Origin of the sequence: Halorubrum sp. SD683 (assembly GCF_002135045.1) — an archaeon.
GTDB classification, from domain to species: Archaea; Halobacteriota; Halobacteria; order Halobacteriales; family Haloferacaceae; genus Halorubrum; species Halorubrum ezzemoulense.
This window is the reverse complement of record NZ_NEWJ01000001.1, coordinates 164492-222162: the sequence shown is the minus strand read 5'-3', so window position 1 is coordinate 222162 and position 57671 is coordinate 164492. Positions and strand designations below refer to the sequence as shown.

General features: G+C 58.7%; 45 protein-coding genes and 4 pseudogenes (2 of these 49 running past the window's edge). 31 read left to right on the top strand and 18 right to left on the bottom strand.

What is annotated here, in order from left to right:
* From B9G49_RS01175 to B9G49_RS01160, 4 genes are all read right to left on the bottom strand, one after another.
* A protein-coding gene (locus B9G49_RS01175) for a hypothetical protein (RefSeq protein ID WP_143414661.1) crosses the window boundary here: on the bottom strand, positions 1-3539 show its 5' portion. It extends 529 nt beyond the left edge of the window; the window shows 3539 of its 4068 coding nt (coding positions 1-3539); it begins with the start codon at positions 3537-3539; its stop codon lies beyond the left edge, outside the window.
* A 302-nt stretch (positions 3540-3841) separates the two neighbouring features.
* Positions 3842-4228: a hypothetical protein gene (locus B9G49_RS16050; protein ID WP_143414660.1), complete on the bottom strand. Its 387-nt coding sequence runs from the start codon at positions 4226-4228 to the stop codon at positions 3842-3844.
* 25 nt (positions 4229-4253) lie between these two features.
* Complete coding sequence (locus B9G49_RS16045; RefSeq protein WP_143414659.1) at positions 4254-5102, bottom strand: hypothetical protein; 849 nt, start codon at positions 5100-5102, stop codon at positions 4254-4256.
* Positions 5103-5147: 45 nt separating this feature from the next.
* Positions 5148-6200, bottom strand: coding sequence for a hypothetical protein (locus tag B9G49_RS01160; protein ID WP_086215083.1), 1053 nt, complete (start codon positions 6198-6200; stop codon positions 5148-5150).
* A gap of 190 nt (positions 6201-6390) precedes the next feature.
* On the opposite strand from B9G49_RS01160, the gene B9G49_RS01155 reads away from it, so the two are divergent.
* The 5 genes from B9G49_RS01155 to B9G49_RS01140 all read left to right on the top strand — a co-directional run bounded on the left by B9G49_RS01155 (position 6391) and on the right by B9G49_RS01140 (position 14806).
* Positions 6391-8982, top strand: coding sequence for a PD-(D/E)XK nuclease family protein (locus tag B9G49_RS01155; protein ID WP_086215082.1), 2592 nt, complete (start codon positions 6391-6393; stop codon positions 8980-8982).
* The gene (locus B9G49_RS01150; protein WP_086215081.1) at positions 8979-11840 is read left to right on the top strand and encodes an exodeoxyribonuclease V subunit beta; all 2862 of its coding nucleotides are present in this window, start codon (positions 8979-8981) and stop codon (positions 11838-11840) included. The genes B9G49_RS01155 and B9G49_RS01150 overlap by 4 nt, the downstream gene beginning before the upstream one ends.
* Positions 11841-11849: 9 nt before the next feature.
* Positions 11850-12026 carry a formate--tetrahydrofolate ligase gene (locus B9G49_RS17290; protein ID WP_143414658.1) on the top strand — a complete coding sequence of 59 codons (177 nt, stop codon included), beginning with the start codon at positions 11850-11852 and terminating at the stop codon, positions 12024-12026.
* 127 nt (positions 12027-12153) lie between these two features.
* Positions 12154-12351 carry a heavy-metal-associated domain-containing protein gene (locus B9G49_RS01145; RefSeq protein WP_086215080.1) on the top strand — a complete coding sequence of 66 codons (198 nt, stop codon included), beginning with the start codon at positions 12154-12156 and terminating at the stop codon, positions 12349-12351.
* A 127-nt stretch (positions 12352-12478) separates the two neighbouring features.
* Entirely contained in the window at positions 12479-14806 is a 2328-nt protein-coding gene (locus B9G49_RS01140; protein ID WP_086215079.1) for a copper-translocating P-type ATPase, read from the top strand.
* Here B9G49_RS01140 and B9G49_RS17285 read toward each other — a convergent pair.
* Positions 14805-15313 (bottom strand): annotated as a pseudogene (locus B9G49_RS17285) (hypothetical protein); the annotation flags it as partial. The gene B9G49_RS01140 and the pseudogene B9G49_RS17285 sit on opposite strands and share 2 nt — an antisense overlap.
* 106 nt (positions 15314-15419) lie before the next feature.
* Here B9G49_RS17285 and B9G49_RS01130 point away from each other — a divergent pair.
* The 10 genes from B9G49_RS01130 to B9G49_RS01085 are packed head-to-tail and all read left to right on the top strand — an operon-like array spanning position 15420 to position 29335.
* The gene (locus tag B9G49_RS01130; RefSeq protein WP_086215078.1) at positions 15420-15698 is read left to right on the top strand and encodes a hypothetical protein; all 279 of its coding nucleotides are present in this window, start codon (positions 15420-15422) and stop codon (positions 15696-15698) included.
* Positions 15699-15704: 6 nt separating this feature from the next.
* A complete protein-coding gene (locus tag B9G49_RS01125; protein ID WP_086215077.1) occupies positions 15705-16124 on the top strand; it encodes a hypothetical protein in 420 nt (139 codons plus the stop codon).
* Positions 16125-16152: 28 nt separating this feature from the next.
* Positions 16153-17886 carry a hypothetical protein gene (locus tag B9G49_RS01120; protein ID WP_198943785.1) on the top strand — a complete coding sequence of 578 codons (1734 nt, stop codon included), beginning with the start codon at positions 16153-16155 and terminating at the stop codon, positions 17884-17886.
* On the top strand, positions 17883-18713 hold the full coding sequence (locus tag B9G49_RS01115) for a hypothetical protein (RefSeq protein WP_086215076.1): 831 nt from the start codon (positions 17883-17885) through the stop codon (positions 18711-18713). Before B9G49_RS01120 ends, B9G49_RS01115 begins: the two co-directional genes overlap by 4 nt.
* A gap of 2 nt (positions 18714-18715) precedes the next feature.
* Positions 18716-19777, top strand: a complete 1062-nt coding sequence (locus B9G49_RS01110; protein ID WP_086215075.1) for a hypothetical protein — start codon at positions 18716-18718, stop codon at positions 19775-19777.
* Between the two features lie 6 nt (positions 19778-19783).
* A complete protein-coding gene (locus tag B9G49_RS01105; RefSeq protein WP_086215074.1) occupies positions 19784-20905 on the top strand; it encodes a hypothetical protein in 1122 nt (373 codons plus the stop codon).
* Positions 20889-23120 (top strand): VirB4 family type IV secretion system protein, encoded by a 2232-nt coding sequence (locus B9G49_RS01100; RefSeq protein ID WP_198943784.1) that lies wholly within the window; start codon positions 20889-20891, stop codon positions 23118-23120. The genes B9G49_RS01105 and B9G49_RS01100 overlap by 17 nt, the downstream gene beginning before the upstream one ends.
* Positions 23113-26934: a hypothetical protein gene (locus B9G49_RS01095; protein ID WP_086215072.1), complete on the top strand. Its 3822-nt coding sequence runs from the start codon at positions 23113-23115 to the stop codon at positions 26932-26934. The genes B9G49_RS01100 and B9G49_RS01095 overlap by 8 nt, the downstream gene beginning before the upstream one ends.
* On the top strand, positions 26931-27815 hold the full coding sequence (locus B9G49_RS01090) for a DNA primase (RefSeq protein WP_086215071.1): 885 nt from the start codon (positions 26931-26933) through the stop codon (positions 27813-27815). Before B9G49_RS01095 ends, B9G49_RS01090 begins: the two co-directional genes overlap by 4 nt.
* Positions 27812-29335: a primase-associated protein gene (locus B9G49_RS01085; RefSeq protein WP_086215070.1), complete on the top strand. Its 1524-nt coding sequence runs from the start codon at positions 27812-27814 to the stop codon at positions 29333-29335. The genes B9G49_RS01090 and B9G49_RS01085 overlap by 4 nt, the downstream gene beginning before the upstream one ends.
* 120 nt (positions 29336-29455) lie before the next feature.
* Here B9G49_RS01085 and B9G49_RS01080 read toward each other — a convergent pair whose 3' ends face one another.
* Positions 29456-33958, bottom strand: a complete 4503-nt coding sequence (locus tag B9G49_RS01080) for an ATP-binding protein (RefSeq protein ID WP_143414657.1) — start codon at positions 33956-33958, stop codon at positions 29456-29458.
* Positions 33959-34795: 837 nt separating this feature from the next.
* Here B9G49_RS01080 and B9G49_RS01070 point away from each other — a divergent pair.
* The 4 genes and pseudogenes from B9G49_RS01070 to B9G49_RS01055 all read left to right on the top strand — a co-directional run.
* Positions 34796-35230 (top strand): annotated as a pseudogene (locus B9G49_RS01070) (hypothetical protein); the annotation flags it as partial.
* A 163-nt stretch (positions 35231-35393) separates the two neighbouring features.
* Positions 35394-36320, top strand: coding sequence for a transcription initiation factor IIB family protein (locus tag B9G49_RS01065; RefSeq protein ID WP_086215067.1), 927 nt, complete (start codon positions 35394-35396; stop codon positions 36318-36320).
* A gap of 59 nt (positions 36321-36379) precedes the next feature.
* A complete protein-coding gene (locus tag B9G49_RS01060) occupies positions 36380-36691 on the top strand; it encodes an AbrB/MazE/SpoVT family DNA-binding domain-containing protein (protein ID WP_086215066.1) in 312 nt (103 codons plus the stop codon).
* On the top strand, positions 36688-37116 hold the full coding sequence (locus B9G49_RS01055; RefSeq protein WP_086215065.1) for a PIN domain-containing protein: 429 nt from the start codon (positions 36688-36690) through the stop codon (positions 37114-37116). The genes B9G49_RS01060 and B9G49_RS01055 overlap by 4 nt, the downstream gene beginning before the upstream one ends.
* A 461-nt stretch (positions 37117-37577) precedes the next feature.
* Here B9G49_RS01055 and B9G49_RS01050 read toward each other — a convergent pair whose 3' ends face one another.
* Entirely contained in the window at positions 37578-38849 is a 1272-nt protein-coding gene (locus B9G49_RS01050) for an orc1/cdc6 family replication initiation protein (protein ID WP_086215064.1), read from the bottom strand.
* 721 nt (positions 38850-39570) lie between these two features.
* Between B9G49_RS01050 and B9G49_RS01045 the strand changes: the two are divergent.
* From B9G49_RS01045 to B9G49_RS01030, 4 genes and pseudogenes are all read left to right on the top strand, one after another.
* Positions 39571-39753 (top strand): annotated as a pseudogene (locus B9G49_RS01045) (hypothetical protein); the annotation flags it as partial.
* A 153-nt stretch (positions 39754-39906) separates the two neighbouring features.
* Positions 39907-41298: an ATP-binding protein gene (locus B9G49_RS01040; protein WP_086215062.1), complete on the top strand. Its 1392-nt coding sequence runs from the start codon at positions 39907-39909 to the stop codon at positions 41296-41298.
* A 240-nt stretch (positions 41299-41538) separates the two neighbouring features.
* A complete protein-coding gene (locus B9G49_RS01035) occupies positions 41539-41877 on the top strand; it encodes a hypothetical protein (protein ID WP_086215061.1) in 339 nt (112 codons plus the stop codon).
* 97 nt (positions 41878-41974) lie between these two features.
* Positions 41975-43000, top strand: coding sequence for a restriction endonuclease (locus B9G49_RS01030; protein WP_158093588.1), 1026 nt, complete (start codon positions 41975-41977; stop codon positions 42998-43000).
* 183 nt (positions 43001-43183) lie between these two features.
* Here B9G49_RS01030 and B9G49_RS01025 read toward each other — a convergent pair whose 3' ends face one another.
* Entirely contained in the window at positions 43184-44419 is a 1236-nt protein-coding gene (locus tag B9G49_RS01025; RefSeq protein WP_086215059.1) for a hypothetical protein, read from the bottom strand.
* Between the two features lie 181 nt (positions 44420-44600).
* Here B9G49_RS01025 and B9G49_RS01020 point away from each other — a divergent pair, with 181 nt between their 5' ends.
* Together B9G49_RS01020 and B9G49_RS01015 are read left to right on the top strand one after the other, a co-directional pair.
* A complete protein-coding gene (locus B9G49_RS01020) occupies positions 44601-44909 on the top strand; it encodes a hypothetical protein (protein ID WP_086215058.1) in 309 nt (102 codons plus the stop codon).
* Complete coding sequence (locus B9G49_RS01015; protein WP_086215057.1) at positions 44909-45208, top strand: hypothetical protein; 300 nt, start codon at positions 44909-44911, stop codon at positions 45206-45208. Before B9G49_RS01020 ends, B9G49_RS01015 begins: the two co-directional genes overlap by 1 nt.
* 21 nt (positions 45209-45229) lie before the next feature.
* On the opposite strand, the gene B9G49_RS01010 is transcribed toward B9G49_RS01015, so the two are convergent.
* Positions 45230-46000, bottom strand: a complete 771-nt coding sequence (locus B9G49_RS01010) for a hypothetical protein (RefSeq protein ID WP_086215056.1) — start codon at positions 45998-46000, stop codon at positions 45230-45232.
* 670 nt (positions 46001-46670) lie between these two features.
* Entirely contained in the window at positions 46671-47276 is a 606-nt protein-coding gene (locus B9G49_RS01000; protein ID WP_086215055.1) for a hypothetical protein, read from the bottom strand.
* 220 nt (positions 47277-47496) lie between these two features.
* On the opposite strand from B9G49_RS01000, the gene B9G49_RS00995 reads away from it, so the two are divergent.
* The gene (locus B9G49_RS00995; RefSeq protein ID WP_086215054.1) at positions 47497-47793 is read left to right on the top strand and encodes a hypothetical protein; all 297 of its coding nucleotides are present in this window, start codon (positions 47497-47499) and stop codon (positions 47791-47793) included.
* Positions 47794-48086: 293 nt separating this feature from the next.
* On the opposite strand, the pseudogene B9G49_RS00990 reads toward B9G49_RS00995, so the two are convergent.
* The 3 genes and pseudogenes from B9G49_RS00990 to B9G49_RS16440 form a co-directional block, all read right to left on the bottom strand.
* A pseudogene (locus tag B9G49_RS00990) lies at positions 48087-48818 on the bottom strand (MBL fold metallo-hydrolase); the annotation flags it as partial.
* A gap of 128 nt (positions 48819-48946) precedes the next feature.
* A complete protein-coding gene (locus tag B9G49_RS16035) occupies positions 48947-49654 on the bottom strand; it encodes a hypothetical protein (RefSeq protein ID WP_143414656.1) in 708 nt (235 codons plus the stop codon).
* Between the two features lie 5 nt (positions 49655-49659).
* Positions 49660-51573: a pentapeptide repeat-containing protein gene (locus tag B9G49_RS16440; protein WP_158093587.1), complete on the bottom strand. Its 1914-nt coding sequence runs from the start codon at positions 51571-51573 to the stop codon at positions 49660-49662.
* 143 nt (positions 51574-51716) lie between these two features.
* On the opposite strand from B9G49_RS16440, the gene B9G49_RS00980 reads away from it, so the two are divergent.
* Positions 51717-52529, top strand: a complete 813-nt coding sequence (locus B9G49_RS00980) for a DUF4268 domain-containing protein (RefSeq protein ID WP_233125138.1) — start codon at positions 51717-51719, stop codon at positions 52527-52529.
* Positions 52530-52618: 89 nt separating this feature from the next.
* Here the strand turns inward: B9G49_RS00980 and B9G49_RS00975 are convergent, their stop codons facing one another.
* Entirely contained in the window at positions 52619-53059 is a 441-nt protein-coding gene (locus tag B9G49_RS00975) for a dual specificity protein phosphatase (protein WP_086215051.1), read from the bottom strand.
* Between the two features lie 92 nt (positions 53060-53151).
* Between B9G49_RS00975 and B9G49_RS00970 the strand changes: the two genes are divergently transcribed.
* From B9G49_RS00970 to B9G49_RS00955, 4 genes are all read left to right on the top strand, one after another.
* Entirely contained in the window at positions 53152-53847 is a 696-nt protein-coding gene (locus B9G49_RS00970; protein ID WP_198943783.1) for a nucleotidyltransferase domain-containing protein, read from the top strand.
* Entirely contained in the window at positions 53840-54349 is a 510-nt protein-coding gene (locus tag B9G49_RS00965) for a DNA-binding protein (RefSeq protein ID WP_233125137.1), read from the top strand. Before B9G49_RS00970 ends, B9G49_RS00965 begins: the two co-directional genes overlap by 8 nt.
* 80 nt (positions 54350-54429) lie before the next feature.
* Entirely contained in the window at positions 54430-55038 is a 609-nt protein-coding gene (locus B9G49_RS00960) for a DNA-binding transcriptional regulator (RefSeq protein ID WP_086215049.1), read from the top strand.
* Positions 55039-55078: 40 nt separating this feature from the next.
* Positions 55079-55777: an SOS response-associated peptidase gene (locus tag B9G49_RS00955; RefSeq protein ID WP_086215048.1), complete on the top strand. Its 699-nt coding sequence runs from the start codon at positions 55079-55081 to the stop codon at positions 55775-55777.
* A 476-nt stretch (positions 55778-56253) separates the two neighbouring features.
* Here B9G49_RS00955 and B9G49_RS00945 read toward each other — a convergent pair whose 3' ends face one another.
* The 4 genes from B9G49_RS00945 to B9G49_RS00930 all read right to left on the bottom strand — a co-directional run.
* Positions 56254-56535 carry a hypothetical protein gene (locus tag B9G49_RS00945; RefSeq protein ID WP_086215046.1) on the bottom strand — a complete coding sequence of 94 codons (282 nt, stop codon included), beginning with the start codon at positions 56533-56535 and terminating at the stop codon, positions 56254-56256.
* Positions 56532-56912 carry a helix-turn-helix domain-containing protein gene (locus B9G49_RS00940; protein ID WP_086215045.1) on the bottom strand — a complete coding sequence of 127 codons (381 nt, stop codon included), beginning with the start codon at positions 56910-56912 and terminating at the stop codon, positions 56532-56534. Before B9G49_RS00940 ends, B9G49_RS00945 begins: the two co-directional genes overlap by 4 nt.
* Before the next feature lie 84 nt (positions 56913-56996).
* Entirely contained in the window at positions 56997-57230 is a 234-nt protein-coding gene (locus tag B9G49_RS00935; protein WP_143414655.1) for a winged helix DNA-binding protein, read from the bottom strand.
* Positions 57214-57671: the 3' end of a transcription initiation factor IIB family protein gene (locus B9G49_RS00930; protein ID WP_086215043.1), read on the bottom strand. It continues 511 nt past the right edge of the window; only the last 458 of its 969 coding nucleotides appear in the window; its start codon lies beyond the right edge, outside the window; the stop codon is at positions 57214-57216. Before B9G49_RS00930 ends, B9G49_RS00935 begins: the two co-directional genes overlap by 17 nt.

Here is a 57671-nt window from a genome sequence, read left to right as displayed (position 1 = left end):
TCACGAATGTCGTCGAACCCGCCATCTTCCTCTTTGAGTTGGCTGGTGAACTCATGGTGGAGATTACTTCTGGATTGTTGCGGATCGTTGGGATCCAGGGTGTGTCGAATCGTTGCATGACCCTTCGTTGCCTCCCGGATCGTATTCTCTAGAACGCGCTTCCGGAAGGTGAATACATCCCGGTCGCCCTCTGTGATTTGCTTGAACTCAGTCTCGATATCAGTGAAGGATTCTCGATGTACACCAGCATCACGAAGTGTCTGCTGTGTATCCCGTTGGAATGCTTCCTGAATTTCGCCTAGCTGATCATCGAGTTGTTCTAGGAGAACCTTAGCTTGTCCGGGGTCATCATGGCTATCTTTGTACCGAACCATCTCTGACCGGATTTCCCCCATATCTTGGGCGAGGTCACACCACGCTGAGTAGTCCGCGGCTTTTTCTTCCACCTCTTCGAATCGCTCGTCCAAATCAGACTCTGCGGTTTTGGCTTCTTCTAGGCCGTTTTGAAGTTTCTCGATTGCACGAAGCGGCTCCGCGCCATCAGCCGCATCGATCTTGCCTTGGAGTTCGTCTTTGGCGTCCTCAGCATCTTGTTTGATGGACTTGAACTCGTTTTCTAGAGTAACCCGCACGTCATCCAGATGCATCTCGAACGGAACCTTGGCATCCTGAACATCCGACTTCATATCTCGCGGCGGTTTCTTCGTTGCCTTACTCGATAGGGCTTGTTTCTTATTCCGGCAGCGTTCACGATACGTCGCTTGGACTGCGCTTGCGCGGGTTGAGATCAGGTTTTCGACTGTGGTCAGGGTTCCGAGTGCCTGGTCGAGCAGTTCAATGTCCTCCTCACCAGCGTCTTCCAGAGCCTCTTCGACCTCATTAAGCTTTTCCATCACCTCCTTTTCATCATCCCATGTGGATTCGAAACCAGCGAGAGAATCCGCTTTCTCCTTGATATTCTCATAGCGTTTGAGGACATCACCACGATCTATCGCGATATCACTCAGTTCGACGTATTCTTCCTCCTCGTGGCGGATGATGTACTCTCGAGCATCAAGCAGGCGGAGCGCCCAATCCACCTCTTCGGTGCGGTGTCCCGTCTTCGAACCCACTTCGTATGCTTCCGAAATCGTGAGCTGTTCGTCGTCAGCTTCCTCGATTGCTTCCTTCAGGTGTTCTTCGAGCGGGTGGAGTGTGAGACGGATCCGGGCGTCGGTGCCTGACCAGACTTCCACTTCCGCTAGACTACTGAACTGCTTGTCGAGTCGGGTCTTCGCAGTTGAGTTACTGGAGACACCGAGAGCGTTCGCAATGTCTGTTTTTGTACCTTCTATCGGTTTGTTCCCACGCTTTTGCGAGATTAGAAGATCGGGTTCATTCCCGTAAAGGAGGGACTCATAGTCATCGAGGAAGGTTTTGTAGTTGTCTGATATGAAGAGCGTCGTGTAGTCCTGGTACACGTCCTCGATGACGATATTGAATGCCTTTTGTACAACCTGTGTCGGCTGCGTCGTTCGCCGATCACTCCCCTCTTCTGAGAGGAAGTCATCCCCGTTGATCGGTGGACCGAATAACTTCTGAACACTTTGCGTGATTAGCTGGTCCCGAATGTACTGGAGTTGTTCTTCCTCATTTGGATTGATCGTCTTTTGTTCGGTCCAATTCCCGATGAACTTGTACAGTGAGAGGAGGAGATGAGGGTTGACGTCCTCTGGACTCATGTAATCCTCGAGAAGCGCAATGTTACTCGGGAGACTATCGAACGAGTCCAGGAAATTGAGGTGGAAGACCACTTCGTCGCGATCGCTTTGTTCGATGGATGGATTCACCGTCTCTCTCTTCTCCATATGGTGAACGAACCCAAAGGAAAGGTCGAAATCACGGCCGCTTGTAGCGTTCGCGACTGTCTCGCCGGTATGGCCTGTTCGAATCTCGAGGATTCGTTTCGGATACTGCTGTCCGTTGAACGACCCACTGAATACTGCGGTGTAGACCTGTTGCGTTTCAGGGGCAAAATCTTGGTCTGTAATCCAGCTGTTTAGGGTTTTACCACGCTTCGCCGGGAAGAGTTCTTCCTTGAGAACGACGTCACGGAAGATCTGGGACGCATTCTCGTTGTAGATGTCGGTGGTGTCGTATTTACGGTAGAATTGGGTGAAGAGTTCGTCCTTAATTCCGCGATCTTCCCCTTCACGTTCGAGACTTTTGAGCGTCCGCCCCTCCTCGTGAGTGATGATTAGTTGCCCATGGAGGGTTCCCTTGACATCCTCCTTCGCCGTATACACGCCGTATTTTTCGAGAAGTTCGTCCGACACACCGCGGGGGAACACCCCACAGAGTTTGATGAAGTTCTCTCGCTCCGTACTGTTGATGACGTCAGCGTTGACCGCTTCGGTGATTGCCGCCTTTATCTTCTCGCCCTTGTATCGGACTGTCCCCTGATAGTAGGAGTTTGCAAGATCCAGGGCATCGTACGGTGTGTCGTCATCTAGCCAGTGTTGGATTCCGATCGTAAGAATGTCAACAACGGTTCGAGGGCCGTTTGAGAGTGGGGGACCTCGTTCGCAGATTTGCCCGATAGCGTCTAGTGCGTCTTCACTGATGATCTCATGGCGTTCATCGTGAAAGTCGTACTTTTTGCTCAGCGAATCCCAGAGATTCGATGGGAACTGGCGGTTATAGACGCTCGAGAGATTTAGTTTGACGTTCTGCTCGGATAATCGTGCGAGCACGTCGTCCGCATTGACGTCAAGATCACTGTGGAGACCATCGTCCATCGTGAAGAGGAGGCCAAGGCCGTCCCCTTCATTGAGGCCGAGTGCAATTGACTTCGCGATATCGCGAAGTTCGGAGTAGGCTTCTTTGTCGGAGTTATGATTCGACACGAACTGTTGCAGTTCGTCTGCAATGACGACAAGGCCGTCGAATCCAGCATCACGTGCGATCTGGTTGCACTCGGAGAGAAATTCGAGAACGCTGTTGACGGAGAATTCGATATCGATTGCGCCAGCTTCGATCAAGTCTTCCAGTTCGTTCTTTACGTCGTCCTTGTTATCCAGGCCAGTTTGGCTTACTAGGTCGTCGACGTTGTTTGTGGCCTTTGCCTCGTAGCTCTCTTCGAGTTCCTCAAGATAGTCTTCGCGCCCTGTGAGCCGGTGTCGCATCCAACCGTAGACGGCGTCGATAATTGCCTGGAGATCTTTAAAGTAGATCGGCGGTGTGGCGATGTAGTTATTTTCGTTTTCAAGAGTGTACCAGACTTTCCCAGCGGTACTGGTTTTCCCGTAGCCGTAGGGGCCAACGATGTATCCCGGAACGGACCGATCATTATCTGGATCCGACAGTGATCCCGTCAGCGCCCCGAGAAAGCGATCGATATCTGGTTGTACTAGGTGCGTGCGTGCGTATTCAACATACTGATCCTCGATCTCTTGAGGCTTGTTTAGAAAACGATGTGCACTTGAGGTATTGACAATCCCTTCATCTTTGTTGATGGTATCATTTAGTTGAATTAACGACTCGCGAAGGGTGTTAGACATAGTACTGGATGGCATACGTGACTAGAAAATAGTTATAACTCTCCCTGTATAAAACACCCATGATTCCTTGAATATATTTCCTCTACATATGGCTACTATAGTAGATCATTTACATATTTGAAAAAGGCTGATGCGATTCGGACAATCACATTAATAGCCGCCTCCGTAACTCTGTGAAGCGGCAGTCTAGTGAGGATTCATTGGATCAAAATTTCTGCCCTAATCCTTATCTCTGTATATCGATATGAATTGGATATCTCAGGAACACGGAACAGAGGCTTAGTGCTCTTGTTGTCGTACTATTAACTATCGATACTCGAAAATTCATCGATTCGAATAGCCTGTTTGATCTCCGGAAGAGAACTCTGACTGACTGCGACAACAATATCGGCCGAGTCGAACGTTCGAATTTCCCTTATTCGACGTGATGCCACGCGGGTCGCGGCCACCCGGTCTACGATCACTTTGTCGGCGTCTACATCCTTTGGTGGTGACACCCAAGGAACATACATCCACTCCGGATTTGTCTTTGCAAGCAGCCATGCAGTTTCTGTTAACTTCGTTTCGTCTCGGCCGACTAAGTTATAGATTCCCGAACCCTCTATCGCTGCAAGATGGGCTGCGGCGCCTTCAACATCAGCTGGAATGTCCCCTGTAGCTACGCCCTCTTTGTGCGCATTCCGTTCCATAAGGATCGACGCACTCAACGTTGTCTTATCTGAGGTCATCTAATTGAACTTGCTTATCTAGTCGGAATCGTAGACCGTAGGAATGCTTCGTCGTGAAGAACGGATAGGCCCGGTCCGCGTATTCGATAACGTCACTCAATCCCTCCTCAGTCAGTACACAAACCTGCTGTATCTGTCGTTTCACCTCATCTGTTCCCTGCAAGAGTGTATTGTACTCTGTATCATTTGTCTGGTATGCATAATCAACGGCCAGTACGAGTATTTCAGGGGGGCAAAAGCCACGAGGTTCGAAGCCAGGCGTCTCATCCGGATCATTTGAATTCACTGCCGGGCTTAGGTCCCGAATATATTGGAGATAATTTGTCAAACTCTTCGTACTTAGTGACACTCCTGATTGCGTATAAGATAGGTCGAGATCAGGATCAGTCTCTGCGATCTCTGTTATTTCTCCGACAATAGTACCCTTCTCACCACTCAGGGAGTCGAAGGGTGCGTTGTCGAAAAGGTAGTTTGTGAACTTTTGATACGTGAAGGAGGAGTAAATATGTTCCTCGGGATATCGATCGAAGGCAGTATAGTAGAGGAAATGCAATATGTTGTTGAAAAGGTTGCGGTCAGCGTACATGATATCCACGAGGGAGTCCCCCATTTCCGTATAGGTGAATTGATCCTCGGGCCTCACTACGCCGAGCCGTCCGAGAACAGCACCCGAGTCGACTTTTTCGTAGGTTCCGATCGAGTGCCCTAAGCTTGCAGCTTCATCGACCAGCTCTTGATTCGATGTCGGTTGGCTCGCCTCCACGGTGTCTAGATACTCATATAGATCCTGCGGACCCGGATCGCCGATATGGAATTTAGGCGTGTAGTTTGGCACAAATAGTGGATCAGGGAGGCCTCACAAATAATTGTTGTCGTGCATTCAGATTGCCGTCAACTTCTTCAAATACTTTGTATACTGCGAGCGCGGATTCATTATATCCAGTAGTTCATCAGTCGAATACTCTCCGATAGCGTCTGCCATTTCACTCATTACTACCAGATTGTGCAGAACACGATCCTCTCGATTCTCTTGTAAATCCTCAAATGATTCACAAAATGGGCATGAATGATTTGTCTCCGTCTTCAGGTTACTCAACTCTTCCCGGAATACCGCTGGACCAGACCGATCGCGAAGATGCGTGATGTTTAGCCGACTCTTGAACGGGAAGAAAACATTGCCATAGCCTGCAGACCGGATCCAACCGGTAGAGTCAAAGGTGTCTACCCCGCACTCGTACAAAATCGGAATCGAAGTTGGGCCACCAATCCCGAATGCGTGCACATCTAGCCCGTACTTTTTCGCTTCCTTCACCACGAACTGGAGAAGTTCAATATTGTCTTCGTTCAAGTAATTCACACCGCCATTTACTCCACCCGTGGAGAAGCTACCGAACCCAATCTTCTGTACGTTATCCAGACGTCGGTATGCATCTAAGCAATTGACTATCTGCTCTCGCTTATGTCCTTGAACAACTGGCACAGCCCGCTTCTGTTTCTCCGGTGGCAACTCTCGATATAACATCCGAGATAGCGTAATAGTATCTTGAACCTTGTGTTCGACCGTCATCTCGTCATCCGTCTCTAATGGGACCTGATCCGGCATAACGTACTCAGTGGGCCAATCAGTTTCGAGATAGTACTTTCGATCGAACTGATAGATATCCCGCATGGAGTACTTGTTATTAATCTGTGACTCATATCCCCCGGAGTCACAGGCTACGTGGATATCATAGTCTGTGGCGAGTCGTTCGATGATCTCCGACGTTGACTCACCCGCAGTTAACGGGCAAAACATGAGATTTCCCAGAACGTCTTCAACAAGCCCGTGTTCTTCGAGCCGATCAATGAGGGAGTTAAACTGTGATTTATTGATTTTGGTCACAGAGGCCACGAACTCGATAGAATCGGGGGTAAGAGAATCGTATTGCCTCATTAGATGCTCCACCACGACATAAGTAGTGGCTACTCTCTCGTCCACATACACATATGTTTCCTTCCCAAATGAGGTTGGTATTCATCGATGTCATATGTACTCTGTTAATGCCAGAATTATCTAGGCAAGAACAGACACGACGGGAAAACCACGACAAAGGTTTAACAGAACCCCCACACCACGTAGCCCTGTGTCGTTTCCCCGCGCGAAATCCCCTGAACAACTCTACGACGACGTCGCGGACTACGACCTCGTCATTACGCCTGATGGACCACTCGCTAGCGCCCTGAACCGCCAACTTGACCGGCCACATCTCGGCCCCTTCGCCATACCCCCACGCCGACTCGCGGCTGGCCGGCGCGAAAAGGCAGAGGACCGACTCGCGTTCTTAGAACTCGTCGAGCAGGACGACGTTTCTTGGAAACGAGCTGCCTACGCGATCGGGAACATCCTCCAGTGCTGGGAGCATCAGGGAACCCACGACGCGATCCACGAGTACGACGCGTACGTCGACGACGCGACGACAGATGCGGTCGACCGCATCGCCGAGCTCGACACGACGTCGATGGAACTCACGACCACACAGATCGATGCGGATCAACGGGTCGCCGTCGTCGCCCCGGAGATGCTGACGGCGCTCGAGCACTCGTTCCTCCCCGATGAGTACGACGCAGTCGACCTCTTCACCGACGAGCCGTTCGAGCGACCCCCGTTCCACATCTTCGACTCCCCGACGGCGATCGTCGACGCCGTGGTCGACGCTATCACCGAGGAGAACGCAGAGGACGTTGGCATCGTGCTCGATCAAGCGAGCGAGTTCTCCCCACTGGTCGAGTCGGCACTCGAAGCCGCCGACGTCCCGTTTTTCGGCGGACCGGGGTTCGCCGACAGCCACGAACACCGGACTTTCCTCCAGTTGCTGCGGACGGCCCACCGCGGGACCGATACTCGCGTCTCGGAGATCCGGCCACTACTCGCCACGCTCGACATCGACCTCGATATCTCCCACGAGGAGAAGCGCCTGTACGAGCTTTCGACACCCGAGATAGACTGGCTCACGGAGTTCTGTGAGGGGGTCGAACAGCGAAGCTTCGCGGACACACTCTCGGCGTTCGAAGCCCGCGCAAACTGTGACCTCGAGGCGTTTCACGAGGAACTCGAAACGCTCGGCATCGCGACCGACCCGGTTACCGAGCGCGGGGTCGACCAACTCGCCTTCTACCTCCAGTCCTACGACGTCCCCGTCGACCGCGAAAACGAGGGGGTGCTCCTCGCTGACGCAAAGTCCGCTTCGTACGTGGGCCGAGACGTGGTGTTCTTCCTCGGACTCGACGAGGACTGGACCCATTCCGCCCCGCGTCGTCCCTGGGTGGACAAGGAAGCCCAGTACACGCGCAACATTCAGGGCTTTCAGCTGCTCCTCCAGAGCGGATCCAGCCACCACTATCTCGTGCAGGATTCTGCCGGGGGCTCCCCGGTGACACCATGTCTCTACTTCAAGGAACTGCTCGACACCGAGTACGAACGGTTCCGTGATCTCGAGTCGGTCAGCCACACACGATCGGCCACCGAGTCGGAGACACAGACGGCGTTCGAGCGGTCGGCGGTCGACACGACGGCCGACACTGTCGAGACGGTCAGTCAGTCAAGCCTGAACACGTACGTCAATTCGCCCCGGGACTACTACTTCAGCAAGCTAGTCGACAACCCACAGAAGGACTACTTCGCCGAAGGGAACCTCTTCCACGACTTTGCCGAGTTCTACGTCAACCATCCCGCGTTCGTCGACGATACCGTGATCGAGACGGTCGTCGACCTGATGCTCGACGAGATGCGCCCACTCGTCCGCTCCGTCGACGAAGAGACACGGCGCACCGAATATCGAATCGGGCTCGAGACGATCGTCTCGTACCTCGAGTCGAACCCGCCGATCGATGGTGCGTTCCTCACCCCTGCAAGTGGGTCTGGGACGAACGTCGTCGCGGATCACTTCGACAAAGACGTCGACTCCCCCGTCACCGAACGGTGGTTCGAGGACGACGACCTCGGGGTGAAGGGGAAGATCGACCTCGTTCACTCACGGGACGAACTGTTCGACTTCAAAAGTGGGTCGCAAAAGAGTGCTCGTGAGGTGGTGAAACACTCCGCGATCGAGGAACCGACTGACACTCCGAACTACCAAGCGCTGCTGTATCTCACCTACTGGCGCTCGAACTACCCCGACCAGGAGCTGGCGTTCACCTTCTTCCACTTCCTGGACCCCGTCGATGACGTGATCACTGGGGACGCCGACCTCGAGGATGCCGTGACGACGGTAACGTACTACCCAACCTCCCTCACGGACCACGTACGCTCGGAGTCGTTCTTCGAGTATCTCCGCGAAGACGGCGCCGGGGACTGTCGAAAGACCCTCTCCAAGATCGACTACGAGACCTACGCCAGCCTGTTCGAGACGGAGCCACTCCCCGAGACGGCTGATTACGACGAGATCATCGATTCGGCATTCGGTCAGCAGATGATCGTAGACCTCCGGGGGGTGGTCGGCAAGTATAAATACGTCACCACGGGCTGCGAACAGGCCATGCGCGAGATCGCGAGGACGTACGGCCAGAACTACTTCCGGGGCGACCTCGACGCCTTCGAGACGTTCCTCGACGAGCGACTCACGGAGCTCAACCGCCGGCATGCTGGTGAGGAACGCTTCCCGATCGAGGGACTCGCGGGCGAACCGAACTACCGGCGGGTGGACAACCGCGACCTGCTTCTGGAGGGCGAGCGATGAACGATTTCGACCCGAACGACAGCCAGCAACGCCTCATCGACAGCACGGACGGGCTGTATCTCGTCGACGCCGGCGCTGGGACCGGGAAGACGTTCACCGTCACACGTCGGTATGCGTCCATCGTCGATCAGGACGGCGTCGACCCGGAGGACGTGTTGCTGGTGACGTTCACCAACAACGCCGCCGCAGAGATGCGGGAACGGATCGTGAGCCAAAGCGAGTACAGCGTTCGAGAGTTGGCGGACGCGCCCATCCAGACGTTCCACTCGCTGGCTCACGACCTGCTCGAGGAACACGGGCATGCGGCGCCGACGTATCTGGACGTCGACGATCGCATCACGGGGTCGACTCGGATCGTCGAGGATGACCTCGTTGAGGAGGCACTCTTCCGAGAGTTTATCGGCCAGTTCATCGACGCCCATCCCGAGTACGACACGATATTCGCAGCGATTTCGGACACGAACGAGCTCCTCGACGTAATCAAGGAACTCGCGGCGAAAGGCGTGTTCCCCGATGGGGACGGATGGTACCGTGACGGCGAAGCCCATCTCGACGGCGACTTCCACGCCTTCGAGACACTGTTTCATGAAGCCAATCAACCACGCAACGGGGGGAGCAAGCAGTCCAAACTGCGCAAGAAGCTCAACGACTACGGGAAGGACCAAACGTACCTTCCCGAGGCCCCCGAAAAGTGGGAACTCCGTGGGGAGCGTGGGACCAAGCAGGTCCCCTACGACGTCGCACGGGAGGCCTTCGGGGAGGACCGAGAGTTCCTCAAGACGTTCCTCCACGACCTGTACCACGGCTATCTCTCCTTCGCGCTGCGGCGGAACTACCTCAACTTCAGCTTCCTTCAACTGTTCGCGTTCGTGCTGCTCTGTGAGAACCACGACCTCCGAGACCGCCTCGACTACGAGTACGTGATGGTCGACGAGTTCCAGGACACGAGCGAGATTCAGTTCAAACTCACGCTGCTGCTTGCCGGGACGAACAACATCTGTGTCGTCGGGGACTGGAAACAGAGCATCTACAGCTTCCAGTATGCCGACGTCGACAACATCCGGGAGTTCGAGACACGCCTTGACGACTTCGCGTCGGATCTGAACGCCGACGCCGATATCGAGCGCGTCTCCTACCCCACGGCGCCGGTCACGAGGCTCGAACTGGCCGTGAACTACCGTTCGACCCAGTCGATCCTCGACTTCTCTGAGCAGGCACTCACGACGCCCGCAACGGGGAGCGACGACGTCGACACTGAGGCCATCGACGACGCGATCACATCCCTGACTGCCGAGACGGATGCCGACAATACCGTCATTGAGGCGCTCCAGAGTTCGGCGGAACACGAAGCGATCCTCGAGAAGATCGACGAGATCGTCGGCAACGACACCTATGCCGTTGAGGGTGAAGACGGCGAGTTCCGCACACCGACCTACGGCGATATCGCCGTGCTCACGCGAACGCGTGACTTCGGCCGCGAACTACTCGATACGGCAGGCGAGTACGGACTCCCGCTCGCCTATGAGGGCGGCATCGAAGTGTTCCGGACCGATGCCGCCAAACTCCTCCTCGCGTGGCTCCGGATCCTCGAACGGGACGCCGATCGCGGATGGGTACTCGTGCTTGAGGAAGCCGGCTACACGATCGACGAGGTCGACCACCTCCTCAAGACCGGAGCGTACCCCGACAGCATGGTCGCGTTCCGTGAAGAACTCCGCGAGTTCGAGACCTTCGGAGGCGTCGCCCGGCGCGTGTTCGAGCGGTACGGCTGTGAAGGGTCGAGCGCAGACGTCGTCATCCACACCGTTCAGTCGGTGTTCGAAGCGACGACGTTCACCCGTGGCGACTTAATCGGCTTCATCGAAGACGCGATCGACGCCGGTAGCACGCACGAAGTACACACCGGCGCCGGGACCGATTCCGTGACAGTCCAGACGATTCACGCTACGAAGGGGCTCGAGTACCCCATCGTCATTCTGGGGAACATGAACGCCAACAAGTTCCCGTCCACCGGTGGCGGGAGCAGCAACATCATCTACGAGGACCCGGTTGGGGTCCGTCAGCGAAAGCACTACGACGAGGAAGCCCACGGCGTCCCGCACATCTACGACAACTGGCGTGCCGATGTGCTCCGGTGGACGCTCCCGCAGAACTACGACGAGGAACGTCGGCTCCTCTATGTAGCTGTCACGCGCGCTGAGAGCCATCTCGTCTTGACTGGCGGTACTGACCCGAACTCGTTCCTTGATGCGCTTCCCGTGGATGTCGACGATGCCGATCCCGACCTGTCTGCGTTCGACCCGGAAGACGGCGAGCATTCGCCGTACACGGTCGACGTTCCGGAGTCTGATGGATCGGCAAGCTACTCACCGCACACCTTCATCGATGACGCCGTCTTCGAAGGGAATACTGGTGGCAGGGGGGTTGAATTTGGGTCAGACGTCCACGAGTTTGCGGAGCGGTATGTTCTCGGTGAGGCAGTCGAAACCGGCGATAACCCTGACAAGAAGAACGTGAAGGCGTTGATCGATTCACTCGACGGTGAGACGACAGCCGAGATCGATGCGTTCCTCCCACTTACTGTCGACGGCGAGGAGGTGACGATCGGCGGTATCATCGACTTGCTCCATATTACGTCTGACCGTGTCGAGATCATCGACTACAAAACTGACCTTACAACCCATGCTGAGACTGAATACCAGAAACAGCTCAGTATCTACTACCACGTCGTCGCTGACCAATATCCTGAGCGCTCGGTTACTGCGTCCATCTTCTACACTGACGATGGCAACCGGAGCGAGATTTCCCCTCTTAGTAAAGCGGAGCTTCGAGAACTGGTTCTAACCCACAGAAATTGAGCTTCTCCTGTGTCCAGATATTTTGCGGGGACGAACTCCATCCTGGCGGATGAACTCGGCCTCCGGCTCGGCGACTACCTCGTCACCGAAGCGGGGTTCGTCGCAGCACTCGTCACCGCAACCGGGATGTTGTCCTTTACGCCCTGTATGCCCCAAACCCCTGAGTATTCGGCCCCAGTCGAGTAGCGACTTCTACTCGCCGTACACAGTGATTGTACGGTACCGACCCTTTGAATCCGGAGTTTGACCCCCGGGAGACCAGTGTGATCGAAGGGGAAACCCGCTAAAGAGAGGGGGACGTATGTCTTCTTGTATGACGACAACCATCACCGTAGAAGGGATGTCGTGCGGTCACTGTGAACAAACCGTCAAGGAGGCGCTCCAAGGAGTCTCCGACGTGACTGACGTAACCGTCAACAGAGAGAGCGAACAGGCGAGCGTCGATGGTAAGGCGGATGTTACGGCTCTCGTGGAGGCCGTCGAAGACGCAGGGTATACCGCTCACGCCTGAGGAAAGCACGGACCACTTCAACGGCCAACCGTTGCCTTTGAAGCTTGCCGACACTGGTCCTGCTGTACCGTTTCAGGGGCGAAGATTCAGGAAGCCGCCGGATCCACCTGTAAAGAGAATATGATCTATGGACGACCACAAAAGCACAAATGAGGATTCCCCGGAAGGGGAACACCAGCAGGACGACAACAGTCACCAGCACGACCACGGCGAGCACGATGAAGCGGCTGCCGAGGCTGACGAACAACGGGTAGAACAGGAGCTACTGGAGGAAGAGACTCACCCTGCTGCGGAGAGTGAGACGGCGCTCCAGGAGCAGCACGAGCACGCTCACCACAAGGGAGAAGGACACGGCCACGGTTCCCACAAGGGTCACGGCGAGGGCCATGGCGGGATGCACGAGGGCCACGAGCAGATGTTCCGGCAGCGCTTCTTCGTCTCCACGGTCCTGTCGATTCCCGTCCTCCTGTACAGCGAAATGCTGCAGGAGTGGCTCGGCTTCTCCGCCCCCACGTTCCCGGGTAGCGAATGGATCAACCCTGTCTTCGCCGTCATCGTCTTCGCGTACGGTGGGGTCCCGTTCCTCCAGATGGCGGTGCCGGAGCTGAAAGACCGGTCGGCGGGGATGATGACGTTGATCTCGATGGCGATCACCGTCGCGTTCGTCTACAGCCTCGCCAGCGTGGTCTTCCCGACGCAGTCGGCGTTCTTCTGGGAGCTCGTCACGCTGATCGACATCATGCTGCTGGGGCACTGGATCGAGATGCGGTCCGTACGCCGGGCCTCAAGCGCGGTCGACGAACTGGCGAAGCTGATGCCGGACACCGCCGAGCGCATCACTGACGATGGAGAGACCGAGGAGGTCCCTGTCAGTGAACTCTCCGAGGGGGACCTCGTACTCGTCCGACCGGGCGCGAGTGTCCCTGCTGACGGGATTGTCGAGGAGGGTGATTCGGACGTCAACGAGTCAATGATTACGGGCGAGTCGAAACCGGTCTCGAAGGAACCCGGCGACGAGGTCATCGGCGGCACCATCAACGGCGACGGCAGCCTCCGTGTCCGCGTCGGTGCGACAGGCGAGGAGACGACGCTCGCGGGCATCATGCGTCTCGTCGATGAGGCCCAGCAGAGCAAATCCAAGACGCAGGTACTGGCTGACAGAGCGGCCGGGTGGCTGTTCTACGTGGCCCTCGGAGCGGCAGTCGTGACCGCAATCGCGTGGACGGTCGCGGTGTCGTTCGATGCGACCGTCATCGAGCGCGTCGTGACGGTGCTCGTCATCGCCTGCCCGCACGCCCTCGGGCTCGCTATCCCGCTGGTCGTCGCGATCAACACGTCGCTCGCCGCTCGGAACGGGATGCTCGTTCGCGACCGGATCGCGATGGAGGACGCACGGAATCTGGACGCGATCATCTTCGACAAGACGGGGACGCTCACCGAAGGCGAGCACGGTGTCGTCGACATGGCGACCGTCGACGGCGTCGACGAGGATGACGCGCTCGCGCTGGCGGCGGCCGTCGAGAGCGACTCCGAACACATGATCGCGCGAGCGATCCGCGAGGCCGCCGACGAGCGCGACGTAACTACTCCTGACGCGACCGCCTTCGAGGCGATCAAAGGCCGAGGAGTTCGCGCGAACGTCGACGGAAACGAGGTGTACGTCGGCGGGCCGAACCTGTTGACCCAACTCGATAGCGAGATCCCCGACCATCTCCAGCGCTTCGCTGACGAGGCCGGCGAGAACGCCCAGACAGTGGTGTATCTCGTTCGTGAGGGCGAGCCCTCGGACGGAGCGAGCGGCGAAGCCGCGAGCCGCGAAGGAGAGCTGATCGCTGCATTCGCAATGGCCGATGTGATCCGCGAGGAGAGTTTCCGCGTCGTCGACGCCCTCCACGATCTGGGCATCGAGGTAGCGATGCTGACTGGCGACTCCCAGGACGTCGCCGACGCTGTCGCCGGCGAGCTGGGCATCGACACGGTGTTCGCGGAGGTCCTCCCTGAAGATAAGGACGAGAAAGTGCAGGAACTCCAGGATCAGGGGAAGCTCGTGGGGATGGTCGGCGACGGCGTGAACGACGCGCCGGCGCTGACGCGGGCCGACGTCGGCATCGCTATCGGGAGCGGGACCGACGTTGCGGTCCAGTCGGCCGACGTCATCCTCGTTCAGAACAACCCGATGGACGTGGTTCGGCTCGTGAAACTCAGCAAGGCGAGTTACCGGAAGATGCAGGAGAACATCGTCTGGGCGGCCGGCTACAACGTCTTCGCGATTCCGCTTGCAGCAGGCGTGTTGGCACCGATCGGGATTCTGCTGTCCCCCGCCGTGGGGGCCCTCCTGATGTCGCTGAGCACGGTCATCGTCGCCATCAACGCCCAGCTGCTTCGTCGCGTGGATCTGTCCATCCCCGAGCTTCCAGGCGGGACACCACCGACTGATGCACAACCTGCAGACTGAAGTCTCGTTCGACGAGTCCGTCTTCCAGATACGTAATGAACTCTTGTTTCGTTGGTCCTTGACGGTCGAGCAGATCGTCCCGTTCTGCTCGTTCGAGAACTGCCTGCGCGAAGTCCGTACTGTGGGATTCGTGCTGCTCAGCGTACTTCGACAGGGCTTCTCGCCAGTGCATATCCAGCTCGAACTCGGCTAATCGGATTTGAATCCGTCTTTCCGTTCGACGACGTCGACGTCCAAGTCTTCGAGTTGCTTGAAACGGAGGTTGTTCCGGCGGACCGTGATGAGCCGCTTGGAGTCGACGATGTAGGGATCGACCCACTCTCGCCAGGTATCGTCGTCGACGCGTGTTCGTGGCATCTCAGAACCCGGGTCCACACTCTCAATACAGAACTGCAGCATCGCGATGCCAGTTCGATGATTCGCATTCGGGAGGGAATGTCGAAGAATCAAATTCGACATCACTTCTCCAGCGACGTTCGGGAGTGGTGCTCCCCAGGATACGTGAATAATTAACTCAACAAACTTTTGCTAGTCTATAGACAGAAAGTATTTAGGTATCATCCAGCTACCGCGCCAATATGCACCGGGACTCAGCCTACCCATACCTGCATGTATGATCACGAGGTCAGTCACCAGCGAGGAGATCGATGACCTGGATCTGATGTGGAACGACCACAGCAACGCCTCCGCCTTCTATCGCGGCGCCCTCCGCAAGGAGATGGGCGTACGCGGCGTCGACTCTGACGACCTCCGCGACCGCCTCGAACGGGCCCGCGAGCAGGGCTACACGCTCGAAGAGATCACAGAGGGCACGAACCGATTCGACGATCCCCAGTCGCTCATCGACGAGCAGCAGAACCAGTCGCCGGCTGGCGACGCCACTGATGATTGACCCGCTATGTCACAGGACAAGACTCCCTCCGACGCTAAGCGTCGCACCGACACCGAGTCATCACTGACAGGGAAGATTCCCCGACAGGCCGCGCTCACAATCGTCTTCCTTGGCCTGTTCGCCGTCGAGCCAGTTGCCGCCCAGGACAACGCTGTCTGTAGTGCGGACAACCTTCCAGGGATGATTGAGGGGTTCTTCCAGCTGACCACGGCGCTGGGGATCGTCGGCCTCGCCATCGTCTGGCAGGCTGACTCCCTCATCGAGATGTTCACCCTCGATCCCGAGCAGAAGAAGGGGCTCAAGCGACACAAGCGCTCCGCGATGAAGTCCACGGTTGTCCTCGTCGTGCTCGGCCCCCTCTATACGGTCGCCGGGTCCATGATGGGCCTTCCACTGGCGCAGTGCGTCGATCTCGTCCCCTGGTAACCACCCTGCAGTCCCCGTCGTGAGCCCGATGTCCCACCGAGAGCTCTCCGTGCTCATGGCCGGCTTGCTCGCGACGAGCCTAGTCACGGGTATCGTTGCCGCTGACCCGCCGCGACCGGGTACAGAGGAGAACGGTCTCACGGAGAACGAGTCGGCAACGCTGTGGTCCCGTGATGCGGACAACTACATCACGCAAGAGGAGTACCGCCAGCGCTACGGCGAGAATCGCTCCGCTATCCATCAGGTCGCGAACGGGACGGACATCACGTTCAAACGACCGCCGGCGACTGCGGCGACGTGGACGCGGAACGACTTGGATGATCTCGACGCCGGCGGCCCAGATACGTCCGTACATCCGCCACACGCGGCCCTCGAGGATGGCGTCTTCATCGAAGATGCTCACGCAACGATCTTCGCGGTCCAGCCGTCTACTCGTGGACATCTCGAGTCCGGTGCAACTCCACTCTACATCGCGCCGAATGGGACGATGCGCGGGTTCGTTGATTACCGCGTTCGCGTGCCCAACGGGAGCTCCTCCGGCAACACGACTAGCTCGTGGTCGCTTACGGAGCACGGGATCGAAGAAGTCCGGTTGAAGAAGGACGGCGAGACCATCGCCGAGCGTGATGGGGCTCATACGCCTGCCCTCGACTACCAGATCGAGGACGACTGGAGTGCAAATCTCACGCTGGAAGCGGAGATTAGCGTCAGGCTGAAGAAAACCGTCAGGACCGATCTGGGTGGCCGGACGGACGTCGACGTCACCTATCGGACGGAATCACGCAACGTCTCCGATTCGATCGCCGTCGAGATCTACGATCTCTCGGCGTACCCGTACTACGCCGAGTATCCGAACGGCAACGCCGGCGTGGCCATCTTCCAGTCGCGGCCGTGGCAGGGGTACACGCTCACGGAGGACGGTGAGACACGGGTCCGTGGCATCTGGCGGTTCTACACCGCTCGGGACACAAACTGGGACACGCTCGTTCGGTCGAATCGGACTGCTAGTGCGACCGTTCAGTCGGACGCGATTCCGGTGTATGTCCACGCCTATCCCTCGCGGATCGGGCCGCGTGCCGAGCCGGTTCGAGACGGGCCGGAACTCATCGAGACCTGGGGGACTGACCGCTCGTCGCCAGTCGGGACTATCGGTGAGAACATCAATATCGACATCGTCAACCAGTCGTACACGACGACGTACGGCGTCGCCGTTCGAGCTGAGAACGTCGATCGAGAGGCGCTCCATGTTGCGGGAATCGTCCGGGGCGTGAATGCGTCAATCGTCGAGCCGGATGCCGGCTCCGAGCGGCAGCTCCGCCGCAGCAATCTCACTGTCGAGATCATCCAACAGAATCAGTCGCAAGCGACGCTTAGGGTCGAACTCCGGGACAATCAAACTGGTGCGCCGATTGCGCTCGACGATAGCCGTCAGTATCCAATCGGCGGCACCAGCCGAAACGGGTACATCACGGTCGCGGATCAGCGCGTCGAGACCAACGCCTCGGGGGTGGCGATCGTGACCATCGACGAACCGGGCATCTACACGGCTCGGTACCACCCTGGCTCGTGGCTCGGGCACGACCCGGCGTACGTGAGTGATACCGCGACGGCCCGCTGGCACCCACTCGGGACGATCGACGGCTGGTTTGCGCTGGTGTTCGAGGTCGGCTGGCAGCTCCTGCCGTTCTTCGTGATGTTCTACGCTGGTAAGCGCCTCCTGCGGATGCTCGGCCCAGAAGACATCTTCGGACAAAAACCATGACTCAGGACAATCCCCACCTCAGTAGACGGACCGCTCTCCGAACAGTTGCCGGCGCTGCTGTCGTGAGTGTGGCCGGATGCCTCAACAACGGCGATTCCCCGGGTGGCAGAAACTCCACACCGTCTGATGAAGGAGGAATTATCCAGAAAATCACTGTAGAGGGGACAGAACTCGTCGTTGAATACTCCTCAGAGGAGGGAGTCGATCAGATCAACCTCGTCCAGCCGAATGGGGAGCTGTTCGGTCAGCGAGAAACCGCTGCTGGGTCACAACAAGTCTCCTTCGAGATCGGAACTTCCTACGACCCTGGAGAGTATACTGCCGTTGCCCTCAGCGGTGAGGAAACGCTAGCTGAGAGTTCCTCAGTGATTCAGCCGGAAATTGGAATTCAAGAAGTCGGTCTTTACCGGAATAACCCAGAGAAGCCGTGGGACGAAGTCTACGGAGATACCGAGACGGATCGGCTAAAGAACGGGGAAGCGTACGTCACCGTCGAAAACACCGGAAGCGGACCAGAAGCGGTTGTTGAGTTGATTTTCTCCGGTGATGTTCCAAACCCCGTCGAAGATCCCCGAGGTAGCGGGATGTATGAAACCGAGCAGGTGGTGATCTCGCCGGGGGAAACTGCCGACCTATTCAGTAGTTCGTTCCCGTTTGGTTCCGAATCTGAGGAGGGAATGGGATGCTCCCCGGACGGGAACAGCGGCCAGTTCACCGTCACAGTCCGAACCCAGGTTGGCGGCGACCAGGTATCGAAATACTTCGATGTACAGTACTCCGGATCCACGGAGATGATTGACTGCGAGGTTTCAATCACGGAGGCCTAACGATGGTGGACCTGATAGACGTCGTTCTCGAGGGCTTCAAAGACGTCGTCGATTGGTTCATCGGTCTGTTCATGGACGGGCTTCGGTCGGGGTATCAGACGCTGACCGAAGAGATGTTTGGCACTCCGACTCCCCAGACTGACGGGACGTTCATTTTCGGAGAACCAAGTAACGCCCCTTGGCCAGCAATCCAAGAAGGGCTCATCGGTGGCGAAATCATGTTGATCTCTCTGCTGCTTCTCGTGATGAGCGTTCAGGGACGACACACCATCCGCATCTTCAATATCGGAAGTGCGTACGAGGCTCGGAAGACCAAGAAGACTGCCTGGGTTGGAGCCTTCTTGATTATTACCTGGTACTGGATTGGAGCGCTCGCACTCTTCCTTGTCGATGGGTTCACGATTGCCCTGATGCCAGAGCTATCATCGCTGGCCTCTGCTATGCTTCAGTTCATAACGGGGTCGATTACCAACCCCGGTCTTGGTCTCCTCTTTGCTCTTATCGGAGGAATCTCGATGTGGGCACTGGAAGCGCTGTTCTACATTCGACGGATCCTGATCTACGTCTACCTGTACGGGATGCCCATCGCGTTCGCCGTCGCGTATGGCAACATTCCTGTCCTCTCTGATGTCGCGATGGGGTTCAGCAAACGGTTCGTCCCATTGGCCATCCTACCCCTGCCTGCGGCGATAGTCTTCAAAGGATACGACCTACTCTACTCTGGAGGGGCGTTGACGCCGGGATCAGCGTTCCTCAAGTATCTCGTTGCGGCTTCACTTCCCCTCGTTGCGCTCTATGTCACGTGGAAGACATTCAAATACGCGACCCCACTGACGGCAAAGGTTCTCGGTGGTGCGACGAAGGGAGCGGCACTCATCGGCGGCGTCGCCGCTGGCGCCTCCGTCGGCGGCGCCGGCGTCGCGACGACCGCGGCCCGGTTGGGACCGAAGGCCGCAGCGGGACACGCTGTGGCGCAGAAAGCTGCAGCCCGGGACGCGAACAGTGACGACGACAGCGGGACGCCGTCCTACCGGCGAACCGAGAACGATCCTGGAAGCTACTAACAATCCATGTCCATCGACGAAGACGCAGCCGCACGGCGCATCATGGACCAGTTCGGTGAGGAGAGTCGGATCCCCTACCTCAACATCGAGGAAGGCGACGTTGGCGTCCTGATCGCCTTCCCGATCGTTGGTCTGTTCATTGCCGGCCTCACTGGCGTCGAATCACTTGCCCTGCCGTTCGTCGCGGGTGGCTTTGGAGTCGGCGTTGCGATCGTCTACGTCTCACCCGACCACCTCAACGCGTGGACGTGGACGAAAGACGTCTATCGCTACGTCAAGCGGCCCCAGACCACATTCAGCGCCCCTGACGAGGGCGACAGTAGCACCAACGAGACAGAGCGCAACGAGGGCGGGCTCGCGAACTACACGCCGTTCACGCCCGACGAGCGGACGCAGGATCTCACGAACATCCAGCGTGCGTGGCCGGGGGCTGGCGCGATCCAACGCGCCGACGGGACGATGGAGGCGTTCATCGAGGTCGACCCCGGCAACATGGACTTCGCGATGTCCGACGACTGGGCACAGCTTCAGGACGCCGGCGAAGAGTTCGCCAACAACGAACTCGACTCGAAGCTCAAACTCCACGCGACAACCCGTTCGTTCCCGGTGGAACGGATCACGGAGACGATCGAAGACCGCCTGAACGACGAGGACGTCAAAGCAAACCCGATCTTCCGAGAACTCCTCGAGGAGTACCGGGAGACGCGGCCGAAGGAGATGCGTGAACGGGGCATCCAGCAGGTGCGGTACTACATCGGCGTCGAGGTCTCCCCGCTGGAGGTCTACGACCGCTTCCGCGACGAGGGGACGCCGGCCGAGAAGCTGACGCAGTTCCCCGTTATCGGGTTCCTGTTCACCCCGTTCGTGACCCGCCGTGAGGACCTCACCGACGTCGAGCGCCGCGCACAGATGTTCGAGAAACTCGATAGCCGGGTCAACGACGTCCGGTCAGAGTTCATCCAGCAGGCCTCGGGCTGGTCCGCACGCCGGCTCAGCACGGTCGAACTCTTCGTGTTGAATATGGACTTCTGGAACGGCCGCGAACACGAGGACGAGGACGCAGAGCACGTCGTTCGCGAACAACCGATCATCGGCCATTCGCGCCGGGAGGATGCCCACGATGCGTAATCTCGTCCTCCAGACGGGCAGCGGAGCCGTCGGCCAGTTCACGGAGTGGCTCACGAATCCGACCTCAGCTGAAGGTGCGGCTCTATACATCCTGCTCGCGGTACTGGTCGGGATCGGCGGGAAACTCCTCTGGGACTGGTACACCGACGACGACGAGGAGGAGGTCGAGTTTTCGGACCTGCTCGACGAGGAGACCATCGAACAGGGCGCGGCCGAACGCCAGCTTCTCGACGACATCGCCGAGTCACACAAGACGGTGACCGCGCCGGTGGCGATCGAGTGGGAGACGCGTGCGGCACGGGTCGGCGAGCAGTGGACGACGACACTGTACATCGCTGATTACCCGGACTACCCCAACGACGGCTACCTCTCCGAGCTCTTCGAGATGACGGACGTGCAGTTCGATCTGACGGCCCACATCACGCCGAAAAATCAGGAGCGGGCGCGGAACGAACTGCAGGATATCGCTGACGACCTCCAGGTAGATGCTGACCTGGAACAGAGCGTGCGGAGTGCCTACCTGCAGGAACGCGCCAACGAGGCCGCAGCGACGTACAAGGCCGTCGAGAACGGCGCGAACGTCTTCGACCAAGGGATGTTCATCACGGTTAGAGCCGACGAGAAGGAGGACCTCCGCGACGCCGTCCAGAAGGTCAAGAGCGCGCTCCGTGACGACCCGGCGAACCTCACGCCGAAGACGGCGATCTGTCGACAGGATCTCACCCTCCAGTCCGCCGCACCCATCGGTGACAACGAGTTCGGGCGGACGTCGATTGCGCTCGGCGGCGCCGTCGGCGCGTTACTCTCCTCGCCGCACAACGCGACGATCCTCGAGGAAGGCGGCGTCGAGTTCGGGATTCACAAGGACAACCAGAGCCCGGTCGTCATCGATCCGTTCGCGCGGGACAACGGGTATGCGATGTTCACCGTCGGCGACACCGGCTCGGGGAAGTCGTTCAGTTCGAAGCAGAACTTCATACGCTCCATCGAGCAGAGCAAGGACCGTATCGGCATCATCCTCGAACCGCTGAACAACTGGGCCGGCGTCGCCGAAGCCCTCGACGCCAAACGCATCACTGTCGGCGGGACGCTCGGGCTGAACCCCCTGGAGATCCGGGAGACCCCCGAGCACGTCCAGCGGGCGATGGGTGAGGACGCGAGCCCGTTCAACGAGAAGCTCGACGACGCGATGAGCTTCCTGACGAACTTCTTCGCGCTCCGCGGCATCTCGCTGGGCGACCGTCGGACGACGCTGGAACTCGGGCTCAAGCGGGCGTACAAGCGCAACGGGATCACCGACGACATCTCGACACACGGCAACCCGAGCCCGACGATTCGAGACATGATGGACGTCTTCGAGGATATGGTCAACGACCCCGAGGAGTTCGTCGTCCGGTCGGACGAGGAGGCAGGGAAGATCAAGGAGGACGCGACATGGCTGCTCGACCAGCTCCGCCCCTTCGAGGAGGGAGGTCGGCACGCCAACCTCGGCCAAGAATCGGACTTCGACATCCGGGACGAGAAGGTCATCTACCTCGACCTCGCCCAGCAGGAGGGCAGCGTCGACAGCAGCACGGCGCTGACGATGCAGCTGCTCATCTCGTTGGTGTACGAGCGGGCGAAAGTCTCGGATAAGGAGGTCGTGTTCTACATCGACGAGGCCCGGTACATCATGCAGGACGCCGCGAGTCTGGCGTTCCTCGAGACGGTGTTCCGCCACCACCGCCACCACGACCTCTCGATCCGGCTGGTCACGCAGACCGTCGACGAGTTCTTCGAGCACGCCGAGAGCGAGGCGATCCTCGACCAGTGTGCGGTCAAGCAGTTCCACCGCCTCGACGGGATGGACGAGGCGTGGGCTGATGAGTTCGGGCTGAACTACGCGCAGATGCGGTTCGTCCAGGACGCTGTGCCGGGCAACGAGGACGCCGGCTTCTCCGAAGCCCTAGTGGGCGTCGACGGCGAGTGGCGCGGCATCCAGGTCAAAGCGATGTCCAAAGAGAAGCAGGTCATCGACTTCGACCCGACCTCACAGGTTCGGTCCTCACTGCCCGGCGCCGGCGACGACGCCGTCGATACCGAGATGCAGGAGTTCCAGGCAGAACTCGAGCAGCGAGTAACGGACGGAGCGAGCGGATCGGAAACCGACGACGACGCAGACGTCGTCGCAGCCGAGTCTGATGGCGGCGCAACGGAGGGGAATGATGATGACTGACTACCTGCGCGTCACCCCCACGTCCGAGCGGCTTGACCCGGAGAGCATCTCTCGGGTCCTCGACAGTCTCCACAAACTGACCACGCCGGGGTCGACCGGCCTCGGAGCGAAGCTGAACCCGGTCCATAGCGAGACACCACCACGCTTCGAGTTCCTGGCCTTTAGCGATAGCCCGGATGGGCCGGTGGAGTTCTACTACGGCGCCGATGCCCATCTCGACACCCTCGAGAAGCGACTCCGCTCGATCTACCCGACCACGTTCGACATCGAACGCGTTGACGTCGACGTCGCCGCTCGCCTCATCCAGCCGGTCGAGTGGACGCCGGAACAGTTCGTCAGCCACTACGAGGACGGGTCCCTCCAGTACGAGTTCGGGGCAGACGAGCGGTACGACATCGCCGAAACGGACGGCGAGCAAGCAGAACCGACAGCTGCGGGGTCGGCAACCGACGGTGGTGTAGCCGTCGATTCGGTCCCTGATAACCACGTTGTCGTTGGTGAGACAGCTCTCGAACTGGCGCCGCCAGCAGCGCTCGATACGGACGACGAATCGGACGCCATCGAGAAGCCGACGATGACCCCTGGCGGAACGATTCTGGCGCGGCCAGCACCCGACGCCGTCTCGCCGCTCGGGGTTCGGTGGTGTGGCTCCGCGTCGCGGAAGCAGGACTGGATGACCTCGCTGACGCCGTTCACGGCGGAGGAAACGAACGGCGACCTCTCGTCCGTCGACGAACCCGGCGCGGCGCTGGCGTCGCTGATCGACCACCTGATGGAGGCGACAGCGCCGACCGCGTTCCAGGTTGTCTTCCAACGGCGCGCCAGCTGGCAATCCGACGCTGAGGTGCGGAAAGAAGACCTCGTCGACGGCCGCGACACGTTCTTCCAGGAGGTTGTCGAGTCGTTGCTCACGGTCGATGACCAGCGGGGCGACCAGGACGACCGGCAGCTCAGCGAATCCGTCGAGAAGCGGATCGAGTACATCGACGCGAAGAACGCCAAACGGTCGTTCACGGTCAACATCCGGGCCGTCGGCGTCCCCACTGACACCACCCGCGACGAACTCGATGCCCGGATGGGCTCGCTCCTCCCCGTGTTCGACCCGCTTGATGGCCCGTTCTACGAGGTCGAGGGACAACGCCTTCGGGACAGTGGGTTCCGTGAGAAAACGAAGGAGAAGAAGGCACGGGCCGCTCTCCGGCGCCTCCTCAATCGCGAGTTGACGACAAGCCGGGGGAAGACCCGCCTCGAACTGGTCCTCTGTGGGACGGAGCTCGCGAACTTCGTCCTCGTTCCCTCCTCAGAGCAGTTGACCGTCGAAGGGACGCGGGGAACCAGAGCCGAACAGCAGAGTCGGAACCCACTCCCGTGGCCGAATCCGGATCTGATCCAGCAGTTCCAGGAGGGAATGGCTATCGGCTACGCGCTCGATGAGAACGGTGAGCCACGGCCGGATCCGATCCGACTCCCGCCGGACCTGTTGCCGACGCATTACGGGCGGTTCGCGTCGACGGGGGGCGGGAAATCGAAGGCCATCATCAACGACGCACTCTCGCTCCGCGAGACGACGGGTGGCCCCGTCGTCCTCGTCGACCCGAAGGGGGACGGAATGTGTGAGAACTACCTGCGCTGCCACTACGAGCGGTTCGAGGGTCTGGACGACGTCTACCACTTCCGCGTCCCGGAGACGGTTCCCGCGTTCTCCTTCTTCGACATCCGCCCCGCGCTCGAGGCTGGTCGCAACCGTGAGGACGCGATTCAGGACAAGGTCGACCATTTCCACGACATCCTCCGGATGATTATGGGCCGCGAGCAGTACGGGCAGGCGTTCGTCGCGAACGAGATCCTCAGCTACCTGATCAAGGCGCTGTTCGACGAGGAGTACGGGAGCGACGTGTTCGGGCTGGACGACCTGTTTGACGCCGCACTCGAGATGCAGCGCGACCAGACGATCCCGTCCGTGTCAGCGGACAACCAGAACATCGAGGAGTCGCTGACACGCCACTTCGCGAAGGATACCCACCAGTTCCAGGTGTCGATGGACGCCGTCGGGAACCGTCTCGACAAACTCAGGGAGGATGCACATCTCCGGCAGATCTTCAGCAACGTCCCCGAGCAGAACGACGCCGGCGAGTACGTCGACAACCGCTTCGACTTCCGCGAGTTCCTCGATGAAGACGCCACCATCATCTTCGACCTCGGCGATCTTCGGCCGGAGGCACAGCGCGCGATCACCCTCCTGTTGTTGAGTAACCTCTGGGACGCGGTGCAGGTGCGCCGTCGCGACGGCCAGACCGACTACGAGAAGCTCACGAACCTCATCATCGAGGAGGCGGCGCCGGTCGCGTCGACGAAGCTCGTCTCCGAGCAGCTCCTGCCGCAGGGGCGGTCGTTCGGGCTGAGTATGGGGCTCGTGATGCAGTTCCCCGAACAGGTGCGGAACCGGAACGAGCGAGCCTACGACGAGGTGCTCAACAACATCAAGACGAAGCTCATCGGGAACATCTCGATCGAGCGTGATCTCGCGGAGTCGCTTGCCCACGAGGACCTCAGTCCGACTGACCTCCGCAACCGGATCAACACGCTACCGAGCGGCGAGTGGATCGCCCAGCTCCCGAGCCCATCGTTCGGGGAGACTGGCCCCGCTCCGTTTTCGCTGAAACCGCTCCCGATTGCGCCGGGGCATCCAGAAAGCGACCAGCCGCTCACAGAGTCCCAGGAAGACCATTTCGAGTCCGTGTCCCGACCACGGATGGTCGAGCGGACAGAGACTCAGTACGGGCTGCCAGAGCCGACTGAGTCGAACACTGCTCCGGAAGAGTCTGGCTGGGGGAGTTCGGGTGCCGAAACGACAGGCTCGGCTGCCGACGGCGACTCAGGAACGGACCCGACGCAATCCGCGTTCATCAGCGAATCGACGACGGAGGACGCGTCGACGTCGACCACGCAGCCCGAGACGGACAGCGAGCCAGATGCAGACGAGGCAGAAATGAGCCCCCTGTTGGGGCAAGCCTCTGAGACGGACAAGGAATCAGCAGATGACCGAGTAGCGCAGCCGGAGAACGGGGCAACGCCCGTCCAAGAAAGCAGCGTGCCCGTCCCCGATGACGAACTCCGGCAACGCGGGCTCAGTCGAGACGACGTCCGGTTCCTGAATCGGGTCCTCGACGTGATGAACAGGGGCGACGGCGAGTACACTCTTCTTGACTCGATGCGTGCGCTTCGAGACGAGTTCGAGGAACTCAATCTCCAACGCCTTATCGACCAGAACCTCGTCGAGGAAGCCTCGGCCTGTGGTCGCAAATACTACACCATCCTTCCAGCGGGGCGTGAACTCCTCGGCGAAAAGTTACAGGTGGGTCCCGGACTTGGCGATATTGGAGAGAAAACGCCGCACAAGGTTGGGATCAGGCTCCTCGAGTTGTGGCTTCAGCAGCAGGACGACGTCGCCCGCGTTGAGCCGTACTACGAACACGATGACGACACCGTGTTCGACGTCGCCGGCTTTGACGCAGATGGTAAACTTGTCTGGGTCGGGGAAGCAGAACTCCCGAGCAACAACACCCACGCGCCAATCGACGATTACGATAAGCTGCGTTCGGCAGACGCAGACGCGATCTGGGCGTTCAACAACCGCGAGACGGCGCTCGATGTCCTGGACAAGCTGTCCGACGCGGATCGGATCGAGGAGAGCGTCAGCGGACGGGACGCACGGTCGTTCTCGTCGATCCAAGACGCTGTGGCGGAGTTCGACGCAGCGGGAATGACCACCGTTCGGGGGTTCAAGAACCTCGACCAGGAGGTCAACCAATGACGTGGCGGCAGGCGACCCGTGAGGAGATCTACGCCTACTACGCCGAGGAGTTCCCCCGCTATCTGGATGACCTGCCGGAATTCATCACGGCGACCGGCCCGAAACAGTACGCCGTCGCCTTCCGCGAGTCCCACCCGGTTCGCAAAGACGTGGTGCCGGACAAGGACTTCATCCGGCGGGATACGTGGCAAACAGATCCGTCGGGGGACCGAACGACACGCGAGTTCGACGACTTCGAGGACGTCGTCGAGTTCATACGACACCCCGCTCGCAACGACCCGCTGGGGCGGAGCAAGTTCGCGCTTGCTGATCCGGAGGTATTGGAGAAGCCGGACCCACGGCCCGACGCCGTCTACTACGCGCTGGATCACTGGGAACGGCCGTGGGTCCTCCTCGTCGACATCGACGCGAAAGAGATTGCCCGAGACCGAGCGGAGGAGCTGGTCTCGGCGGACGTCGACGACCGGGACGACGACGCGCTCCTCGACGCTGCGGGTATCCTCCACGCCGCTCCCGAGGGGTATCCGTACGCCTTCGAAGACATCGACCGCGCCATCGAGTACGGGTTCGAGGTGCGTGACATCTTCGAGGACGATTTCGACGCCGAGGAGACGATGGTCGTCTACAGCGGGCAGGGGGTCCACGTCTACCTGCTGGATACCGACCCGGAACACCGGTACGACGAGCAGAGTCGTGAGGTGTTGAACGACCTCCTCCTCGAGACGTACGACATCCCGATCGACCCCGTCGTGACGGCCGACCGCCGGCGGGTCGCTCGCCTGCCCTACTCGCTGCACGCCGACGTCTGTAGCATCGTCCAACCCATCGAGAGCCCGGCGTTCGACGTTCGGTCGGCGACGCCGGAGGTGATTGACGAATGAGTCCGAGTACACCTACCGACGACGAGGACATGGCGTATCGAGTTGCGGCACTCCCGCTGGAGTACGGAGAGATCCGTATCAACCAGCTGTTTACGCGTGGCTACAACCGATACGTCGTCGACGGCGAGGACCAACCCGAGGACCTCGTGAACGACGTCGAGCGGTTCGGGACGGCGGCGTTCAAAGAGCAGGTTCGTGTCGACGCCGCCGAAGAGCCGTTCGTCGACGAGCCGGGGACGCTCGCCGTGCTCGCGACGTTGAGTGCGATCTGTGTGAAAGCGCACCCGAAGTTCGAGCATACGTCACCCCGGAACATCCAGGTGTTCTACGACATCCGGGAGCTGTACGTCAACAATCTCGCTTCCCTCATCCACGCCCACGGCGATGGGTCACTCCAGCAGGACATCGCCGACGTGCTGTACAGCAAGGAGCCCGGTGAGGATGGCCCACATCCGGGTCGGGTCTGTACGGGCATCACAGAGATGCCGGAATTCGGGGATGGCCTCTACCTGGAAATCCCGATGGCGGCGGCCTCACGCAAATGCCTTGTTCGGGAGGACGAAGCGGCGACGGGGAGTGACGATGGCGGGGAGATACTGACGCGAGTGAAGGACAACAACCTGTACGTCCCGGTCGGTGATTTCGACAGCAAGTATCGGGACTACGCTGAGCAGGCGTTCAAGAAGCTCCTGCGGGTGCAAGAAGACGGACTCTCCGACGACCAGCTATCGTGGCTGACCACGAACGAGTCGGCGATTACGGAGCGGATCGACCGCTTCCTCGAGACCGGCCATCACGAGCGAATCTGGCGGAACTGGGACCGTGGAGAACGGACGATCCGCGTCCTCCGACGGGCCCTTAGTGACGCCCCCGACGACGTGGCTCAAAAGGGCGAGTTCCACACGGCGAAGGAGCTCTACCGAGCGGTTACGGCGTACGACGCCGAGGACGAGTGGGAATCCTCTGTAACGGACTGGATCTCGAGTCCAAGCAGTCTCGCGAAGACGCTGGCCGACCACGAGTCCCACTCGGCAGTCACGATCGATCGCGACGGGCGCGTCAATACGTACCGAATCGGGCGAGCCGGAACCGGCGCCGAGCAGATCGAGGTGCGGGATATCGAGGATCTCTTCGAGCTCCCCTGTATGGCGAATATGGAGGAGCGGCTACACGAGAAGAAGCCCGTTCGGAAGGACCTCTACAACTTCGCGCGGATGGTGATGTGGCTCCCGCAGTATCAGGACAGCAGCCTCGACGAGATCGTCGCGGACCTCAAGGACGTCTTCTCCCGGTGGCCATGGTACGACGAGCAGGAGACCGAGTACCAGGTTCGCTACGAATTCTCGAACACGATCGACGGCGACACGCCGTTGCCGATGAACTGCGATAACGACGATCTACAGCGCTACTGTATCGGCCAGGACCAGTGTCCCTACTCGATCTGGGGCAGCCTCCCGTTCCCGGATGAGATGTACGAGCAGGTTGAGGAGGAATCAGCTGGGGCCGCTGAGCAATTCTGAATCAAGACTCCCCCGAACCTGTGGAACCCTAAGAGAGTGTGGAACTGAATGCGGAATTTACAACCGGATATCTACCATCTTGACCAGCGCCACGAGGACCTCTGTGAACCGTCTGGACGGTCATGTATGGTCATCCAAGAATTGTTCCGCTGTGTTGTCGCCTTCGGCGAAATATTCTTCGGCTATGTCCAGTGCGGCGCGGCGTGTGTCCGGTTCCTCATCCAGTCCAGGTTCAAGGATGCTTGCCGTTGTGTCTGTGAAGGATATCCCGTTTGGCCGTGAGTCTTGGGCCATCAGTTCGGTATAGACGTCGATGGCGCTGGCAGGATGGTCGTCGGCGTGGTTCGCGAGGTAGGTTTCTGTGGTTTCCCAAGCGCGTCGTTCCTGGGCGATGAGCGGGGCAGTATCGAGGAGAAGCGGGTTGAGTTCCTGGAAACCGGCCCGGTCCGCGATGAGAGGCAACCACTCGACGAACCACTGGAATTCAGCAGCGTAGGCTTCCGGATCGTCGATCTGGTCAAGCCGCCATTCCCAAAGTGTCCGTACTTTCGGCCAGTTCTCCCGAGTCTCTTCGTTGTCCTCACCCCACCGCCAGAGCTGCCATGCGGCCTGCCGTGCCAGGTCCGGGTCCTCTTTTGCGTAGAAGTAGGTGAGGAGACTTTGCGGGTCGGCTAGATCTTCGGCGCCGTCGAGATAGGTAATGAGTAGGTGGCGTGCCAGTCCTCGCTCGACATCCCGCGTGGCGGTGTTCTCGTTGGCGGCGATCAGGTCGATTCCGAGGCGATAGCAGGGCCGGAGGTGTTGGAACATCGTTTCATGGGGGCCGTTGAACGCGAGGTAGGCGTCCCAAACGGCAGAGAAGCGGTTTTTGGCTTGGATGGTCTGGTTGCGAGGGAACAACGTATCGAAGTTGTCGAGAATAAGGTCGTGGTCGAAGCTCCAGATCGTGTTCAGAGATCTACCGATGGTTGAGCGGGTGGAGAGGGATCCGTCTTGTATAGCGCGCTCCATCTTTTCGCGGACATCGGGGTCGAACGCGGATTCGCCTTCTTCGGAGTATCCCTCGTATCCCCGGAGGTTCGCAATTCGGACGGAGTACCCGATGAGGGCGGCAAGTGCGAGTGGCCTCACCGCATTGATGGCGATCTGCGCGGGGTTGTTGTATCCGGCATGTCCTTCCGGCGGATGTTCCCGTTCTTCAGTGGGGTGAGGGTCTTTGAGCTGCGTGAAGAGGATTTCCTTGATACGGTCGTCGTGGTCGAGGACGGATTCGAGGTCGCTGTTGCTGTACGCTGATTGGAAGAGCCGGGCCACGTTGATGCGGGCCGATTCAGACCATTCGTCGGGGTTGGTGGCGACCCCTTCGCAGAGGTCAAGGATTGGTGTCCAGGGAAGATCCTGTGGGAGGGCCTCTGGATTATCGTCAATCTTGTCCCGGAGGCCGCGTAGCACCTCGGTGACGTAGATGGAGGATGCGTTGCGTAATCGGGGAATTTCATGTTGGAATTCGGCGAGTTCCTCGAGGATGCGTGGCGTGACGGCCTCTGCGAGTCCGCGTGGGCTGACCTCAGCGAGTCCACCCTCCTCACGTTCGTTCCATCCGGTCGCCTCGAACGGTTCATCAATACAGTAGTCGATGAGATCAGCAGGAGACTCTTGCCAGATTTCCTCCTCTGTGAGGGGACTTTCTTGGGAGACGAAACCGCTACGGGTGTTCACGAGCGATAAAACGTTGTCCGGTTCTCCGTAATCGTCGATGAGGCGGCGAAGATCGTCATCGTGCTCGTCAGGCAGCCAGTCCCTGATCAGCCAGAGGCGGTCGCGGCGCCAGCGATGGATCGCAATGTCGGCAAGCTCGTCGGCTGTGTATTCGTCCGTTCGTTCGCTTCGGTCGGCGGCCACATCTTCGAGCGACTCTTGGACCGGGACATCGGTGATAATGTCGATGACCTGTCGGCGGTCCTCATCAGATAGCACGTCGATGCCGTCGCGAAGGAGACGGAGGAAGTCCTCCTTTGTCAAGACATCTCCATAGTTCGTTTCGTCGAGGAGTTCCTCGGCGACGAGATTGGAATAGTGGTCTCTGTGCTCCTTAAGAAGATATAGTCCTAGGCGCCGGAAGACGGTGATGTCGTCGAGGTAACGGGTGAGCAGTTCGGTACGGGCATCGTCGTCCGGGTTCTCCTCGATCCAGTGGTCGACGGCTTCGCGGTGGGTCTGGATGAGGAAGGTTTTGAAATCGGTGGTGGTCTGGTTGGTGAGGTCAGTTCCCGCGATACTGGTCGTTATCGGGCCTACGACCGCATTGGGGTCCCGGTCCCTGATTTCGCCTTCCATTATGACGGCTTCGCGGAGGCGTGCCTCCAGGACGTCGATTGCTTGGCCCCCTTCGGCCCGAACGAGTGTTTCGAGGGTGTCCTCCAGCGCCGATTCCAAGCTGTGGAGCCGAGTGACCGATTGGACGTTGTTGGGTTCTTCAGAGGTGGGTCGCCGTGGTTGGAGAAGTGCGTCGAGGAGGTCAAGTCCAGCTTCGGTTTCACCGCCCTCGATGATTTCTTGGAGGAGTTCGGTGGCTTGGAAGCTGTGCCAGTCGGGAGGTGATACGGCGATGGATTCTGTCACGACATCAACGAGGTCTGCGGCGGTGTCGAAGGGAAGTTCGCGGATGACGGTGACGACGAGAGCGAGGGAATGCCGGTCCTTTGTGTCGGTGGATCGGATGATGTCGGCCACAATCTTGGGGTGATATGGAGCGAGGTCGCGGAGGTATCCGAGTAACACATCCGGTGGGTCGGTATACTCGCCTCGCTCGTGGAGGGTTTCGGCCCAGGAGACGTCTGTTGCGCTGTCGAAGAAGTAGTTGTACAGTGTTTCACGGTTCTCAAGGTTGTCCAGTATAAGGTGGGCGAACTCGTCGTTATCTGAGATATCCCAGGTCCTGATCTCATCGAGGATGGTTTTGGCAGTGTAGTAGCCGAGTCCCTCTTCATCGTCGAGCATCTCTTCCAAGAACTGTTGTGCGTGGTCTGCAGTGTCGGAGCCGCCGGGAATATCGCCGATCTGGTCGGTCGTCGCTCCCTCGCTTCGCATATAGAGGACGAGCATGAACCGGAAGACGTCCTTGCCGAGGCGTTCATCGAGTTGGGATGTCACCTCTTGGATGGTCCGGTTCTCTTGGACAGCGTTCCAGGCGTAGAGGTAGCGTTGGAAGTCGAGATGTCGGAATCGGTACTTTCGGTTGCCCGGACGGTCAGTGGCGACTTCGATGACGCCCTTGTTAATTAGTCGGCGGTCGATCCAGTCTTGGCTGGTTCCGACAGAAAAGATGTTGAGTCCGTCAGACTGGTCCTCTATCGCTTCGGTGGCGTAGGCGGTGAGACGTTCAATAACGTCGTCGCCGCTTCGCGTACCGTCATCAGGATGGTTCTCGCGGCCTAGCTGCTCCCGGAATTCATCCCAGAGTGAGACATCGCCGGTGACGCCGCTGAAGTCGACTCCGTCTTGAGCGAGCTGGGATATGATATCGAGGTTTTCGATTTTTCGGCCGAGCTGGACCAGTTCGTCGCTGGGGTCGTCGTCAATCAGGTCCCGGATATGGTCCTCTGCGTCGGAAGGTCGGAGCAGTCCGATGGTCACGGGAGCGGTGAATGATTCTGCGCTGGCCAGAGGTTCATATTCGGGGCGGGCATTAAGGTCATGGTCGCGACAGGCGAATGCGACAGCAACGTTCTCAAGTTCTGCAGCCTTCAGGATGAAGTCCCGGTAGATGTTAGCAGCCTCGCGGTCGATATCGTCCAGTTGGTCGACGATGACGAGGACATGGTTGTCGACTGCGACCTGTGTGATGGGGCGCTCAATCCCATCGTCGAATCCGAGGCCGGTAGAGAGTTCGACAACGTTCCGGACCGTGGAGTGCCTGCTGGCATCAATAAACAGGACGTCTTCCTCCCATGCTTCGGTAACTCCCGCAAGGACGCCGCTTTTTCCGACTCCACCTTCCCCGGTCAGTGGCACGTTGTCACCGCTTTCGAGTCGATCCATGACATGGTCCGTTTCCGGCCGTGGAATGTGTCCGACGCCTTTAATCGTGGTCTGAATCCGGTCTAGTGCTTGGCTGGTTTCCTCGGAAAATCGATCCTTAACCGACTGGAGTCCTGGATAGCGTGACTTCAGTGTGCGTCGGTTCCAGATGATTGTCAGGAGTGTAGCAATACTCAGGATGTTGCCTCCGGCCGCAACTTCGATAAGAGAATATTCTAACGGGGTTGTCCGCAAGGAGTTCAAGGTTGGATAGAGGAGGAGAACCACGATGCTGCTCAGTCCGAGGTAGAGGAGTGCGGAGGCAAGGATACCGGTGCGTTTCCTGACTCTTTCGTTGGTTGTGTACTGTGCTGCGTCTTGGAGGAAGTACAGGAGGAATACAAGGCTGAGAATAAATCCAGCCCCGAGTACGAGATACGCTTGAATTGAGTGGGAGATCTGGATGCCTATCACCCTGAAACGAAAGACAACTAGTGCTCCGATAGCTGCTGTCCCTCGAACAAGGACGTGACTCGGAAAATCAAGCTCCCCGCCAAAGGTTGTGTATGCGATGATCACCTCCTTGAGGCGGGAGAGGCACATTTAGGTATAGAATCATTATTCAAGTGTTATAATATGTGCGGTACAGTGGGCCCAATTGAAGAGAATATCCTGAGACTCCGAAGATGATGTTGGTGTTCTGAGTGATTCGACGAGGTGATTTTGTTACAGTTGAGGGCTAGGAGAGGGTGCTGCAGTAGTAAGCCGCTGGGTTCGGTGTCGGGTGAAATATACGAACGTATAATTGACGGTGTCGAAGGTTCGCAACAAATGTCGGCGGCTTTCTGTATCACTCCCCTATATTCAGCAAGCCGGTTGTGGAAGTCCAGAGATTCCAGCAGATCCAAAACTATCAGTATTTCGATGATTATTTCGCGGACTAGAATCGTGTTCTTCTGAACTCCCGTCGAGCAATTCACATCGGCTAACACGCCCGGAATCGAGATAATCGGGGGTATTTCACGATTCGAATTGCCGATCCGGAGGACCTCGAGAGACGCAGAACAGGTAAAGGAGCGGTACCAAGGTATCCAGATACGCCCGAAATCACCTTCGTCACCCCGCGGTCGAGCCATTTCTGAAATCACAGGATTATCCCGGAACTCGTCGAGGTACTTTCTACGCCCTCAAGTCGGCCCGACGGGGCTCTTCTGTAATTTGAGTCCGTCATTTCGGCTTGCATATCGCGGTTTTCTTCCAAAGATAGAGGCGATATGCAGTGTGCGAAGGCCGCCGGCTCTCTCAGGCCGAGGGGCCATCACAGGGGTAGTTGGGTCAAGAAAGTATCAGAATTAGCGCATAGGTTGACCGGGTGCGTTTCGGTGGTGTCTGTTGTCCCCGCGAGGGGTAGCGGGGCGCAACACGCGCCCTCGAGAAACGATGGCTTCGGAACGGCGCAGCAACTCACGATCAGCGGATCACGCAGGAACTACCACCGACGATGAGGCGCCGTGGGCGGACCTCGAGATGGCGGTTCCGACCGACCGGGATCACGCGTCGGTCGTCGCCCTCGTGGAGTGTGCTCTCGTCGAGCTCACGCACGAGGCTGTGGGCGCCGTCGTCGTCGCCCACCAGGTCGGGCGGTCGACGCGGACGCAGTACGTCGCCCGCGACGACGTCGGCGCGCAGTGCCAGACGCGGCACGTCGACGACCGGCTGTGCTGGCACGAGACCACCGTCCCTCGACGACCCGTTCAAGACGAGCGCATCACCCGGCTCACGCGGTCGGCATTGACACGAACCGACGGGCTGCGGACCGAACGGGAACCGAACCCCACCTTCACCGGCAAATCGGGGATGCCCTCGAGACCCCCGACCGTCGACTTAACCAACAAACCCGGTTTCCTGTCTCTTCGTTGGTTACCACTCGACGCCGTCGGCATCACGGACCGATTCGCGCCGACCGTTGTCCAGTTTGTCACCCCCGAGAGGGGTGCGGGGCGCGCTGCATCGGCGTCGCCGCGAGAAGGTGACACTGATGACGATGAGCGAGATCTACGATCGTGATTTCGACGAGGACGTCCAGTGCGGTCCAACTGATCCCTGTCCCGAGTGTGGTGGGCAGGTCAGAACGAACACGGCCGAAACCGTCTGTGAAGACTGTGGCCTCATCATCGACGAGCAGGCAATCGACCGCGGGCCAGAGTGGCACGTCGACGAGGGCGCCGACACGGCGAAGCGAACCGGCGCGGCACTCACGCCCGCCCGCCACGATCGCGGCCTCTCGACGGAGATCGGGACGCACCAGGACGCGAACGGTAACACCCTCGATGGCGAGACGCGTCGCCGCCTGTCCCGGCTCCGCCGTGAACACGCACGCAGTCGCTGGCGATCCACGCAGGAACGCAACCTCGGGCATGGCCTGACAGAGATCCGGCGGATCGCAAGTGCACTCGGCCTGAGCGACTCGGTACGCGATCAGGCGTGTCAGCTGTTCCGAACGGCGCAGGACCAGCACCTCCTTCCCGGGCGATCGATCGAGGCGATGGCGGCCGCGAGCGTGTACGGCGCCTGTCGGTGTAACGGGCAGTCGTGGCTCATCGCCGACGTGGCGCCGATGGCGCAGGTCGGACAGGAGCGTGTTGCGAACGCCTACCGAGTGCTCAACGAAGAGCTGGGGTTACCGACGCTGCCGATCCGGCCGACACAGTTCGTGCCGCGGCTCGCGTCCGACCTCGGCTGTTCCGACGCTGTGCGGCGCCAGGCGGAACAGCTTGCTGAACAGGCCGTCGACGCCGGCGTCACGACCGGGGTGCATCCTGCAGGGTTCGCTGCGGCGAGTCTGTACATGGCGGCGTGTGCGAACGACGCGCCGTTGACCCAAGCCGATGCGGCAGCGGCGGCCGACGTGACGGTCGAGACCGTCCGAAACCATCGCGATCGGCTGCTCTCCATCGTAGAATAGCCGTTAGGTTGCCCGTCAGGCCTATATATGAGTGTGGGAAAGTAATGGGTAGAGAACGTATGAGTAAATCAGAGTCTGAAAAAGTCGTCTCGGTATCCTCTCGCGGACAGGCGACGATCCCGAAAGAGTTTCGCGAGGAACTAGGGATCGATACTCCCGGCCGGGTAAAGTTCGTTCGCACCGACGAAGGGGAGGTCATCGTTCGTCCCATTCAGTCGGCCACGGACCTTCGCGGCATCTTGGAGGGAAAGACCGACGACCAGGGGAACTCGGCAGTCGAACGGCTGCGTGAGGAACGAAAACAGGACAAAGCTAGTGACGAGGAGCTGCAGGAGCGGTATGTCGGTCGCGATCATGAGGATACGAAATGACAGCAGCGCGTGAGCATCCCGACACTATCGTTTTCGACACGGAACCGCTAGTTGCGTACTTCTGTGATGAGCCGGGCAGTGACACCGTCGAAACCTACATCGAAGCGGTAGAAGGATCGGCTGATGGCTATATCTCCGCGATCAACCTCGCTGAGGTCCATTATATCGTCCGCGCTATCGACAGTGAATCCCGTGCCGACGCCATCGTCAACGTCCTTGAAGAAACCGGGATACGGCGAGTCGATACCGAGGAGACGTGGTCCAGTGCAGCCGACTTCAAATTCCGCTACTCGCCAGCACTCGGCGATGCGTTCGCGCTCGCAACCGCGATCCAAGTCAGCGGCATGCTACTCGTCGGTGCCGATGACGATTATGATGACGTTGACGACGTACCGATTACGCGCTTCCGACCGGAATCAGCGTAGCAACCCTAATATCCCAACGCTCGGGATTCCTCCGGCTTTAGCCGGAGGAGGATGTCAACTGCCGGGGAACCGCAAGAACGGCGGACACCGTGGTGTGGTGCGGAACTGAATCCGGGCGCAGGCATCGGGTAAAGGATCCAAGCTTCGACGGGGAGTGGTGGGGACAACGAGCCCCCGCCGACGGTCGATGGCTCGGCCGGTCCAGTCGGGGGCCCGGACACCACTCTGTCCGCTGTTCTACCGGCGGAGCAGGCCGAGTGCCTCACGGCGGTTCACGCGCTGAGGGACACCACCGCGTCCGCCGTTCCGTGGGGGTGATTGGCGCGGTGGAACGACATCGGTGTCCGATCGACACAGAACCGGGACCGAGCGGCCCGGTATCAACCACTCAGGTGACCGTCAACCCCAGTATGTCCGCAGTTATCCAGAGTGTGAGCGACGCTATCGGTCGATAACGGGGGTCAGTCCTCGGCACGGAACTCCGAGAGGCTGGCGTCGACGACCGGCTCCTCGGCCTCGTCGCCGTCGAGGAACTCCTGGACGGACGTGTGGACGCCGACGTCGTCGACGGTCTCGGCCATCGCGTCGAGCAGGAGGTTGAGGTCCATGTCGACGGCGTACTCGCGGTACGTGCCGCCACGGCGGCCTTCGTTGCGCTCAGTGACAGAGATGATCCCCAGCATCGCGAGCTCCGAGAGGTGGTCTCGCATTCGCCTGGGGACGAGGGGATCCCGCCCCGCCATCTCCGTGAAGCGGGTGTACCGCGGACGGATGTCCCGAGATCGGACGGGCACCTCTCCTTCGAGGTCGAATGTGAGCAGCGCGTAGAGGACGAGATGTCCGTGTTGGGTGAGGCCGCTGATCCCCTCCTTGATCCGGCCGCGTTCGAGCGCACGGCGACCGCGTTCGACGTGTTCCTCGGTCACGTGCTGGGTGTCGTCGTCACGGGCGAGGTCCCCGGCTTTCATCAGCAGATCGATCGACTGGCGGGCGTCGCCGGCGTCCTTGGCGCCGTAGGCCGCACAGAGCGGGATCACGCCGGAGTTGAGCACGCCGTCGTGGAACGCGATATCGACGCGCTGTTGCAGGATCTTCTGGAGGTCCTCGGCATCGTAGGCCGGGAAGTGAATCTCCTGTTCACACAGCGACGACCGGACCTTCGGGGAGAGCTCCTCCCGGAAGGAGAAGTCGTTGGAAATGCCGATGATGCCGATCTTGGCGGTCGAGAGGTTCCCATTGGCCCGTGCCCGCGGGAGCTGGTAGAGGATGGAGTCGTCCTCGACGTGGTCGACTTCGTCGAGGACGACGATCACGGTGCCCCCACAGGCGTCGAGTTCGTCCCAGAGCATTTCGTAGACGCTCGCACGCGGATAGCCCGTCGTCGAGATCTGCTCGGTGTCGCTCCGGAACTCGTTGACCAGCCGCGTTGCGACCTGATAGCTGCTCGTGAGCCCGTCACAGTTGAGCGAGACCAACGTGAGTTCGATGTCGTCGTACTGGGCGGTGTCTTCCTTCAGGTGTTCGAGCAAGTACCGCGTCGCTGCGGTCTTGCCGACGCCGGTCTTCCCGTAGAGGAAGATATTGTTCGGCTGCTCGCCGTTGATCACGGGTTGGAGGGCCGCCCGGTACGTGTCGAGCTCCTCGTCGCGACCAACCAATTGCTCGGGCTGGTAGTCTTCCCGGAGCGCGTCCCGGTCGCGGTAGATCTCGTTGTCCCGCTCGAACATGCCCATCGCTGTGTCGATACGGACATGGCGTGCCACATAAAACCACCGTGTCCGCAGTGTCCGCCGTTTCCGCCGTTCCGACTACACTTAAAGAAATGGCGAACACACCCACCCCACCTTGTCCGCTGTTCTTCGGTAACGAAGGGGTGGGGTCCCCTCCCCACCCCTCTAACTCTCACCTATCTTTAGGAAAGGTTAAGATGGCATGGAGTTGAATTGGTCCGTAGCCTCACGATCATTGTTGAAACGGACGAACCGTCCGTGAAACAAAGATCAACCATCCCCGCGAAACTGGGTTTCTTTCCCTCCCCCCACACCGTTTCCCCAGAACAACGGACAAAGTGGGGGGAGGGTGTTCCGACCTCTTCCTTGACGAGCTATTGCCATCATCCAGTACCTCGAGAGCGTCTCTCGACGTGGTACTACTCCCGCAAATTCTCCGTCCAACCTGGCCGACACCACCGTGTCCGCTGTTCTCGACCGAACATGTCAGCGGAACGGCGGACATGGTGGGGTCTCTGAGCTGCCGAACCCTCAGCTAGCATCCTGGTGAGTCTCCCAGCTGTCTCTTAACCAACTATTCATCGTGTACGCTGGCGGAATTGGTTAACTTACTTGTCTGTCTCGACCTCCCGGAGGGCGGTCGCTAGCCTATCCATCGCCGATGTGCAAGCTGTGCACATTCAGGGAACCAGTTTTCCGCCTATGTCCAGAACGTGCACACAGGATGAGCGCAAGCGATGACCCGCGACGGGTCCACTTCCAGTCACCGGAGTATCTCGTCGACCGCTTGGACGCGATTGCGGAGCTCTTCGACACGGACCGGACTGATCTCCTCGTTAAGGCCATCCGCGAGTACATCGAGGACACCGCCGATAGCGAGACGTTCCAGGAGCTGTTCACGAGTCGGCGCACGAGGTGACCCATCGGGGTAACGTGCGGGTGGAGGGTCGTGATCATCCCGATACTGGCGAATTGGGGCTGTGAAGAACATACTCTAGAGTATCATACTTCAAAGTACGATTACCAAAGGTACTATACTCTCGGCACCGATGGACGACGCATGACGGAGTTTGTAAACCGATCGGCGGAGCTCTCGCGTCTCCACGAGCTCTACGATTCGGACGAGGCCGAACTCGCGGTGATCTTCGGTCGGCGCCGACTCGGAAAGACGGCACTCGTCAAGGAATCACTCGACGGGTACGACGATGCTGTAATCTATCAAGCCAGGCAGAAAACCAGTGCTCTCCAACTTCAGCAGTTCATCGACGTTGCTGCCGAGTCGTACCCGGGACTCACGCGCATCCGTGAGGACTGGGAGGCTGTCCTCGAGTACCTCGCCGAGCAGGATGCGACCGTCGTTCTCGACGAGTTCCCCTACCTTGTCGACCAGGACGAAAGTCTCCCGTCGATACTGCAGGCGATGTTCGACCACGAACTCGACAACTCGGCAGCGACGTTCGTCCTCGTCGGGTCGTCGATCAGTATGATGGAGGAGGCAGCGCTTCTCGGAAATAGCCCACTCTATGGCCGGTCGTCCCTGAAACTCGACATCCGGCAGCTCCCGTTCGATGCTGCGATGGAGTTTTTCGACGACGCCGACACTGCAGAAGAACAGATCCTGACGTGGGGCGTCTTCGGTGGTGTGCCGTACTACCTCGAGGAGGTGAACCCAGAGGCAACGCTGGCGGAGAACGTTCAGCGGACGATTCTCTCCCGACATGGAACGCTCCACGACGAACCGGACTACGTGCTTCGGATGGAACTCACCGAACCGACGCGATACTTCTCGATTCTCGAAGCGATTGCTGGGGGAAATACCAGTCGCAACGAGATTGCTGGGGCAACCGGGGTCGACTACAACCAACTCTCGAAATACCTCAACCGTCTTTCCCGGCTTCGACTCGTCGACAAAGATGTCCCGATCACTGAGCAGCAAGAGCGTAGCAAGCGAAGCCGGTATCGTATCCGTGATTCATTCTTCCGGTTCTGGTTCCGCTTCGTCTACGGGACTGGTGAGCGATACGACGCGCTCGGCGACGACGCCTTCGAGGCACTCATCCAGCCGGAACTGGCAGATTTCGTGAGTCGGTCGTTCGAAGAGCTGTGTAGTGATGCGCTTCGGCCACTCTACCCCAATCATACGATTACCGAGACCGGTCAGTGGTGGTACGGGGAACACGAGGTGGACGTAGTCGGGCTGACGACCGGCGACACGCTGATCGCCGGAGAATGCAAATTCCAGGAGTCAGCGGTGGGGTACGATGCACTCGCTCGCCTCGAGCAGCACGTCGACGAACTCCGCTGGTCACCGCAGGGGGGCGGCGATCGATCCGAGGAATACGCGCTGTTTGCGAGAAATGGGTTCAAATCCTCGGTTACAGAAGCGGCTGCCGAACGAGATGATCTTCGTTTGTTCTCAGTCGACGACGTCGTCGAGGCACTCAGCAGCTAGGCCGTGACGGCGTCGGTTCCTGTGCATTCGGAAGTGCGAGGAGAAAGCCCCGCCGTTCACGGTGGGGAGGATGTCACCTCCGAGAAGAATTAACCAACAAATGGCGGGTACAGTTGAAATATTGTTGGTTAACTCGGCGTTGCCTCTCGCAACGGCGCCGCCAACGCGGCGTCGACGACCTGTCGGCCAGCCCCACGAGGGTTCGTCTGAAACACGCTCAGCCTCGACGAGGTCGTCGGCGTGATCGACACGCCGCCCGAGGAGGTCGAGCAGATCCTGTGGGAGAGCGACGCCCGCCGAATGCCGCTGGCGGCGTTGAAGCGGCTACCCATGCCCTACGCCGGCCTCGTTGAACGCGGCTCGTGGGCATGGCGCGATGGCCTGCTCGTTGATCAGCAGGTCCACGTCATGCTGTTCGCTGCCGGCGGGGGGCAGACCCTCGTCGCTGCGCACCAGGAAGCCAACGCGCTGAACCCGCTGGTCGCGATGGATCATTACCGCGGCCGAGGGTACGACGTTCCTGGCGGTGAGCGCGCTGTTCGCAAGCGCTTGGACGAAGGCGTATGGGTGGAAGAGTAGCCGGACACCAGCAGCGGGGCGAGAATGACCAGGGCAGGTGGCACTAAGTCCCCCCGAACAGAAGGGGGTGAGTATGCCGACCTGCCCGAGCTGCGGAATGGAGGTGAACGCCAGCAGCACCTACTGTCGAGAGTGCGGTCACAAGCTTTCTGAGCCTGAAGCCGCCCATTCGTCGCCGTCGGAGCACGGCAACGATGGCGGGGATGACGCTACTCCACAGCCCGACACTCGAATAGTCACCAAGGAGGTGTCCGTTAGCGCATCCTCGCTGGGCCCACAGGCGCTCAAGGCGCACCTACAGTCGATGGACGAGTACGAGTTCGAGCATCTCGTCGCCGACCTGTGGGGCGAGATGGGCTGGGACACGACCGTCTCGCAGGCCTCGGTCGACGCCGGTCTCGACGTCATCGCCGAGAAGTACACACCGTACCACCAGAAGAAGGTGATCCAGGCGAAGCGCTACAGCGACTCGACGACCGTCGGCGGCCCGGACATCCAGCAGTACTCCTCGCTGAAACAGCAGGTCGATGACGCCGACTCGGTCGTCATCGTCACCACCAGCTCGTTCACCAACAGCGCCGAGTCGCGGGCGTCGGACCTGAACGTCAAGCTCGTCGACGGTGACGATCTCGTGAATCTGGTCGAGGACCTCGAGGCGTACGACATCGTCGACGACTACCTGGACATCACGCAAACCGTCACTGAGGAGGTCGCCGTCGAGCCAGAGCCGGAGCCGGAACCGGAGTCAACGCCCACCGAGAGCCCCGAGCCGGTAGAGACGGCCACCAGCGATGAGCAAGAACAGACCGCTGACGGGCGTGTGGTTGGGGGATCGGTCGCCGAGTCATCATCGGCGTTTCTCGGGTTCAAACACTGGAACTGGGTGGCGGCCGCGACCGGCGCCCTCGCTTTCGTCGTCCTTTCAGTCAGTGCGGAGCTGTTTCTCGCTCTTCTCCTCGCGACCGCGCTCGCGATGATTTTCGACATGCGCTACGTCGTCCCCCAGACGAGGTGGCAGCCGTCGATGCTGCTGTACCTCGGCGGGCTACTCATCGTGTTCGCCACCCTACCCGTCTACCTGGTCAATCGCTACCGATACTTCTCGCGGCATGCGGAGAGTTAGGCGTCGTCGACGCGGTCGTCCCAGCCAACGGCGTCTCGCGTCGACCCCCGCTGCTGCTCCCGACCTCGCGAGCCTCGCGGATCGGATCGGGCGGATGGTCCTCGCCCGTGCTGTCCTGCTCGTTGACGCCGGCGGGGCGCTGTTGGCGAGCGGCTCGACGAGGGCGTGTGGCTGGCCGAGTAGCTACCTAAGTTCTTCGACCGCCTGTTCGCGGATATCTTCGGCCTCGTCTCGCCCGTCCTCTGCGATCGAGGAGAACTCGTCGACCGTCTCGGGAAGCAACGATACATCTTCGAGCTCATCGAGGACGTCTCTGAACACCCGTGCTGCCTCGAGAGCAAGAGTACTCGCTTGGTTGTAGAGCTCAGCTTCGAGCGAGCTTTGCGCATCAGCTAGGCGTTCGGCGCCGAACTGGAGATCCTCTGCGACACCTGTGAGGTCGGCGAGTTTCGAGCGTTCGTTACGAAGCTTGTCGATCTTTTCCCCGACTGGGGTCGGATAGTCCCGGTCGGGCTGGTAGGCATCGTCGAGGTCGTCGATCTGCTGCGTCGCGTCAGCCAATTCTGTCTCCAGTGACTCCATATCGAACGCTACGAGCGCGTCTTGACCCCGCATGATCGCTCGTTGTGCGACCGCCGTCCGGGCGATCACCTGGCCTATATTCCGCAGTCGGCGGAGTTCCTGCTCAAAGGGGTCGACGCCTTTGTCCAGGGCATCGTTGGCGTCGTGGTAGATATCGTCAGCAGGGCCCTGGACTGGCGTGAAGTCGAAGGAATCGCCAGGAGCGATGTTGAGAATGGACTGCCCGGGCACATCTTCGAACTTGTTCACAATCTCCTTGATCCGTGACTCGAGGTCGCTGATCGTCTCCTGTACGGACCCATACTCTGTCCGAGTGTACTCTGCGACCTTGATGAGGTGTTCCGTCGGGTCGGTCGTCCGCTCGCCGATCAGGTCGCTCATCGTGATCATCACGGAGAACATGCCTGCGGTCCCGGGCGTGTCAATCGTCGTCTGATACTCACCAGTGAGGAGCCCGTCGCCACTCAGTTCGACCTCCTCGTCGATGTCGACCTGGGAAGCGCCCGGAGGTTCGACATCGATATCGACCTCGCCGTGCGCAGTACCGTCGTAGGCCCAGAGGTCGTAGGTCACGTCGACGGTGAGCGGCGCACCCTTTGGGATGGCGTTACCCTCGAACTCTCGTGCGGTCGTAACACTGCTGTCTCTGATTGCCGGTAGAGCCGGCCGCTCCGTGCCGGTTGGGGTGTCGGCCTCGGCGGACGTGTCCGTCGATGTAACCGTGTCCGCTGGCGTCTCCGCATCCGTCGGCGTCGATGTCGGTGAGGAGTCGCTCTCGCCGCCCGTACAGCCTGCAAGGCCCACGCCCAGTACGACGAGTAGCGTCCGGCGATCCATGACCCGAACCTGTTCCTCCCCGTACAAAAATGAGTGGGCACTCGGCGGCAGTATCCAGACAGCATGGGATTCGGATCCGGAACCGTACTACACCCTTCACGGCTGCCGATTGTTGGCCGGCCGGAACAGTCCGGAACGCCCCGGCTGGCACTCAATATCGACCCACGGTAAGGGTACGAACATGGCGACGACACGCCAGCAACCGCCCGACGCCGAGACGTTCCGCATCGATCCAACCGCACACCTCAACGCCGACGTCGTCGACGGCGACACGCCGATGCACGTCCACGTCGAGATCAGCAGTACTGGCCGCACCCTGATGGCGATCCTCGCCGCCGGCGCCGACGGACGGTGGTCGTTCGACTTCGAGTTCGACGACAGCGAGGTTGCGATCGTCCGCGCCTACAAGGAGGGCCACCAGATCAACTCCGGTGCACTCTCGGCGTGGGCCGAACCGGTCTGCCAGCGGATCAGCGAGGGGCTCTGCTGATGGGGAGTACCGACGCGGAGGAGTACATCATCACCAAGCCCTATGGCCTCGAGACGGCGCCACCACGACACAAGCGCCAGATTGTCGATGCCGATCTGGCGCGGATCGACGATCGCCGCTCCGAGAAGTACGCCCACCTCCAGGCGTGTCAGCACTGCGGCGACGCCGTCGAACTCCTCGAGCCCCACGCCTACGCCTGCCTCTGGGTCCGTGCGCCGATCGGCCGGATCATGTACAAGCTGGTGTTCTGCGGACAGGAGTGTTGGATCGAGTGGCTGCGAACGGCAAGGTTATCATGACTTGATTCCCCCATTCGATAATCAGTCGTTATCGAGCTCCTGAAGGTTCTCAGCTGTAACTATCGCGTCCGGCCGGTCGACGTGCTGAAGGACGAGAAAATCGGCGATTAGATATTGGACGAAGAATTTTTGATAGCCTTTTCTCCCTTCTCCAAAAACTCTGTGAGCGATTCCTACCATTGCGGCACTGCCGAGCGCGATTCCCATTACAGGAATCTGAACCTCCCCTACAACAGACGTGTATATCTGGTACGGTGTGAACAGGTGTAGCGATTTTAGCACAGCATAGCCATAGTACAAGCTGGCGAGAACCAGAGAAGCAATCCAAGTGCTCCTGAAAAACGAATATATCGCTTGGAAGGTTCGTGATCTCCCCCGGGCGTCCATATGAACGTACGATCTGACGAGTACGTAGACGTCTTCAATAGTTTGCTTGTCGGGGGACTCATTCTCTAACTCCGATGGGTCTGCGATGGCATCAAACTCTTTGGCACAGTCAGTTCGGAACTGCTCAATTGTATCCTCAGTAAGAAATGACGGGTCCAATACTTCCTCTACGAACTGTTCTCTATGTGTCGGGGTTTCTGAGTACTTGTCTTCGAGCTCGATCGCAACAGCGTGGAGCCCCCGACCAACAATAAATCCCCCAATCAGGAGTGGAACGAGAAAGGCGGTGTTGAAAACAATTGATTGGGGGAGGAATGGCACCAACCCAAGTATAAAAAGCGAACCGGGGAGAAAGACACTAAAGAAATCATATAAATCGAATTTTTTGGTCCCTTCAGAGATCACAGTAGTGGTGATTCTGTGCATTCACAAAAATGTTGTCCCCGTGAGAACTTAGAGACATTCACTATTCACCCCCATATGAATTGTCGTATTTCGGTACACTATTACAACGGAACGCCGAATATCAGACCGAAGAGGCCTCTATAATGAGCTCAAGTCGCCCAAACATGCTCAGTCATTTGGACCGGAGCATCGACGTGTTCACCCTCTTGGCTGCGCTAGTGGCGGCTGCGTTCATCTTTGGATGGATTCCAGAAGCCCTCACTATCGTCTGGGTATTGGTGCCTGCGGCTGGTGCTATCCTGGCGTTACTGTTGTGGGGGAAGCTCGTCGACAGATAATCCACCCCTTCTCAATTCGATACCGAACCTAGTATAGGGAGGTTGCTATCCCCGTTTGTCTCGCATCTGCTTCACCCCAGCATAAATTGGTCACTGGCATACACAACCTACGCCACTTTCCAAAGGAAGTTCCCGAACAGCTAGCCGAGCAACTCGTCCCACGCCTGCTTTACCTCCGCCACGTCGTAGCGCTCGTCGGCGCTCTGGTCACCGTGGCCCTCCTTCGCGAGTTCTCGAAACGCCCCTTTGATCACCGGCTCGGGACACCCCCGGAGACGACGAGGATATTGTGTAGACTACGAGAGGCTTTATGTAGGCCTGTGCAGGTGCAGTTATCCAATTACTGGTTGGAGGGCTGCTGCACACTTTGGGTGCGGTGACCAGTGGTCCATTCGTTCTGGGGTACCATCTTCGTACTCCCTCGCCTTTTCACGCAGTAGCGATTGGAGTTCGTCTAGGGAGAGCGGTTCCTCTTCTGTGATCTCGTAGACCTCCTCGCAGATCGGTGAGCATGGGGGCTCGCGACCGCCGAGCCAAGTCACAGTCGGGACCGTATCACTGTCTGCATAACTCCGGACGCTATCGCAGATCTGGATCGAGGCCCGTTCTGTCCAGAATATCTCTTCAACTCGGTCGTATCCAAGCTCGGTTCGCTCCCGTATCTCCTTTTTCGCCTCGTGTTTCTGCAGATTGTACGTCTCAATGTACTCTTTCAGCACCGCAGTGATGGCTGCTGCCTGATCGTCGTCGACGTCGTCGTAGTGCTCCGCGATGATCGTGGTTCGGCACTCGCTGTTAACCGTGTCCTCCAACAATTCCGGATCGAGAAGCATGCTGGACTCGATGGAGTTCTCACCATGTGCCGGTTCGCTGTTGCTCTTGGTCTCCTCTCTGCCGTCGCCCCCAAGTGCGTTCAGTACTTTCTCGAATAGTCCCATGGAATACACTTCTTTCCCGAGAACATGAAGGTAAAGGTCGATTCCTACAGTTTTCCATCACGGACTCGACGCCGACACCGGCGAGTGTGCAGTGTGGGAGCGCCCCGACGAGGGCGTGTGGATCGACGAGTAATGGGGAGTCGAACCAATGCCTCTTGGTATGTTAGTCTATGGCATGAATCGGGACGTTCATGGTGTCAACTCGCAGAACTGGGATCGCATGGCTGACACTAGAGTCGATCTGCCGGCCGATGAGGACATCAAACAACTCGCCCACGACGTCGTCCGCGACGAGAACGAGTACACAGTTCCGCTACTCCGGGACTTCTACACATTCCTCTCGGCGTTGGACGAGGACAAAGCCAGCACCCTCGACGAACTCCGCGTAACTGATGAACAGAGTGGCGTGGGGGGAGGTGCGTGGGTAAACTTCCTCGATACCCTCAAAGAGCAGAGTGTCGTCGAAGAAGGCCGCTCGGGTGGGAGAAATACATACACACTGGCCAGCGACGACTAGTCCTCCAGCATCGCGTCCCGGGCTTCCTGTAGCTCCTGGACGTCGAGGTCGCGATCGTCGCCCTGGTCGCCGTGGGCGGCCTTGACCAGCTCGCGATAGGCGCCGCGGATCGACTCCTCGCGAGCGTCCTGGGCGACGCTAAGCACCTCGTGAGGATCGCGATCCGGTTCGGCGTCGACGGCGCCGGCGACGATCGGCTCCTCGCCGTCGCCCGGCGGGAGACCTGCTGTCGCGAACTCGTCCTGACTCGTCCGGACTGGGCGGTCGGACATCTTCCGCTTCTCCTCGACGTACAGGCCGATCTCCGCTCCGTCCTCGGGGACGTGAACGTCCGCTACCGCCGACCGGACCTCCTCACGAGAAAGCAAACAGTGGTTGATCGCTTCCATATGGACGACGACGACCGTGGCATCAGTCGCCTGACGGGCCGCCGAGATGTCGTCGATACCCATCGTGATGGGCGCCCCTTGCTCGAAGCGAGCTTCACCACCATTGAGGACGACTACCTCTGGGTCGAACCGCTCGAGCGCTTCCGCAACCGGCTCGTACCAGATCGTATCACCCGCGACGTACACTGTCTGGTCGGCCTCGAACACGAACCCAGAAACCGGTCCCATCTCCTCGGCGAACTCATCGTGGCCGTGGCGTCCCGGGGTCCGGTGAATAGTGACTTCAGCGAACGACGCCTCCTCATCAACCGGGCGCACATCAGTAAAGCCCTCCTCGAGGAATGTCTCGGCCTCTTCGGGCTGGCAGACCAACGGCACATCGGCGTCGAGTTCAGTCTTCGCCGCCTCGTCGAAGTGATCGGTGTGACGATGCGTGACGACGACGGCGTCGTAGGCCACCTCGACATCAGGCATCACGACGAGTGGATTTCGACGATCATTCGGCGTATTCGGGATGGGTGGATTATCACCGGGAGCCGAGAACATCGGATCAACGAGGAACGTCGTGTCACCGACGTCTACGAGGAGCGTCGCATGGCGAATCAACTGCACGCTGGCGCCAGTCGGCGTGGACATACGAACATAGGTACGGCACCCATCGCGGTGTGATTTGCTGCGACAGCATAGTTGACGCGTAATTCCGTCGATACGTCGATATCCTGATCGCAAGCTCTTACGACGGCGGATAATCTGAAAGCACCTACCTAGTGCTTTTCTGGCTCTTTTTCGTTGTCGTCTTCAGACGCTTCGTCAACGATCCGTTCGAATTCCCGTTCCAATTCTGTTTCGCGAAGTGGTCCTCCTCCCATATAGTACTCACCCGCCTTAATGAACGCTCGTCGGTTCACTCGGCAATCCTTATCCAAGGTTGCACATTCCCAGATAGTTCGTTTGCCTGAAACACTATCAGTTTGTGTCGACCGTTGTTCTTCAGTGTCTGTCTCGCTACCTTCGATATTCCCTCTCAGAACTTGCGCATCACCAGTAACGCTGCCAGTTTTACTTTCTGATTGACTCTGCGCCGTACTTTCGGATACTCCCCAGTCACGTTGCAGAACTCGCTGTTCAGCAATTGAATCGTGGTTCACACACTGTCTAGTCCCGCCACGTCCGATTTTGATATACCTGGAATCCAACCCCCATTTCTGCTTCTGGTTTTGATCGACATACAAATAGAATTCTCTCCAACTAGTTCTGGAGATAGCCCGGTGATACACGAATTCAATACGGGTCTCATGCGGCATTTCCTCAAAGATATACTCAACCTCCGCGTTTTTCTTCCTCGAGATGGATGAACGAAGATCGTTTAGAGTCTCTCCCGTTTCATCTTCGTCAATCGACTCGATTTCAAAGTCAGGAGTACTCTTCTGTTCACCAGAGAACATCATATCTTTGAGTTTCTCAAAGAGCATAGTTACTATCCCGTAGCCTCCCTATTTTCAGCAGTATCAACGACTCCGACGGCTTCTTCGATTCTCTCCTGTGGGATCCCGGGTTGAGTCGCTAATTCTTGTAGTGCTTGTTTTAGGCTAGATAAATCAGAAATAGCTGTGTCTCCCTCATATGAAATAATTGCTAAGGACTTTGCAGCCGCGACTTGCACCTTCGATTGGTTATCCTCCAGGGCTTCACGTAATGCAGTAATCGTCTCTGGGTATCCGTTCGGATTCTCGATTACGATGGAAGACATTTCAGTCGCAACCACTTCACGGACTGGGTCTTTCCCCTGGCGTAACAATTCAAATAAGACGGAGTCCATTTTCGAGTTGGGGAGTTCGGATTCTGTTGCAGCCATTTTCAACGACCGGAGTGCAGAAATCTGAATTGATGGAACAGTAACATCCGATAGGACGTCAATCAGTGGCCCCACTAGTTCGCTGGTAGACTCAGTGTTTTGCGCTAGAACAAGTTCAGCTAAGTCCGCTCCATCCCCTTTTGTAAGAACGTGGTCACTACGCATAAGCGATTTACTGAGATCGACAAAATCGACTTCGGAAAATTCAGCCAAAGCCAAATCCGAATGTGACAATTCCACATCCCGAAGTACCGTCTCGTTAAGCTTCGCTTCTGATAGGTTAGCGAATTTCAGCGTCGCGCCGGTCAAATACGTATTAGAGAGGTTTGCATGGTTTAAATCCGCTCTCCAGAGATCCGCCCCTTGAAGATTGGAACCTTGGAGATCCGCTCTCGATAGATTTGCCGCAGTCAAGCTTGCTTCTGAGAGATCAGTACCGTAGAGAATAGTATTTGTCAGCTCCGAAATATCGAGGTCAGTATTAGGCATCTTGGCACCGGAGAGGTCAGCACCAGATAAATCCGATTCAGTTAGGTCTGCATTGGCCATTTTGGCATCGGAAAGATCAGCATTGGATACGTCCGAGTTAGATAGATTTGCATTGGCCATTTTGGCACCAGAAAGGTCAGCATCAGTAAAATCCGAGTTAGATAGGTCTGCATCAACGAATGTCGCGCGGGATAGATTACTACTGAGGAAGTTCGCATTGGATAGAACAGCTCCAGTGAAATTTACGCCATTCAAATCTAAAGTAGATAGATCAACCCCCTCCGCCGTGATTCCAGACCAATCATCCGCAAGTGTGTACTCCTCCTGGTCTACTATTTGAATGAGATCGCCCTCCTTTGTGTCTCCATCAACAGTTGTGGAGATGACGAAACCCTCCATTGGTCCATCTACTAGCTGGCACCGGGCCTGACCACCTGCCTCTTCTTCCGGAAATCGTTGTTGGATTTCAATTACTTCCGCGGGAACTGTGCCCGGTTTCTCACCTGTATCACGATCATTGCTCTCGTCGACAGCTGAATCATCGTGTTCTTCTTTCACCTCCTGAAGTTTATCAATTAAATCATCAGTAGATCCACTATGTCGGAATTTCTCATTAGACGTCTCTGACGTTCGTTTTTCTTTTGAAGATGTATTGGGGCCCAACTGCCTCGGTGATTCCAAGTCATATTCAGCGATCAATTCGTGGATCTGTTCCGATGCTTGCCCTGGGTCAATAATAGCTGCAGATGAACTACCGATCTGCATCCCTCCTGCATTCCCTATTGACTGCTGGTCCGAAACAAAGAGATATGGTATCTCCTTTTCGTCACAAAGTTCTGGGATATGTTGAACAATTTCAATGGGATGAATATCTTCAGCAATATATACCAACTCAGGAGTTCCCTGTTCTACAGACGTTGTCACTTCATTCGTCCCCAGAGCAATTTCACCGGTGCCATGTGCCACCTCCAAGATAGAGAGGGCCTCTTCTTCAAGCCTATCTGGGTGTTTCTCCTGATCACCTTCCGTGTCAGAATTATCGAACATATCCGTTCTGGTTATTGGGAATGTTACACCTGACCTGTTAGTCCTTTCCCTGTTTCGGGTCGCTGGGATATCGCGCGCATTCAATAACCAATCAGATCGGGGCTGAAGGAGCCTCTGATCTCGAAGACGTGCTCGGTCTCAACGTGGAGGTCATCGAACGCGAAAAGAGCGTCGGGAAGTACAATGTTGACATCTATGCCCGAGTAGTTGATGATGGTCGGACAATCGTCATCGAGAATCAACTCCAGGATTCAGACCACGATCACCTCGGAAAGGCCATTGCATACGCTGCGCGCGTCGACGCCGACATCATTGTCTGGCTCACACCAGAGTTCAACGACGAGCACTGCGACGCATTACAGTGGTTGAACGAGAACACTCGCGAAGGGATCGACCTATTTGCGATCCGTCTCGAGGTATGGCAAATCGAGAACTCTCCACCTGCAGTCCGGTTCAATGCAGTCGAGCAACCAAGCGAGTGGAAAGAGAAGGCCCAACGATCACGAGGCGACCTTTCAGAGCGGGATAAACTACGAGAGGAGTTCTGGACGGCGTTCCGTGACCGTATCGAAGATACCACAACGCCGCTGAGTTCGCGGAAACCATATCCGAACCACTACTATTCGAATCCAACCGGCGTCGGCGGATACCACATACCCTTCTACGTCGATGAAGCGGAGTCAGAACTCGGGCTTGAGCTCATCTTCGAAGACGACGCTGACGGATTCGAAGAACTCCGCGATCACGCCGAGGAACTCGAGACCGCACTTGGTGCCGATTTGTACTGGGGCGAACTCCGGGAGACTCGTACTGGGAAGATGCGAAGCGAACTCGGCGTGAAACGCGATGCTGACATCGAAGACAGAGAGCGGTGGGACGAGTACTTCGACTGGATGCTCGAACAGGGTGAACGATTTCACGACGTGTTTCCGGAGCGGCTGCGGCAGTTGGACTGATAGGGGGCCTACCAACTGGACTTCTCGACGCTGGTGGCGTTCGATCACCAACGACGAGCACTCCAACGGTATGCCTCCGTGGGACTACCCTACTTGTGGCGACGGCTGCCGTCGGCTGGCTGTTCAGGCGATTGATACACTCTCACTGCTTGTCGCACCAACGCGGGATGGGGGTCAAATTCCGCTCGCTGGTTCTCGATTCGTTCGAACGCTTCCTCGATACTGCGCTCTTCGTGGAGTGCAACAGCAGTCGCAGCAACCGATGGGCTTCGAGACGCACCACGACTACAGTGCACCAAGACAGCCTCAGCCCGTTCAAGAGCCCCGATCACGTCCGCAACAGCCTCTCGAAACGCTTCCTGTTCATTTCGAGGGCCGTCCATCATCGCATACGTCGAAACAGGATACTCCGTCTCAGGAGCATCATGGGTCAAGGAAATAACTCTGTCAACGCCGGCCTCCTGGAGCAGTGCCCTGTCACCTGCCTCCGCGAGTGTTCCCACATACAGGTTGGTGGCAACCTCGTCCATCACGCAGTACGAACAGCTGACTGTGATAAAATACTTAGGGTGATTCCGATCTACGTATAATGTTTTTATAGTAGTGGTCCGTGATACGGCATATGAACCGTGAGACGGATAGTGCGAATTCGTCTGGGGCAGCTATTTCGCTTTCAATACCCCCTTCAGATCCGACGTTGTTCAAACATAAGGCGACGAGTGACGTCCTTCTCTTTTTAACAAACCACCGATTCAGTGACTTCTCACTGCGAGAGCTCGCGACACAGATCGGTCACTCACACCAGTCCGTCCGACGGGCAGTGGGCGTTCTCAGCGCGAACGACCTGGTCGTCGAATCGCCCGAAAGCAACCAGCGACTCGTCCAGATCAACAGACAGCGTCTGTCGATTCCAGACGATCCGATCCTCCGGATCCCCCAACCAGAGTATCACCAACCCGTCAAAGCTGCCGTCACGGACCTCCGTGAGAACATCACCGACATCGTGGGCATCATCCTCTATGGGAGTGTCGCTCGGGGCGAGGCTGACCGACGGAGCGATATCGATCTCTGGGTGCTAACCCGGTCCGGGCGGGCGGAAAGCCAACGAGAAGCGAACACTATTGCCCGTGACCTCGAAGACACGGAGTTCGGTGGTGACCGATACGCCTACGATATCGACGTCGAAGCCGTCCAGGCGATCCCGACGTACACCGAAGACATCCGAGAGATCGTCGTTTCAGGGATTCCGGTCTACAAGACGAGTGACTTCGAAACCGTCGAGAACCTCCTCTTGGAGGAAGGGGTCGCCGATGAGTAACGGCTCGGACCCGGCTGCTGTGCTCACAGCACTCGACCGCGCACAGGATGCCTTCGAGATGGTCGGACGCGGTCGGACAGCGTTCGAGAACGGAATTAGTGCCGACGAAGACTGGAAAACACAGCTGACGAAAGCGTGCCGCCTCCTCGAGGTCGTTGACACGCTTCAGTCACAGGATGGGTACTACACGGCAGTCATCGAGGTCTGTTTCGGTGCGATTGAACGGTCGATCGAGGCGTACGCGCTCGCGATGACGAACGATACGCTTCAGGACTTTCAGGACCACCAGTTCAGCTACGAGCGTGCCCACCAGATCGGGCTGTTAGAGCAGGGGACTGCAGAGGCGATGAAGGATCTCTACAGCGAGAACCGGACAGAGAGTTATTACGGGGGCGGGCGTCCAACCCAAGAGCAGGCGGAAGCAATGACGGACCTCGCCAGCGCTGTTCATCAGTTCGCAGTAAGTCAAATCCGGGAAGGCGGCGTCTGTCTGTGTGGCTGACTCGGGAATCTGAAGCCGGAGCAGGCAACTATATTCTGTCCCAGTAGATCTTTGTTCTCCTGCCGACATCAATATCCAAAATGCCTGAATCAACCCCTGAACTCCCATCGGCCGGCATCCGACTGATTCGCGAAACTCGCCACGAGAGCCGGGAGGAGTTTGCTGATCTCATCGGCGTTGCAGCAGCCACAGTTGGGAACTGGGAACGTGGGGATCAACCACCCAGCGAGGCCAATCGAAAGGCGATCGTCGACGCGATTCCTGCAGGCCTCTCCCTGCAGGAGGTCCTCGACGCCGAGGACCGATTCGAAGACACCCCAGAAACCCACATGGACGAACGGCGGCTCTTCGGATCACAGTGGCTGCAGACACTTCGGGAGCAACCACGGATTAGCGACGAACTCGACGGTGGCCGCGGAGTCTCCGTATTCAGCACCAATGAGCGGATGTTCGTCGAGCGCCTCGATCTCACCAGCGTCGAGGGGGCGGGCCAGCGTGATGGCGACCGGGTCACGACGGTGTACTACCTCGAGGGCGACGAACGACGAGCATTGCGACGATTTATCGAGGAGAATCAGGCAATCGTCCGCGAGCAGTTGAGCGATGCGCCAAACCGATTCAGCCACGAGTGGGACGAGTGGTTGTATGGTCTCCTCGAGGAGGAGTGGCGGTTCTGGATATATGGGTAGCTGGGGGCACGATTAAGCCGCCTGCCGAGAACCACTACTCATGTGCGGTCGGACATCGCTCGCCGTCGACGTGGGCCGGATCTCGAATCGCTTCGGCGCCGTGCCTGGCGATGGCGTCGACATCCCCCAGCGGTACAACATCGCCCCCGGTGACGATTTGGTGGCGATACAGAACGACGCTCCCGAAGAGACCGACCTACTCGAGTGGAGATTCATTCCCGAGTGGGCCGATGACCCCAGTGACGTCCCGACGCCGATCAACGCCCGGAGTGAGACGGTCGCCGAGAAACAGATGTTCGAGGAGGCGTTCCAGCAGCGGCGGTGCCTGATTCTCGCCGATGGCTTCTACGAGTGGGCTGGCCAGCGTGGCAGCAAACAGCCCTACCGCATCGAACGCGTCGATCGGGCGCCCTACGCCTACGCTGGCCTCTGGGAGACCTGGAAGCCGCCTGAGGGCGACCCGCGGGTAACCTGTACGATTCTCACGACCGAGGCGAACGACGTCGTGGGCGAGATCCACGACCGGATGCCGGTCATGCTCGAGCCAGACCAGGAGGCGACGTGGCTCACCGGTGCCGGCGTCGGCGAGCTGCAGGCGGTGTGTGACCCCTACCCGGATGAGGACCTGCGAGCCTATCCGGTCTCGAAGCGCGTGAACAATCCAGCGAACGACTCGCCAGCGTTGCTCGAGGAGGTCGATATCGGCGAGCAGTCCGGCCTCGACGACTTCGGGAGTTGAGGCCGGGTTTTCGGCCCCAACGTGTTGGGAATAATGGCTCTATTGGTACCCTTTTAGTCAGACAAATGCTCGATGGAACAGCCGGCAAGTGGGGTTGCGAACCAATAATGTAATCCTCTCTATGCGTACTACTGTATCGAATATTCTTTCTAATCGAATTCGTTAATTAACTGTATGCCTCGGACTTGCCCCGACTGTGATGTGGAACTTGAGCGCGTTGATTATGACGTGAATAGTCGTGGGGACATGCTCCGAATACCGAACGATCAGGGCGTCCTTGGGACGCTTGGATTCAAGAGTGCGACTACTATTGACGCACACGTCTGTCCGGACTGCAATAGAGTTCTCTTCTACGCAGACTGATCGGCGGCTCGTCTCTACTTACCGACCTACGCCAGATCTATCACCGATTGGAGGTGCAACAGAGGTCTTGCTTCGTAACAGGAGGGTATCGTCCCGGCCGTCGCGTCTCCTTCCTACCGCTGAATATATAGTGAGTAGAGGATCACCGCCAGCCCCATCGCGACGAGCAAGCTATTGATCACGATCCCCTGCTTGAGCGAAAGCCCGACGAACTGGTGAGCGACGCCGGCGAGAAACGCCCCGAGCGTAATGGTTCCGAACCCGACCGCGAGCGCTCGGAGCGCCGGCTCACCGGTCCGGCGGAAGGCTCGGAGCGCGATCAGGGTCACACCACTGCCCAGCAGCAGGATGATCGTCTTCAGCACGATAATCGCCGTGTCGACCATCATGCTCATAGCTCGTCACCCATGTCCGACCAGAGATCGGCCAGTCGTTCGTCGGCACTCCGTGACTCCCAGTCCATCGACACTGCGAACGTGTCGTCGTCTTCAATCGAGATCGTGACCGCGGAGATGTCCCGCTCGTAGCGTGTTCGCCGGCCGCCGTCAGCACCGATCTGACTCCGCTCGTGGACGAGCGCCGCCTGACTCAACAGGTCCAGCTTCCGGTACAGGGTCGATTTGGGGATGTCGCAACTGTCACTCAGATCGTTTGCTGTCATTGGTTCGGAGAGTTCGGCCAGTATCGTCCGGCACGCCTCGTCGTCCAGCGCCCTGAGCACGTCCTGTACCGCAGGGCCGGCGTCGTCGCGTGCTGGATTCCTGTCCGTCATCAAGTCACGTCGTCGTCGGGTTGATTGCCGCGTTCTCAGCGTCCATGCCCGCAGCGAAGGGGCGGTCCGACTGGCCAGCAGTTCTCAGCGCCGGTCCGCGAGTCGTCGTCGGCCTGCATCGGTCAGCGTGTAGAGACCCTGTGGGGCCGGACGGAGATACCCGTCTTCGTCGAGTTGTGTGCAGGCGCGCTCGACCGCGATCGGATCCTCGTCGACGGCGTCGGCGAGGTCGATCAGGTGGACCGGCGGGCGGTCATCGATAGCCCGGAGGATCGCCGCTTCGAGTTCGTGGTGGGACTCGTCACGCACGGTGCTCACCGTACACCTCCAGTAGCTCTTGGTAGCGATTGCGGATCGTGACCTCGCTCACGCCGGCCGCCTGGCTGACGGTCGCCTGTGTGAGCTGTTCATTGGCTAATTGTGCCGCGGCATAGATGGCTGCGCCCGCCAGTCCGGGCGGGCTCTTCCCACTGTGGACGCCCTGTTCCTTCCCGGTTTCGAGGAGGTCCCGCGCGATCCGTTCGACCTCGCTGCTCACGTCGGCGTTCGAGACGTACTGCCGGAGGTAGTGAACCGGGTCGGCCGGCTCGATAGACAGTCCCAACTCCTGCGAGAGATATCGGTAGGCCCGCTGGATCTCGAGTTTCTCAACCCGGCTGACCGAGTCGAACGTCGCAAGCGCCCGCGGCGTGTCGTGCTGTCGGGCCGCCGCGTAGAGGCTGGCCGTCGCCATCGACTCAATCGACCGGCCGGGGAGGA

What these genes read in the sequence shown, in the direction of transcription:
- B9G49_RS16050 (WP_143414660.1), bottom strand. Translation starts at nt 4,228, where the DNA reads ATGGAACGGAATGCGCACAAAGAGGGCGTAGCTACAGGGGACATTCCA.
- B9G49_RS01160 (WP_086215083.1), bottom strand. Translation starts at nt 6,200, where the DNA reads ATGAGGCAATACGATTCTCTTACCCCCGATTCTATCGAGTTCGTGGCC.
- B9G49_RS01150 (WP_086215081.1), top strand. Translation starts at nt 8,979, where the DNA reads ATGAACGATTTCGACCCGAACGACAGCCAGCAACGCCTCATCGACAGC.
- B9G49_RS01145 (WP_086215080.1), top strand. Translation starts at nt 12,154, where the DNA reads ATGACGACAACCATCACCGTAGAAGGGATGTCGTGCGGTCACTGTGAA.
- B9G49_RS01140 (WP_086215079.1), top strand. Translation starts at nt 12,479, where the DNA reads ATGGACGACCACAAAAGCACAAATGAGGATTCCCCGGAAGGGGAACAC.
- B9G49_RS01130 (WP_086215078.1), top strand. Translation starts at nt 15,420, where the DNA reads ATGATCACGAGGTCAGTCACCAGCGAGGAGATCGATGACCTGGATCTG.
- B9G49_RS01125 (WP_086215077.1), top strand. Translation starts at nt 15,705, where the DNA reads ATGTCACAGGACAAGACTCCCTCCGACGCTAAGCGTCGCACCGACACC.
- B9G49_RS01120 (WP_198943785.1), top strand. Translation starts at nt 16,153, where the DNA reads ATGTCCCACCGAGAGCTCTCCGTGCTCATGGCCGGCTTGCTCGCGACG.
- B9G49_RS01115 (WP_086215076.1), top strand. Translation starts at nt 17,883, where the DNA reads ATGACTCAGGACAATCCCCACCTCAGTAGACGGACCGCTCTCCGAACA.
- B9G49_RS01110 (WP_086215075.1), top strand. Translation starts at nt 18,716, where the DNA reads ATGGTGGACCTGATAGACGTCGTTCTCGAGGGCTTCAAAGACGTCGTC.
- B9G49_RS01105 (WP_086215074.1), top strand. Translation starts at nt 19,784, where the DNA reads ATGTCCATCGACGAAGACGCAGCCGCACGGCGCATCATGGACCAGTTC.
- B9G49_RS01100 (WP_198943784.1), top strand. Translation starts at nt 20,889, where the DNA reads ATGCCCACGATGCGTAATCTCGTCCTCCAGACGGGCAGCGGAGCCGTC.
- B9G49_RS01095 (WP_086215072.1), top strand. Translation starts at nt 23,113, where the DNA reads ATGACTGACTACCTGCGCGTCACCCCCACGTCCGAGCGGCTTGACCCG.
- B9G49_RS01090 (WP_086215071.1), top strand. Translation starts at nt 26,931, where the DNA reads ATGACGTGGCGGCAGGCGACCCGTGAGGAGATCTACGCCTACTACGCC.
- B9G49_RS01085 (WP_086215070.1), top strand. Translation starts at nt 27,812, where the DNA reads ATGAGTCCGAGTACACCTACCGACGACGAGGACATGGCGTATCGAGTT.
- B9G49_RS01080 (WP_143414657.1), bottom strand. Translation starts at nt 33,958, where the DNA reads ATGTGCCTCTCCCGCCTCAAGGAGGTGATCATCGCATACACAACCTTT.
- B9G49_RS01065 (WP_086215067.1), top strand. Translation starts at nt 35,394, where the DNA reads ATGACGATGAGCGAGATCTACGATCGTGATTTCGACGAGGACGTCCAG.
- B9G49_RS01060 (WP_086215066.1), top strand. Translation starts at nt 36,380, where the DNA reads ATGAGTAAATCAGAGTCTGAAAAAGTCGTCTCGGTATCCTCTCGCGGA.
- B9G49_RS01055 (WP_086215065.1), top strand. Translation starts at nt 36,688, where the DNA reads ATGACAGCAGCGCGTGAGCATCCCGACACTATCGTTTTCGACACGGAA.
- B9G49_RS01050 (WP_086215064.1), bottom strand. Translation starts at nt 38,849, where the DNA reads ATGGGCATGTTCGAGCGGGACAACGAGATCTACCGCGACCGGGACGCG.
- B9G49_RS01040 (WP_086215062.1), top strand. Translation starts at nt 39,907, where the DNA reads ATGACGGAGTTTGTAAACCGATCGGCGGAGCTCTCGCGTCTCCACGAG.
- B9G49_RS01030 (WP_158093588.1), top strand. Translation starts at nt 41,975, where the DNA reads ATGGAGGTGAACGCCAGCAGCACCTACTGTCGAGAGTGCGGTCACAAG.
- B9G49_RS01025 (WP_086215059.1), bottom strand. Translation starts at nt 44,419, where the DNA reads ATGGATCGCCGGACGCTACTCGTCGTACTGGGCGTGGGCCTTGCAGGC.
- B9G49_RS01020 (WP_086215058.1), top strand. Translation starts at nt 44,601, where the DNA reads ATGGCGACGACACGCCAGCAACCGCCCGACGCCGAGACGTTCCGCATC.
- B9G49_RS01015 (WP_086215057.1), top strand. Translation starts at nt 44,909, where the DNA reads ATGGGGAGTACCGACGCGGAGGAGTACATCATCACCAAGCCCTATGGC.
- B9G49_RS01000 (WP_086215055.1), bottom strand. Translation starts at nt 47,276, where the DNA reads ATGGGACTATTCGAGAAAGTACTGAACGCACTTGGGGGCGACGGCAGA.
- B9G49_RS00995 (WP_086215054.1), top strand. Translation starts at nt 47,497, where the DNA reads ATGGCTGACACTAGAGTCGATCTGCCGGCCGATGAGGACATCAAACAA.
- B9G49_RS16035 (WP_143414656.1), bottom strand. Translation starts at nt 49,654, where the DNA reads ATGCTCTTTGAGAAACTCAAAGATATGATGTTCTCTGGTGAACAGAAG.
- B9G49_RS16440 (WP_158093587.1), bottom strand. Translation starts at nt 51,573, where the DNA reads ATGTTCGATAATTCTGACACGGAAGGTGATCAGGAGAAACACCCAGAT.
- B9G49_RS00975 (WP_086215051.1), bottom strand. Translation starts at nt 53,059, where the DNA reads ATGGACGAGGTTGCCACCAACCTGTATGTGGGAACACTCGCGGAGGCA.
- B9G49_RS00970 (WP_198943783.1), top strand. Translation starts at nt 53,152, where the DNA reads ATGAACCGTGAGACGGATAGTGCGAATTCGTCTGGGGCAGCTATTTCG.
- B9G49_RS00965 (WP_233125137.1), top strand. Translation starts at nt 53,840, where the DNA reads ATGAGTAACGGCTCGGACCCGGCTGCTGTGCTCACAGCACTCGACCGC.
- B9G49_RS00960 (WP_086215049.1), top strand. Translation starts at nt 54,430, where the DNA reads ATGCCTGAATCAACCCCTGAACTCCCATCGGCCGGCATCCGACTGATT.
- B9G49_RS00955 (WP_086215048.1), top strand. Translation starts at nt 55,079, where the DNA reads ATGTGCGGTCGGACATCGCTCGCCGTCGACGTGGGCCGGATCTCGAAT.
- B9G49_RS00945 (WP_086215046.1), bottom strand. Translation starts at nt 56,535, where the DNA reads ATGAGCATGATGGTCGACACGGCGATTATCGTGCTGAAGACGATCATC.
- B9G49_RS00940 (WP_086215045.1), bottom strand. Translation starts at nt 56,912, where the DNA reads ATGACGGACAGGAATCCAGCACGCGACGACGCCGGCCCTGCGGTACAG.